This window comes from Arthrobacter sp. zg.Y820 (assembly GCF_030125555.1).
In the GTDB taxonomy this organism is placed as follows: Bacteria; Actinomycetota; Actinomycetes; order Actinomycetales; family Micrococcaceae; genus Arthrobacter_B.
Window position 1 is genome coordinate 1 of record NZ_JASKLX010000011.1, and the last position, 57,671, is coordinate 57,671.

Annotated in this window: 50 protein-coding genes, 1 tRNA gene and 1 pseudogene (1 of these 52 running past the window's edge); 21 read left to right on the forward strand and 31 right to left on the reverse strand. The window is 67.1% G+C overall.

The genetic code is table 11. The annotated features are described in order from the left end of the window. Positions 1–104 precede the first annotated feature (104 nt). Positions 105–1,499: a class II 3-deoxy-7-phosphoheptulonate synthase gene (locus tag QNN99_RS13605; protein WP_229967011.1), complete on the reverse strand. Its 1,395-nt coding sequence runs from the start codon at positions 1,497–1,499 to the stop codon at positions 105–107. A gap of 221 nt (positions 1,500–1,720) precedes the next feature. Here QNN99_RS13605 and QNN99_RS13610 point away from each other — a divergent pair, with 221 nt between their 5' ends. Continuing rightward, positions 1,721–3,211 (forward strand): FAD-dependent oxidoreductase, encoded by a 1,491-nt coding sequence (locus QNN99_RS13610; protein ID WP_229967012.1) that lies wholly within the window; start codon positions 1,721–1,723, stop codon positions 3,209–3,211. A 388-nt stretch (positions 3,212–3,599) separates the two neighbouring features. Here the strand turns inward: QNN99_RS13610 and QNN99_RS13615 are convergent. Continuing rightward, a pseudogene (locus QNN99_RS13615) lies at positions 3,600–4,274 on the reverse strand (lysophospholipid acyltransferase family protein); the annotation flags it as partial. A gap of 166 nt (positions 4,275–4,440) precedes the next feature. Here QNN99_RS13615 and QNN99_RS13620 point away from each other — a divergent pair. Next, entirely contained in the window at positions 4,441–5,205 is a 765-nt protein-coding gene (locus QNN99_RS13620) for an alpha/beta hydrolase (RefSeq protein WP_229967013.1), read from the forward strand. Beyond that, positions 5,202–5,852 carry a hypothetical protein gene (locus tag QNN99_RS13625; RefSeq protein WP_229967015.1) on the forward strand — a complete coding sequence of 217 codons (651 nt, stop codon included), beginning with the start codon at positions 5,202–5,204 and terminating at the stop codon, positions 5,850–5,852. Before QNN99_RS13620 ends, QNN99_RS13625 begins: the two co-directional genes overlap by 4 nt. Positions 5,853–5,864: 12 nt before the next feature. Here the strand turns inward: QNN99_RS13625 and QNN99_RS13630 are convergent, their stop codons facing one another. Continuing rightward, a complete protein-coding gene (locus tag QNN99_RS13630) occupies positions 5,865–6,827 on the reverse strand; it encodes an ROK family glucokinase (RefSeq protein ID WP_229967123.1) in 963 nt (320 codons plus the stop codon). A 261-nt stretch (positions 6,828–7,088) separates the two neighbouring features. Here QNN99_RS13630 and QNN99_RS13635 point away from each other — a divergent pair, with 261 nt between their 5' ends. Further along, positions 7,089–8,897, forward strand: coding sequence for an AMP-dependent synthetase/ligase (locus QNN99_RS13635; protein ID WP_229967017.1), 1,809 nt, complete (start codon positions 7,089–7,091; stop codon positions 8,895–8,897). A gap of 32 nt (positions 8,898–8,929) precedes the next feature. Here the strand turns inward: QNN99_RS13635 and QNN99_RS13640 are convergent, their stop codons facing one another. Beyond that, positions 8,930–10,342 (reverse strand): mycothione reductase, encoded by a 1,413-nt coding sequence (locus QNN99_RS13640; RefSeq protein ID WP_229967019.1) that lies wholly within the window; start codon positions 10,340–10,342, stop codon positions 8,930–8,932. Between the two features lie 101 nt (positions 10,343–10,443). Further along, positions 10,444–13,851 carry a pyruvate carboxylase gene (locus QNN99_RS13645; RefSeq protein ID WP_229967021.1) on the reverse strand — a complete coding sequence of 1,136 codons (3,408 nt, stop codon included), beginning with the start codon at positions 13,849–13,851 and terminating at the stop codon, positions 10,444–10,446. A 248-nt stretch (positions 13,852–14,099) separates the two neighbouring features. Between QNN99_RS13645 and QNN99_RS13650 the strand changes: the two genes are divergently transcribed. Further along, positions 14,100–14,939: a ParA family protein gene (locus QNN99_RS13650; RefSeq protein WP_229967023.1), complete on the forward strand. Its 840-nt coding sequence runs from the start codon at positions 14,100–14,102 to the stop codon at positions 14,937–14,939. 82 nt (positions 14,940–15,021) lie between these two features. Here QNN99_RS13650 and QNN99_RS13655 read toward each other — a convergent pair whose 3' ends face one another. The 6 genes from QNN99_RS13655 to QNN99_RS13680 form a co-directional block, all read right to left on the reverse strand. Beyond that, positions 15,022–15,609, reverse strand: a complete 588-nt coding sequence (locus QNN99_RS13655) for a MerR family transcriptional regulator (protein WP_284015990.1) — start codon at positions 15,607–15,609, stop codon at positions 15,022–15,024. Between the two features lie 249 nt (positions 15,610–15,858). Then, positions 15,859–16,359 (reverse strand): bifunctional nuclease family protein, encoded by a 501-nt coding sequence (locus QNN99_RS13660; protein WP_229967025.1) that lies wholly within the window; start codon positions 16,357–16,359, stop codon positions 15,859–15,861. A 5-nt stretch (positions 16,360–16,364) separates the two neighbouring features. Continuing rightward, positions 16,365–17,135: a transcriptional regulator FtsR gene (gene ftsR, locus QNN99_RS13665; RefSeq protein WP_229967027.1), complete on the reverse strand. Its 771-nt coding sequence runs from the start codon at positions 17,133–17,135 to the stop codon at positions 16,365–16,367. A 64-nt stretch (positions 17,136–17,199) separates the two neighbouring features. Continuing rightward, positions 17,200–17,670 carry an FHA domain-containing protein gene (locus QNN99_RS13670; protein WP_229967029.1) on the reverse strand — a complete coding sequence of 157 codons (471 nt, stop codon included), beginning with the start codon at positions 17,668–17,670 and terminating at the stop codon, positions 17,200–17,202. Positions 17,671–17,974: 304 nt separating this feature from the next. Then, the gene (locus QNN99_RS13675; protein ID WP_229967031.1) at positions 17,975–18,553 is read right to left on the reverse strand and encodes a class I SAM-dependent methyltransferase; all 579 of its coding nucleotides are present in this window, start codon (positions 18,551–18,553) and stop codon (positions 17,975–17,977) included. Positions 18,554–18,740: 187 nt separating this feature from the next. After that, positions 18,741–19,529, reverse strand: coding sequence for an SDR family NAD(P)-dependent oxidoreductase (locus QNN99_RS13680; protein ID WP_229967033.1), 789 nt, complete (start codon positions 19,527–19,529; stop codon positions 18,741–18,743). A 94-nt stretch (positions 19,530–19,623) separates the two neighbouring features. Here QNN99_RS13680 and QNN99_RS13685 point away from each other — a divergent pair, with 94 nt between their 5' ends. Then, positions 19,624–20,130, forward strand: coding sequence for a nuclear transport factor 2 family protein (locus QNN99_RS13685; protein ID WP_229967035.1), 507 nt, complete (start codon positions 19,624–19,626; stop codon positions 20,128–20,130). Next, on the forward strand, positions 20,127–21,296 hold the full coding sequence (locus QNN99_RS13690; RefSeq protein WP_229967037.1) for an oxidoreductase: 1,170 nt from the start codon (positions 20,127–20,129) through the stop codon (positions 21,294–21,296). Before QNN99_RS13685 ends, QNN99_RS13690 begins: the two co-directional genes overlap by 4 nt. A 23-nt stretch (positions 21,297–21,319) precedes the next feature. Here the strand turns inward: QNN99_RS13690 and QNN99_RS13695 are convergent, their stop codons facing one another. The 7 genes from QNN99_RS13695 to QNN99_RS13725 all read right to left on the reverse strand — a co-directional run bounded on the left by QNN99_RS13695 (position 21,320) and on the right by QNN99_RS13725 (position 28,878). Further along, positions 21,320–22,177 carry an ABC transporter ATP-binding protein gene (locus QNN99_RS13695; RefSeq protein ID WP_229967038.1) on the reverse strand — a complete coding sequence of 286 codons (858 nt, stop codon included), beginning with the start codon at positions 22,175–22,177 and terminating at the stop codon, positions 21,320–21,322. Then, on the reverse strand, positions 22,174–23,178 hold the full coding sequence (locus QNN99_RS13700; protein WP_229967040.1) for an ABC transporter substrate-binding protein: 1,005 nt from the start codon (positions 23,176–23,178) through the stop codon (positions 22,174–22,176). Before QNN99_RS13700 ends, QNN99_RS13695 begins: the two co-directional genes overlap by 4 nt. A gap of 32 nt (positions 23,179–23,210) precedes the next feature. After that, positions 23,211–24,299, reverse strand: a complete 1,089-nt coding sequence (locus QNN99_RS13705) for a FecCD family ABC transporter permease (RefSeq protein ID WP_229967042.1) — start codon at positions 24,297–24,299, stop codon at positions 23,211–23,213. Between the two features lie 184 nt (positions 24,300–24,483). Then, the gene (locus QNN99_RS13710) at positions 24,484–25,173 is read right to left on the reverse strand and encodes a dihydrofolate reductase family protein (RefSeq protein WP_229967044.1); all 690 of its coding nucleotides are present in this window, start codon (positions 25,171–25,173) and stop codon (positions 24,484–24,486) included. Between the two features lie 43 nt (positions 25,174–25,216). Continuing rightward, on the reverse strand, positions 25,217–25,954 hold the full coding sequence (locus QNN99_RS13715) for a hypothetical protein (RefSeq protein ID WP_229967046.1): 738 nt from the start codon (positions 25,952–25,954) through the stop codon (positions 25,217–25,219). Between the two features lie 170 nt (positions 25,955–26,124). Beyond that, entirely contained in the window at positions 26,125–27,210 is a 1,086-nt protein-coding gene (locus tag QNN99_RS13720) for a PQQ-dependent sugar dehydrogenase (protein ID WP_229967048.1), read from the reverse strand. Positions 27,211–27,258: 48 nt separating this feature from the next. Beyond that, positions 27,259–28,878, reverse strand: coding sequence for an FAD-binding protein (locus QNN99_RS13725; protein ID WP_229967050.1), 1,620 nt, complete (start codon positions 28,876–28,878; stop codon positions 27,259–27,261). Between the two features lie 111 nt (positions 28,879–28,989). Between QNN99_RS13725 and QNN99_RS13730 the strand changes: the two genes are divergently transcribed. Genes QNN99_RS13730 through QNN99_RS13740 form a run of 3 tightly spaced genes read left to right on the forward strand, consistent with a single transcriptional unit; the run spans position 28,990 to position 30,465 of the window. Then, the gene (locus tag QNN99_RS13730) at positions 28,990–29,601 is read left to right on the forward strand and encodes an acyl-CoA-like ligand-binding transcription factor (protein WP_229967052.1); all 612 of its coding nucleotides are present in this window, start codon (positions 28,990–28,992) and stop codon (positions 29,599–29,601) included. Beyond that, a complete protein-coding gene (locus QNN99_RS13735; protein ID WP_231712906.1) occupies positions 29,601–30,179 on the forward strand; it encodes a GNAT family N-acetyltransferase in 579 nt (192 codons plus the stop codon). Before QNN99_RS13730 ends, QNN99_RS13735 begins: the two co-directional genes overlap by 1 nt. Positions 30,180–30,201: 22 nt before the next feature. Continuing rightward, positions 30,202–30,465, forward strand: a complete 264-nt coding sequence (locus QNN99_RS13740; RefSeq protein ID WP_229967056.1) for a hypothetical protein — start codon at positions 30,202–30,204, stop codon at positions 30,463–30,465. Positions 30,466–30,507: 42 nt separating this feature from the next. Here QNN99_RS13740 and QNN99_RS13745 read toward each other — a convergent pair whose 3' ends face one another. Further along, positions 30,508–33,276, reverse strand: coding sequence for an ATP-binding protein (locus QNN99_RS13745; RefSeq protein ID WP_229967058.1), 2,769 nt, complete (start codon positions 33,274–33,276; stop codon positions 30,508–30,510). Positions 33,277–33,502: 226 nt separating this feature from the next. On the opposite strand from QNN99_RS13745, the gene QNN99_RS13750 reads away from it, so the two are divergent. Both QNN99_RS13750 and QNN99_RS13755 read left to right on the forward strand, forming a co-directional pair. Continuing rightward, on the forward strand, positions 33,503–34,087 hold the full coding sequence (locus tag QNN99_RS13750) for a small multidrug efflux protein (RefSeq protein ID WP_229967062.1): 585 nt from the start codon (positions 33,503–33,505) through the stop codon (positions 34,085–34,087). Between the two features lie 55 nt (positions 34,088–34,142). Continuing rightward, the gene (locus QNN99_RS13755; RefSeq protein WP_229967063.1) at positions 34,143–34,784 is read left to right on the forward strand and encodes a hypothetical protein; all 642 of its coding nucleotides are present in this window, start codon (positions 34,143–34,145) and stop codon (positions 34,782–34,784) included. Between the two features lie 63 nt (positions 34,785–34,847). Here the strand turns inward: QNN99_RS13755 and QNN99_RS13760 are convergent. The 10 genes from QNN99_RS13760 to QNN99_RS13805 all read right to left on the reverse strand — a co-directional run bounded on the left by QNN99_RS13760 (position 34,848) and on the right by QNN99_RS13805 (position 45,502). After that, positions 34,848–34,921 (reverse strand) — tRNA-Pro (locus QNN99_RS13760). A gap of 116 nt (positions 34,922–35,037) precedes the next feature. Next, a complete protein-coding gene (der, locus tag QNN99_RS13765) occupies positions 35,038–36,594 on the reverse strand; it encodes a ribosome biogenesis GTPase Der (protein WP_229967065.1) in 1,557 nt (518 codons plus the stop codon). Positions 36,595–36,797: 203 nt separating this feature from the next. Continuing rightward, complete coding sequence (gene cmk / locus QNN99_RS13770; protein WP_229967075.1) at positions 36,798–37,499, reverse strand: (d)CMP kinase; 702 nt, start codon at positions 37,497–37,499, stop codon at positions 36,798–36,800. Next, positions 37,496–38,605, reverse strand: a complete 1,110-nt coding sequence (locus tag QNN99_RS13775) for a prephenate dehydrogenase (RefSeq protein WP_229967077.1) — start codon at positions 38,603–38,605, stop codon at positions 37,496–37,498. The genes cmk and QNN99_RS13775 overlap by 4 nt, the downstream gene beginning before the upstream one ends. 3 nt (positions 38,606–38,608) lie before the next feature. Then, positions 38,609–39,862, reverse strand: a complete 1,254-nt coding sequence (locus tag QNN99_RS13780; protein ID WP_229967079.1) for a pseudouridine synthase — start codon at positions 39,860–39,862, stop codon at positions 38,609–38,611. A gap of 23 nt (positions 39,863–39,885) precedes the next feature. Next, entirely contained in the window at positions 39,886–40,521 is a 636-nt protein-coding gene (scpB, locus tag QNN99_RS13785) for an SMC-Scp complex subunit ScpB (RefSeq protein WP_229967081.1), read from the reverse strand. Then, a complete protein-coding gene (locus QNN99_RS13790) occupies positions 40,499–41,473 on the reverse strand; it encodes a segregation and condensation protein A (RefSeq protein WP_442860532.1) in 975 nt (324 codons plus the stop codon). Before QNN99_RS13790 ends, scpB begins: the two co-directional genes overlap by 23 nt. A 5-nt stretch (positions 41,474–41,478) precedes the next feature. After that, positions 41,479–42,378 (reverse strand): ParA family protein, encoded by a 900-nt coding sequence (locus QNN99_RS13795; protein WP_229967083.1) that lies wholly within the window; start codon positions 42,376–42,378, stop codon positions 41,479–41,481. A gap of 1,018 nt (positions 42,379–43,396) precedes the next feature. Then, a complete protein-coding gene (locus QNN99_RS13800) occupies positions 43,397–43,777 on the reverse strand; it encodes a VOC family protein (protein WP_229967084.1) in 381 nt (126 codons plus the stop codon). A 345-nt stretch (positions 43,778–44,122) separates the two neighbouring features. Continuing rightward, a complete protein-coding gene (locus QNN99_RS13805) occupies positions 44,123–45,502 on the reverse strand; it encodes a cation:dicarboxylate symporter family transporter (protein WP_229967086.1) in 1,380 nt (459 codons plus the stop codon). A 191-nt stretch (positions 45,503–45,693) separates the two neighbouring features. On the opposite strand from QNN99_RS13805, the gene QNN99_RS13810 reads away from it, so the two are divergent. The 5 genes from QNN99_RS13810 to arfB all read left to right on the forward strand — a co-directional run bounded on the left by QNN99_RS13810 (position 45,694) and on the right by arfB (position 50,727). Beyond that, a complete protein-coding gene (locus QNN99_RS13810) occupies positions 45,694–47,442 on the forward strand; it encodes a sensor histidine kinase (RefSeq protein WP_229967088.1) in 1,749 nt (582 codons plus the stop codon). Then, on the forward strand, positions 47,439–48,203 hold the full coding sequence (locus QNN99_RS13815) for a response regulator (RefSeq protein ID WP_229967089.1): 765 nt from the start codon (positions 47,439–47,441) through the stop codon (positions 48,201–48,203). Before QNN99_RS13810 ends, QNN99_RS13815 begins: the two co-directional genes overlap by 4 nt. A 190-nt stretch (positions 48,204–48,393) precedes the next feature. After that, complete coding sequence (locus QNN99_RS13820; protein ID WP_229967091.1) at positions 48,394–49,773, forward strand: FAD-binding oxidoreductase; 1,380 nt, start codon at positions 48,394–48,396, stop codon at positions 49,771–49,773. 43 nt (positions 49,774–49,816) lie between these two features. Further along, entirely contained in the window at positions 49,817–50,212 is a 396-nt protein-coding gene (locus tag QNN99_RS13825; RefSeq protein ID WP_229967093.1) for a GNAT family N-acetyltransferase, read from the forward strand. Between the two features lie 92 nt (positions 50,213–50,304). After that, positions 50,305–50,727 (forward strand): alternative ribosome rescue aminoacyl-tRNA hydrolase ArfB, encoded by a 423-nt coding sequence (gene arfB / locus QNN99_RS13830; protein ID WP_229967095.1) that lies wholly within the window; start codon positions 50,305–50,307, stop codon positions 50,725–50,727. Here the strand turns inward: arfB and QNN99_RS13835 are convergent. Further along, positions 50,724–52,733: an AMP-binding protein gene (locus tag QNN99_RS13835; RefSeq protein WP_229967097.1), complete on the reverse strand. Its 2,010-nt coding sequence runs from the start codon at positions 52,731–52,733 to the stop codon at positions 50,724–50,726. The genes arfB and QNN99_RS13835 overlap by 4 nt on opposite strands. A gap of 212 nt (positions 52,734–52,945) precedes the next feature. On the opposite strand from QNN99_RS13835, the gene QNN99_RS13840 reads away from it, so the two are divergent. The 4 genes from QNN99_RS13840 to QNN99_RS13855 all read left to right on the forward strand — a co-directional run bounded on the left by QNN99_RS13840 (position 52,946) and on the right by QNN99_RS13855 (position 57,298). Next, the gene (locus tag QNN99_RS13840; RefSeq protein ID WP_229967099.1) at positions 52,946–53,599 is read left to right on the forward strand and encodes a GntR family transcriptional regulator; all 654 of its coding nucleotides are present in this window, start codon (positions 52,946–52,948) and stop codon (positions 53,597–53,599) included. 88 nt (positions 53,600–53,687) lie between these two features. Continuing rightward, complete coding sequence (locus QNN99_RS13845; protein WP_229967101.1) at positions 53,688–55,205, forward strand: MmgE/PrpD family protein; 1,518 nt, start codon at positions 53,688–53,690, stop codon at positions 55,203–55,205. Beyond that, on the forward strand, positions 55,206–56,111 hold the full coding sequence (prpB, locus tag QNN99_RS13850; RefSeq protein WP_229967103.1) for a methylisocitrate lyase: 906 nt from the start codon (positions 55,206–55,208) through the stop codon (positions 56,109–56,111). A gap of 53 nt (positions 56,112–56,164) precedes the next feature. Continuing rightward, entirely contained in the window at positions 56,165–57,298 is a 1,134-nt protein-coding gene (locus tag QNN99_RS13855) for a bifunctional 2-methylcitrate synthase/citrate synthase (RefSeq protein ID WP_229967105.1), read from the forward strand. Between the two features lie 106 nt (positions 57,299–57,404). Here the strand turns inward: QNN99_RS13855 and QNN99_RS13860 are convergent, their stop codons facing one another. Next, positions 57,405–57,671, reverse strand: partial view of an 8-oxo-dGTP diphosphatase gene (locus QNN99_RS13860; protein ID WP_331461785.1) — the 3' portion only. It continues 204 nt past the right edge of the window; the window shows 267 of its 471 coding nt (coding positions 205–471); its start codon lies off the right edge, out of view; it ends in the stop codon at positions 57,405–57,407.

The following is a 57,671-nucleotide window of genomic DNA, read 5'->3' on the forward strand; positions in this document are numbered from 1 at the left end:
GCTCCTCCGCCCCGAACGGCCTGTGGGTGCCCCCCCCAGCGCGGGGAGGGGCACCTACTGCCATTTCGGGGGAAGGATCCGGCGGAAGCGGACGCCCGTGGCCTCTAGCCCTGGCGGGAGAGTGCTCCGGCGACCAGGAACGCCATTTCCAGTGACTGCATGTGGTTCAGGCGCGGATCGCAGACGGATTCGTAGCCTTCCAGGAACGCCTCCTGATCCACCGGATCCGCCCCGCCCAGGCACTCAGCGACGTCGTCGCCGGTCATCTCCACGTGCAGGCCGCCCGGGAAGGTGCCCAGAGCGTTGTGCACTTCGAAGAAGCCGCGGACCTCGTCCATGACGTCGTCGAAGTTGCGGGTCTTGTAGCCGTTCGGCGACGTCACGGTGTTGCCGTGCATCGGATCCGTCACCCAGAGAACCTTGGCTCCGGAGGCGGTGACCCGCTCCACCAGCGGCGGTAGCTTTTCCCGGATGTTCTGCGCACCCATCCGCGTGATGAAGGTCAGGCGGCCCGGTTCGCGTTCCGGATCGAGCTTGTCGATCAGGGCCAGGGCGTCTTCGGGCTTGGTGTTCGGGCCCAGCTTGACGCCGATCGGATTGCGGACCTTGGACAGGAAGTCCACATGTGCGGACTCCAGGTCGCGGGTGCGTTCGCCAATCCAGAGGAAGTGCGCCGAGGTGTCGTACGGGAATCCGGTCCTGGAGTCGATGCGGGTCAGCGCGCGCTCGTAGTCCAGGAGCAGTGCCTCGTGGCTCGCGAAGAACTCCACGCGCTTGAGCGCCTCGAAATCCGTCCCGCAGGCATCCATGAACCGCACGGCCCGGTCAATCTCGCGGGCCAGTGACTCGTACCGTGAATGTGCCGGGTTCGCGGTGAAGCCCTTGTTCCAGTGGTGCACCAGGCGCAGGTCGGCAAACCCGCCCTGGGTGAACGCCCGGATGAGGTTCAGGGTCGAAGCGGACGTATGGTAGGCGCGGACCATCCGTGCCGGGTTGTGCTCGCGGGACTCCGGAGTGAAGTCGTAGCCGTTGACCATGTCGCCGCGGTAGGCGGGCAGCGTCACGCCCGCCCGGGTCTCGTCGTTGGAGGAACGCGGCTTGGCGAACTGGCCGGCCATCCGGCCCATCTTGATGACGGGCAGCGAGGCGCCGTAGGTCAGGACAACTGCCATCTGCAGGATGGTTTTTACCCGGGCACTGATCTTGTCAGCGGTTGCACCGTCGAAGGTCTCGGCACAGTCACCGCCCTGCAGCAGGAACGCCTTGCCCTGGGCTGCGGCTGCCAGCCGGTCACGGAGGATGTCGACCTCTCCGGCGAAGACCAGCGGAGGGACCATCGACAGTTCGGCGACTGCCGCCGGATACCCGGGGTGGTCCTGCCACGACGGCTGCTGGAGAGCCGGCAGGGACCGCCAGTCGTCCAGGCCCGGATAGTCCGCCGCGCCCTGCCGGGGAGCGGTGGAAAAATCTGACGCGTTGTCTACAGGAGTGTAAGTCACGCCTTCAAGGGTACTGTCTGCAGCGCTCCGGGGCAGAAGGCGCACGCAGGCTGACGTAATCTGGGCCCGCCGCTCCGCAACACTGGCCGCCGCACATGCCTGCCTGGCCGCCTCCCCGGTCCGGCTGCAGCCGACCGAGTCCCGTTGGCCGGGACCGGGTTTCCGCCCGGAGCCGCCCATGGTTTAGTAACCAACCAATCGACTAGCGGAGGGCCTCAATGATGAGCAGGCAAGAACCGGCGGGACCGGCGGATCGCCGGAGTGTCCTCGACTTTGACTTCGAAACCGACGTTTTGGTGATCGGATACGGCTGCGCCGGAGCCGCCGCAGCCCTGGAAGCGCGCAGCCGGGGTGCCGACGTCATCGTCCTGGAACGCGCCAGCGGTGGAGGCGGCTCGTCCGCGGCCTCCGGCGGAGAGATCTATCTGGGTGCCGGCACTCCCATCCAGAGTGCCTGCGGCTTCACCGACACCGCCGAAGACATGGAAGCGTATCTGCTCGCGGCATTGGGGCCCTCGGCCGACGCCGTGAAAATCAGGATGTACAGCCGCGGCAGTCTGGAGCACTACGACTGGCTCACCAAGCAGGGCGTCCCGTTCAAGCCGTCCTTCTGGGGAACTCCCTCTTGGGTTCCTCCCACCGACGACGGCCTGATGTGGCTGGGTGAAAACGCGTACCCCTTCACCGGCCTCGCCAAGCCGGCACCCCGTGGTCACCGGGTTACCGCTAAGGGCTTCGGCGGCAAGGTGCTGATGGATGTCCTTTGCCGGGCCGTGGAGGAAGCGGGGGCCGGGATCCATACCGATACTTATGCCACGCAGCTCATCCTTGACGGGCCCCGGGTTGTTGGTGTTACTGCGCGCCGCTTCGGAAAGCCGGTGACCTACCGGGCCCGGCGGGGAGTCATTCTGACCACCGGCGGATTTGCCGACAATGCGGAGATGGTGGCCCAGCACGCCCCGCAGCTGATCGGATTGGGTGCGACCAGCGACGGCGGGGACGACGGGCACGGAATCAAAATGGCCCAGGCGGCCGGAGCAGCAGTGCAGCGGATGTCGGCGGCCCAGGTGGGCATCACCCTGGTGCCGGCCTTGGCGGTGCGCGGCATGCTGGTCAACGCCGTCGGCCAGCGGTTCATCAACGAAGACCAGTATCCCGGAATGCTGGGCCAGGCCGCCCTGTTCCGGCAGGACCTGGCAGTCTGGATCATCCTGGACGAAAAGTCCTTCGAGGAAGTGCCCGAAAACGAACGCTGGGGAGTGCTTCCGCACTACGTTGCCGAAACCATCGGCGAGCTGGAACAGGAGATCGGCATGCCCGACGGCGCCCTGACCGCTTCCGTGAGCGAGTACAACCGACACGCGGCGGCGGGCGAGGATCCGTACTTCCACAAGGACAAGCGGTGGGTGCGTCCGCTGGAGGCACCGTTTGCCGGGATCGATGTCAGCCGCGGGATGGCATCGCCGGAGCTGGGTGCTTCGGGGCGGGGCGGGGCCAAGGTCTTCAGCCTTGGCGGGCTGCGCACCGGGCTCGACGGCGAAGTCCTCGATGTTTCCGGCTCACCGATGCCGGGACTTTATGCCGCCGGCCGGGTCACGTCGGGCCTGCACGGCCACGGCTACATCAGCGGCACGTCCCTGGGCGACGGAACCTTCTTTGGCCGGCGCGCCGGCGCAGCGGCAGCGGAGCAAGCGGAAGCCCCAGCCGGGTAAGGCCCGGATAAAGCCGGACGACGGCGGCAGACTAGGCGCTGTGGGGTTCCGTGTCCTCGGGTTCGGCACCCGTGGATGCCGCGGGACCCGCCGATGCGGGCGGCGTTTTCCGGCGGCCAATGATCGTCACCGTGCCGGGCTTCCGCAGCGATTTCCGCCGGGACGGCGTTTCGGCGGCTGCCGGCTCCTGTCCGGGTGCCGACCCTGGTGAAGGCGCCGAGCCGTCGCCGGTGCCGGCGGTGCCATGCTCCGCTGCCGGATGGGTGCGGCCGCCGGGTTCCGCTGCGGCAGCTGAGGATCCGACCGCCTTCGAGGCGGCGGTGCCCGGCTCGGGCAGACGCACCGCTGCGCTGCGGGCCTCGGCTCCCTTGGAAACCTTGCGGGCCGCGGCCTGCTTTTCCTTCATGGTGCTGGCGTACACGTCAACGTATTCCTGGCCTGACAGACGCATCAGCTCGTACATGATTTCATCGGTCACCGAGCGCTGGATGAACCGGTCGTTCTCCATGCCCGCGTACCGGGAGAAGTCCAGCGGCTCGCCGACGATGATGCCGATGCGGCGGATGTTGGGGATCTTCCGGCCGATCGGCTGGACCTTGTCAGTGCCGATCATGGCCACCGGAATCACCGGGACGCCGGTTTTCAGCACCAGTTTGGCCACGCCGGTCTTGCCACGGTACAGCCGGCCGTCCGGGCTGCGCGTGCCCTCGGGGTAGATGCCGAGCAGTCCCCCGTTCTCCAGGACGTCCACGCCGGCGCTGAGGGAGCTGGCTGATGCCGCACCGCCGGAACGGTCCATCGGGAGCTGGTTGGTGAGCCGGAAGAAAGCGGCAGTGAGCTTGCCCTTGATCCCCTTGCCCGTGAAGTACTCCGACTTCGCCAGAAAGCTCACGGGACGCGGCACCGCCAGCGGCAGGAAGATCGAATCGGAGAAGGACAAGTGGTTGCTCACCAGCACGGCCGGACCGGTTTCGGGCACATTGTTCATGCCTTTAACCCAGGGTCTGAAGAGCAGATTGACCACCGGTCCGATGAAAATGGTCTTCATCACCCAATAGAACACGTAAGCCAGCTCTCCCGTCCGGACATAACAAATCAGGGACCCGGTTTGGTTCCCAACTCCTACTCTATGCGCCCTCCCGGCTGCGTTGAATTTCGACTCTCGGCGGCGACGCAACTTTGGGCGTTACGGGGGTGGAAATCAGCCTCCTGAATGCAACCATAGAGGTATGACTCTCCCACCGGGCGCAGCCGCCTTTACCAGCGACGGGCAAGGCGTGAATGCAGCCACCGGCGTTCTCCTGAGCCACGGCTTCACCGGGTCCCCGGTCAGCCTTGCCGCCTGGGCCCGGCACCTCTCCGCCCAGGGCTACGCGGTGAGCCTGCCGCTGCTGCCCGGACACGGAACCACCTGGCAGGAGCTGGCCCGCACTCCCTGGGAGCTCTGGTATGACGCCTACGACCGGGCGTACCAGCAACTTGCAGAGCGGACCGACAGCGTGGTCGCCGCGGGCTTGTCCATGGGCGGGACGCTGGCCCTCCGCCTTGCCGCACACCGCCCCGTCGCCGGGGTGGCGGTGGTGAATCCGGGACTGACCATCGATGATCCGCGGGCCAGGTACTCGGGACTCCTGAAGTACGTTCAGCGTTCAGTACCGGCGATTGCCAACAACATCAAGCTCGACGGCCAGGATGAAGGTGCCTACCTGCGGACCCCCGTGGGCGGCGTTCACCAGCTCATGCGGCTGTTCAAGGACACGACGGCGGTGCTGCCGCGGATCACGACGGCACCGGTCCTCGCCTTCCGCTCGACGGTGGACTCGGTGGTCCCGGACTCCAGCATGGACGTCCTGCGCAGGTATCTGGGCAGCGAACTGGAGGTGGTCCCCTTGGAAAACAGCTATCATGTGGCAACCATGGATCATGATGCTCCCTTGATTTTTGACCGTTCCCACCAGTTCATCCAAAGGATCAGCGCAGGTGCGCCAGCATGAAAGAACGCGAACCGGAACGCAACGAGTCCACTGACAACGCCGTCTGGCTGGACCTCGTGGCCCGGCTGGAGAATATGCCGGCTGATGAGACGCACGGCGGCCGGGATGCACCCGGCGGACACGGCAGCTCCGAAGGGTCCCGGATCAAACCCGGAGCGACGGCGTCCGGGCCGGATGCGGCTGATTCACCATCGCCGGCGGGCGCGGACGAAGGGGCTCACCCCGAAACTCCCTCCGGGACCGGCGGAGCCGAAACTGCTGCCAAGCCGGGCTCCGGTGAAGGCACCCCGGCCCGCGGCCCCGTTCCGCGCTCCCCCGCCGAGCGCACCCGCGCCATTTTCGAGAACCAGCCGTTCCGCGCACAGCCGCCGCGGGGCCCCCGGGATTACGACGAGCCCGAGGAACTCGAGTCGGAGGGTGAGTTTGTGCCGCCCGAACCGCCGCCGTTCAGCACCGGTGAGCCGCTCGTGGTCCTGGCGTGGATCGGCGCTTTGGGCGGGCCCCTCCTGCTGCTGCTGTTCGCCATGTTTTGGCGCGGAGCTCCGCTGGCCGTCATTCTCGGCTTGGTTGCCCTCTTCGGTGTGGCCGTGGGCTATTTGCTCTTCCGGTTGCCCCAGCACCGCGATGACGACGGCGCCGCCGTCTAAGGGCAGCTGAACTCAGCGCCGGGCTGCAATTCGGGACAGGTCAGCGGCGCCGATCATGCCGGCAGCGGGCCCGAGGGCGGCCAGTTCCAGCCGCGCCGCGGGCCGGAACCCGCGGCCGGTCAGGTTCCGGGCGAAGGACCTGCGGGCGGGTTCCAGCAACAGGTCACCGGCAGCGCTCAGGCCTCCGCCGATGACAAACATTCCCGGATCCAGCGCGGCCGCCAGGTTCGCCAGTCCGAGGCCAAGCCACTGACCGACCTCTTCCAGCAGTTCCACTGACGTCTGGTCGCCCTCAAGGGCCATCCTGGTGACCACGGCGCCGGTGATGGCACTGATGTCGCCGTCCACGGCCCGCAGCAGTTCCTGGGCCACCGGGGAGTTTGCGGCGGCCAGTTCACGGGCTTCCCGACCCAGCGCATTGCCTGAGGCATACTGCTCCCAGCAGCCGCGGTTTCCGCACTCGCAGCGTTGCCCGGACGGCATGATGATCTGGTGGCCGAACTCTCCCGCCACGCCGAATCTTCCCCGCTCCAGCCGGCCGTCCATCACCATGGCACCACCGATTCCGGTGCCGAGCGTCACGCAGACCATCCGGCTCTGGCCCAGTCCGGACCCGAAGCGCCACTCTGCCCAGGCAGCGCCGTCGGCATCGTTGACCAGGTACACGCGCCGGCGCAGCAGCCGTTCGAGGTTCTCCCGCAGCGGTTCGTTGCGCCAGGCCAAATGGGGGCTGAAGAGCACCGTGCTGCCGGCAAGGTCCATCCAGCCGGCGGCGCCGATGCCGACGGACCACACGTGGTGGTTCGCGGACAGTTCCCGCACCAGGTCCACGATGACGGACTCGACCTCGCGCGGATCCTGGCCGGGAGTGGCGCGGCGGGCTTCGGCAATGATGCGGCCGTCGCCGTCGACCAGGCCCGCGGCCACCTTGGTGCCGCCGATATCGATCCCGATGGCCAGCCCGCGTCGCCGCATCCGGTTCGGCAGCCGGATGGGCCGGCGGGCGGGGAAGGGCTCAATGGCACGGCGCTGCCAAAGGATCGGGGAAGAACGGGGAACGGGCGCTGGGTTAACGGGACGCATCAACAACCAATTGTATTCACCGGCCGGTCCGCCAGCGAAAGCGTTATTGCTTCGAGAAGTTACTGGCGGGTATTTTATGTGACCCACGTTATAGGTTGTGCGGTAAAGTCTGCGGTAACGCCTGCGGGCCGGCCGGATATCAAAGGAGCTATCGTGCGTGAATACAGTGTCCCCCCTCTGGTGGAATCACCATTGGAGACAAACACCACCGACCTACTGCTGGAACAGGCGGCCAAGGCCTCCAATCCGGCCCTTTTCTCGGTTCGGGCAGCCGACGACACCTGGCAGGCCATCACCGCCACTGATTTCCTGAAGGACGTCCGGCTGCTCGCCAAGGGCTTCGCCGCCTCCGGCATCCAACCGGGCGACCGCGTGGGCATCATGGCCCGCACCCGGTACGAGTGGACGCTCGTGGACTTTGCCCTATGGTTTGCCGGGGCGGTCTCCGTGCCGATTTACGAGACCTCATCGCCCTCCCAGGTGGCCTGGATCCTCGGTGATTCCGGTGCCGTCGCCGTGGTGGTCGAAGCCGCCCGCCATGAGAACGTGGTCCGGCAGGCCGGTGTGGAGGAAGATCTCGACGCCGTGCGCAACGTCTGGCAGATCGACGGCTCGGGCCTGGATGAGCTCCGCACGGCCGGCGCAGCAGTGTCCGACGCCGAGCTCGAAGCGCGCCGTTCGAAGGCCACGCTGGAGGACACCGCCACCATTATCTACACCTCGGGAACCACAGGCCGGCCCAAGGGCTGCGAACTGACGCACGGCAACTTCGTGAATCTCTCCCGGAACGCCGCCCTGGCCGTGCCCGAAGTTTGCCGCGAAGGCGCGCAGACCATCATGTTCCTGCCGCTCGCCCACGTGTTTGCCCGGTTCATTTCCGTCCTGTGCGTCACCGCCGGCGCCACAGTGGCCCACACGCCGGACGTCAGGAACCTGCTTCCGGATCTGCAGAGCTACAAGCCCTCCTTCCTCCTCGTGGTCCCCCGCGTCTTCGAGAAGGTCTACAACTCCTCCATGCTCAAGGCCGAGGACGGCGGGAAGGGCAAGATCTTCCACGCCGGCGCCAAGACCGCCATTGAATGGTCCAAAGCGCAGGAGGCCGGCAAGATCCCGCTGGCCCTCAAGGTCAAGCACGCCGTCTTCGACAGGCTGCTCTACGGCAAGATCCGCACCGCGATGGGCGGCCGGGTCCAGTATGCAATTTCCGGCGGAGCACCCCTGGGGGACCGTCTCGGGCACTTCTTCCACGGCATCGGCGTGATGGTCCTGGAGGGCTACGGACTGACCGAGACCACCGCTCCCATCAGCGTCAGCACCCCCAAGCTGATCAAGATCGGCACCGTCGGCGCGCCCCTGCCCGGCAACGCGGTCAAGATCGCCGACGACGGCGAGATCCTGACCCGGGGCGTCAGCGTCATGAAGGGCTACTACAAGCGCCCCGACCTGACGGCTGAAGCCTTCGACGACGGCTGGTTCCGGACCGGGGACATCGGCCAGCTGGACTCGGACGGCTTCCTGAAGATCACCGGCCGCAAGAAGGAAATCATCGTCACCGCCAGCGGCAAGAACGTCGTTCCGGCGGTCCTGGAGGACAGCATCCGCGCCGACGCCATCATCTCCCAGTGCGTCGTTGTCGGAGACCAGCGGCCCTTCATCTCCGCACTGGTCACCCTGGACGAGGAAGCCCTTCCCGGCTGGCTCGAGCGCCACAAGCTGCCGGCCGGTACGACGGTGGCCGAAGCTGCCGAGACCGCCCAGCTGCAGATCGAAATCCAGGCCCTGGTGGACAGCGCCAACAAGACGGTCTCCCAGGCCGAGGCCATCAAGGTTTTCCGCGTGGTTCCGACCGACTTCACCGAAGCCAGCGGCCACCTCACGCCGTCCCTGAAGATCAAGCGCGCCCAGGTGCTTCGGGACTACTCAGCCGTGGTGGAAGACATCTACAGCGGCCAGAAGGTCTAGCCCGGCACGTCGCGGCAGCAGTCCCTGCGGGTTTACCGGGCAGTGCCGGTCCGCAGGGACAGCAGCGCGTTCTCCACCACCTCGGTCAGCGCGGGATGGATCCAGTACTGGCCCGAGGCCATCGTCTGCGCATCCAAACCGAAGGACATGGCCTGGATCAACGGCTGGATCAGCATGGACGCCTCATGGCCCATGATGTGCGCCCCGAGCAGCGTCCCGCTTTCCTTCTCCGCCAGCAGCTTCACAAATCCGGTCGTGTCTTCCATCGCCCAGCCGTACGCGGTGGAGCCGTATTCCTGCACCGCCACGGCCAGCTCCACTCCCCTCGCCCGGGTATCGCGGCGGGCTTCCTCCTCGGTCATGCCCACGGATGCGATCTGCGGGCTGGTGAAGACCGCCGCGGGAACGAACCGGTGGTCGCTCGCGCGCAGGTCCCCGGGGTGCACCAGGTTGTGCGCCACGGTGCGCGCCTCATGGTTGGCCACATGCTTGAGCTGGAAGTCGCCGCTGACATCCCCCAATCCCCAGACGCCGTCGACCGGCCTGCCGTCCTTCAGCACGCGCTGGAATTCGTCCACTGCCAGCCGTCCGTCCGCACGCTGGTCGAATCCGGCAGCCTGGACATCAAGGCGGTCGGTGTTGGGCACCCGGCCGGTTGCCACCAGCACAAGATCAACGTCCATGCCGGTCTCTCCCCCGGGTCCGCGCAGCAGCGCCCGGACGGAGCCGTCGGCGTTTTCCATCAGCGCCGTCACCTGGGTGTTGAGCCGAACGTCCCACTGCTTGGAGACTTCCTCGGTGTACCGTGCGGACAAGGTCGCGTCCAAGGCACGCAGCAGCGGACCGGAGCGCGCCGCCATCGTGACCTTGGCGCCGAACGCTGAAAACACGAATCCAAACTCGGCGGCTATGTAACCGCCGCCGATGATGAGGATTCGCTCCGGCAGGTCGGGTATCCGCATCACGGTGTCAGAGGTGTGCACCTGCGGCAGGTCCATGCCGGGCACGTCCGGCAGCACCGGCCGTGAGCCGGCGGCCACCACTATCTGGTCGGCCGTGATGCGTTGGCCGTCGTCGGTCTCCAGGGCGTGCTCGCCGACGAACCGCACGTGGTTCTCATACAGCGTGACGTTCTCCAGCTCCTCGGCACGGTAGCGGCGGCCGCCCTCGGAGATGGAATCGATCCTGGTGAAGATGCGGTCGCGGATGTCCCGCCAGCGCACCTTCTCCAGGGTCTGGTCGACGCCCAGGCGCCGGCCGTCGGCACCGGCCGCGGCAAGTTGCGCCGGATACACGAACATTTTCGTCGGGATGCAGCCGACGTTCAGGCAGGTGCCGCCGAAGGTGCCCCCGTCGATGACCGCAACTTTCCTGCCGTCCCAGTCGGGGGTGATCAGCGAATTGCCCGAACCCGAGCCAATGATGGCCAAATCAAAATGAGTCACGATTCCAGTCTAGAGCCGCAAGGACCCCGGGATCCGTAACCGGTTCCCGGGGTCCTTATGTGCTTCCGTTGTGCTTCCGCCGTGCGGCGGAAGCGCTGGGGCTAGCTCTCCTTCTTGGGATCGATCGCCACCAGCAGGTCCCCGCCCTGCACCTGCTCGACGGCGGAGATCGCCACCCGCGTCACGGTGCCGGCGACGGGGGCCGTGATCGAGGCCTCCATCTTCATGGCTTCGATGGTGGCAACGGTTTCGCCGGCCGCCACTTCATCGCCTTCCTGGACCGTGATGGTCACGGCGCCGGCGAACGGCGCGGCAACGTGGCCGGGGTTGCCCGGGTCGGCCTGTTCGGCGACCTTCACCTGCGACTGCACGCTGCGGTCACGGACCAGGACGGGGCGCATCTGGCCGTTCAGGGTGGTCATCACCGAACGCATGCCCTTTTCATCGGGCTCCCCCACGGCTTCAAGGGTGGCAATCAGGCGGACACCCTTTTCGAGTTCCACCACGTGCTCAACCCCGCGCTGCAGGCCGTAGAGGTAGTCACGGGTGTCCAGGACCGACACGTCGCCGTAGGTTTCACGGACGGTCGCGAATTCCTTGGCCGGGCCGGGGAACAGGAGCCGGTTCAGCGTTTCCCGCCGGGTGGCGGAGTCGCCGGCCAGGCCGGCGCGGTCCACCTCGGTGAGTTCGGCGTCGCGCACCTTGATGGTGCGGCCCTGGAGCGCCTTGGTCCGGAAGGGCTCCGGCCAGCCGCCGGGCGGGTTGCCCAGTTCGCCGCTGAGGAAGCCGATGACCGAATCGGGGATGTCGTAGTTCTGCGGGTTTTCCTCGAAGTCCGCGGGTGAGACGTTGCTGCCGACCAGCTGCAGGGCGAGGTCTCCGACCACCTTGGAGGAGGGCGTGACCTTGACCAGCCGGCCCAGAATGCGGTCCGCGGCGGTGTACATGTCCTCGATCGCTTCGAACCGCTCGCCCAGGCCGAGGGCGATGGCCTGCTGGCGGAGGTTGGAGAGCTGTCCGCCGGGAATCTCATGCTGGTAGACGCGTCCGGTGGGTCCGGCCAGACCGGACTCGAACGGAGCGTAGACCCGGCGCACCGCTTCCCAGTACGGCTCCATGGCGCTGATGGCATCCAGGCTCAGCCCCGTGTCGCGGTCCGTGTTGGTCAGCGCGGCAACGAGCGACGACGCCGAAGGCTGGCTGGTGGTGCCGGCCAGCGAGGCGCTGGCCACGTCGACGGCATCCACGCCCGCGTTGGCCGCAGCCAGCAGGGTGGCCAACTGGCCGCCGGCGGTGTCGTGGGTGTGCAGGTGCACGGGCAGGTCAAAGCGTTCACGCAGGGCGGCAACCAGCTTGGCCGCGGCAGCGGGACGCAGCAGCCCGGCCATGTCCTTGATGGCCAGGATGTGCGCGCCGGCATCGACCATCTGCTGGGCGAGGTCCATGTAGTAGTCCAGCGTGTACAGCGTCTCGTTCGGATCCATCATGTCGGCGGTGTAGCACAGGGCCACTTCGGCGACGGCCGTGCCGGTGGCCCGGACCGCGCGGATAGCCGGTTCCATCTGCTCGACGTCATTGAGGGCATCGAAGATCCGGAAGATGTCAACGCCGGCGTCAGCTGCCTCCTGGACAAAGGCTTCCGCCACCTCAGTGGGGTACGGCGTGTAGCCCACGGTGTTGCGGCCGCGCAGGAGCATCTGGATGCAGATGTTCGGCAGGGCCTTGCGCAGCGAGACGAGCCGCTCCCAGGGGTCCTCGCCCAGGAACCGGAGGGCGACGTCGTAAGTCGCACCGCCCCATGCTTCGACCGAGAGCAGTTCGGGCGTCAGCGCGGCCACCGCGGGGGCCGCCAGCAGCAGGTCGCGGGTACGGACGCGGGTCGCCAGCAGGGACTGGTGCGCATCCCGGAACGTGGTGTCGGTGACGGCCAGTGCCGGCTGTGCGCGGAGTTCCGCCGCGAAACGCTCCGGGCCCAGTTCCAGCAGCCGCTGGCGCGACCCGGGGCGGACCTCCGGAAGATCAGCCGGCAGTTTGTCTGCCGGGTTGATGTGCACGGGCAGTTCGCCGTGAGGCTTGTTGACGGTGGTGTCCGCCAGCCAGTTCAGCAGCCGGGAGCCGCGGTCAGCAGACCCGCGGGCGCTGAGCAGTTCGGGGCGCTCCTCGATGAAGGAGGTGGCGACGTCGCCGGCGATGAAGTCCGGATCGTCGAGGACGGCCTGCAGGAACGAAATGTTCGAGGAGACGCCGCGGATGCGGAACTCGGCCAGCGCCCGGCGGGCACGGTTCACCGCAGCCGGGTAGGTGCGGCCGCGGCAGGTCAGCTTCACGAGCATGGAATCGAAGTGCGGGCTGATGTCGGCCCCGGCGTACACAGTGCCGCCGTCGAGACGCACCCCGGCACCGCCGGCGGAGCGGTATCCGCTGATCTTGCCGACGTCGGGGCGGAAGCCGTTGGCCGGGTCCTCGGTGGTAATGCGGCACTGCAGCGCGGCGCCGCGCACCTGAAGTTCGTTCTGCCGCAGGCCCAGGTCCTCCAGCGTTTCGCCGGCAGCGATGCGCAGCTGGGACTGCACGAGGTCGACGTCGGTGATTTCCTCGGTGACCGTGTGTTCCACCTGGATGCGCGGATTCATTTCAATGAACACGTGTTCTCCGGCGCGTTCTCCGACGGTGTCAACGAGGAACTCCACGGTCCCCGCGTTCTCGTACTTCAGGGCCTTGGCGAACTTGACGGCGTCCCGGTACAGGGCCTGCCGGATGCTCTCGTCCAGGTTGGGGGCCGGAGCAATTTCGATGACCTTCTGATGGCGGCGCTGCAGTGAGCAGTCACGTTCAAAGAGGTGGATAACGTTGCCCTCGCCGTCGGCGAGGATCTGCACCTCAATGTGCCGGGGACGGATGACCGCCTGCTCGAGGAAGACCGTGGAGTCGCCGAAGGCCGTATCGGCCTCGCGCATGGCTGCGTTGAGCGCCTCGGGAAGGTCTTTGGCCGTGTCCACGCGGCGCATGCCGCGGCCGCCGCCGCCCGCCACGGCCTTGACGAAGATGGGGAATCCGATGTCCTCGGCCTCGCCCAGGAGCTTTTCCGGATCCGAACTCGGCTGGGTGGAGCGCAGCACCGGGATGCCGGCTTCGCGTGCCGCGTTCAGGGCATGGACCTTGTGGCCGGCCAACTCGAGGATGTCGGCGGCGGGACCTACAAAGGTGATGCCGGCTTCCCTCGCGGCGCGGGCCAGCTGGGGGTTTTCGGAAAGGAATCCGTATCCGGGGTAGATGGCGTCGCAGCCGGATTCCTTGGCGACCCGAATGATCTCGTCAACGTCGAGGTACGCGCGGACCGGGTGCCCTTCCTCACCGATCAGATAGGCCTCGTCAGCCTTTTGACGGTGGATGGAGTTGCGGTCCTCATACGGGAACACTGCAACAGTCTTCACGCCCAGCTCGTAGGCGGCCCTGAAGGCGCGGATTGCGATTTCTCCGCGGTTGGCTACCAGTATCTTCGAGAACATTACTCTCCTGCATCGTTGCGGGCTGAGGGACGGCCGGGTACCGCCGTCCTCATCGGGTTCTAGTCCAGACTATTTCACTGCGGCGGACCGCCAGTGTCGGACGTCACGCTCTTTATAGTCTCCCTTTCGCGCCACCCCTGCAAAACGGCCCCTGCAGGAGTTACCACCGAGCGTCACATAGAATGAACCTGCAGCCTCTCAAGGGCCCCGCTCGTGATCCCTAGACACGTTAGGTTTTGGTTCAACAAGTGCAAGTAGTGAGCATCAGCAGTCTAAAGGGCGGCGTGGGCAAGACTTCCGTAACGCTTGGACTGGCATCGGCTGCACTTGCAGCAGGAATTCCCACCCTCGTTGTGGACCTGGACCCGCACGCCGACGCCACCACGGGCCTGGGAGCGACTGCAGCCGGCAAACCCGGGATCGGCGAGATGCTCAAGAATTCCCGACGCGCCCAGCTGGCGGACAATGTGGTCTCCAGCGGCTGGGTCGCCAACGACCGCCGCACCCGGACAGGCGATTCCAAGCGCCGGCCCGTTCTCGACGTCGCCATGGGCTCCGCCTTTTCCGGCATCTATGACCGCCCGGACCTCGGCAGGCGCGACCTCAAACGGCTCTCCACGCTTCTCTCCCGTGTCAGCGGCTACGGTCTGGTCCTCATTGACTGCCCGCCCTCACTCAACGGCCTCACCCGCATTGCCTGGACCGCCAGCAACCGGGTGGCGCTCGTCGCCGAGCCCGCGCTGTTTTCCGTGGCCGGCACCGAACGGACGATGCGCGCCCTGGACCTTTTCCGCAAGGAATTTGCCCCCAATCTCGCCCCGGCGGGGATCATCGCCAACCGGGTCCGCTCCGGCTCCAACGAGCACGCCTTCCGGCTGGGTGAGATGAATCAGATGTTCGGCGACCTGTTGCTCAGCCCCACGATTGCCGAGCAGGCCAACTGGCAGCAGATTCAGGGTGCGGCCCATTCGGTGCACCACTGGCCCGGCGAGTCGGCCAAGCAGGCCGCCGCCACCTTCGACTCCCTGCTGAAGAACCTCGTGGGAAGCGGCAGCGTCCGCAACCGGGTCATCCGCCGCGCCAGCTAGCAGCCCCTAAAAAACTGCAGGCACCGGAATCCGCTGCCTGCAGTTGAAGTATGGTGCCTGGCTGATGAAGCATGGTGCGTGCCTAGCTGATCTTGCGGGCAATCCGCCGCTGGCTCAGTTCATCTCCGGGAAAGGTCTGGTCGCCTACGCGCTCGCTCGGCAGTTGGGCGAGGCTCCCTTCAACTTCGCGCCAGACACGTCCGACGGCGATCCCGAAAACGCCCTGCCCGCCCTGGACCAGATCTATCACTTCGTCCGCGGAGGTGCACTCGTACACGCTGGCGCCGTCGCTCATCAGCGTGATCTGGGCCAGATCCTCGACTCCACGCTCGCGCAGGTGTTCAACGGCCGTGCGGATCTGCTGCAGCGAAACCCCCGTGTCCAGGAGGCGTTTGACGACCTTGAGGACCAGGATGTCGCGGAAGCCGTAGAGCCGCTGCGTGCCGGAACCCGAGGCCCCGCGCACGGCCGGCTCCACCAGCCCGGTGCGGGCCCAGTAATCCAACTGACGGTAAGTGATTCCTGCCGCCTTGCAGGCTGTTGGACCGCGGTAGCCGGCGTCCTCGTCGAGAACGGGAAGATCCTCGGTGAACAGCAAGCCCTGGGCTCCGGGGACCTTACCCGGCGCAGCGGCGTGGATGTGCTCGCCGGCATCGCCTTTCGGACTCACTTGTGCCTCCTAGTAGCGGTTCCCGAGGGGGGATCGGCACGGAATCAAGGGGCCAGGAACGACTCCCTTCAGTTTCCCCCGCAAAACCTCCCAGGGGAAGGGACTGATCCTGTAAGGACCGGCCCCGGAAAGGACATGCCCTGGAAAGGACTTGCGGAGAACCGTGCAGTGGGAACTCTATGCTTCGACGTTAGATCTGACCCGGGCCAAGGTCAAAGACGCAGGGCCTTTTTCTGCAGGCGTGTCGAATCAGCGCTCAAAGTCCTCGGGCTCGACGTCGGCCAGGAATTCGCGGAACTGCCGCAGCTCCTGCTCGGCATTCTCCTGGTCTGCGTCATCGTCTTCGTCCTCGTCGGCTTCCGCAATCCGGACGCCCGCTTCGTCCAGTACTGCGTCGGCACAGAGGATGGGGCACGGCGCCCTCAGGGCCACCGCTATCGCATCCGAGGCGCGCGAGCTGACGGTGACTCCATTGTCGAAAACCAGCTCGGCATAGAAGACCGTGTCCTCGACGGACACCAGCCGCACCTCGCTGACGCTGCGGCCCAGGGCAGCCACCACTGAAGCCAACAGGTCGTGCGTCATGGGCCGGGGCGGCACGATGCCCTGCTGGACAAAGGCGATGGCACTGGCTTCCGGAGCACCGATCCAGATGGGCAGATGACGTTCGCCGTTCAGTTCCTTGAGCAGGACCAGCGGCTGGTTGGACGGCAGCTCGATCCTGACACCGACCACTTCGACTTCACGCATGCTCCTCAGCCTTCCATTCGTGCGATATGCCCGTTGACCAGGGCACTGTGCAGGTTCAGGCACAGATCACTGATCTCTCGCGCCGTCTCGGCTGCCCGCGCCTTGGAGGCGACGTCGCGCCGCGAAGCCAGCGGTGCCACCACACTCTCCACCAGCCCCAGCTCCCGGTCCGCCGCGGCTCGGAACGGGCGCAGATGCCGGGGTTCAATCCCGTGGGCCTGGAGCTTGGCGCACGCCTTCGCAATCTTGAGTGCATGTTCGTCGAAGGCACCCTGCTCCGCACCGTTGTCGGCGGAGGCAATCAGTCCGTAACCGGCGAGGTTTCGCACCAGGTCGGCCGAGGCACCGGATTCCCGGACCAGCTCGGCGAATGTCAGGGCGCGGGCGAACGTGCGGGCGGACAACTCCCCCGCCAGCTGCTCGGACACGGCCCGCGGCGTCAGCGACATTCCTCCGGGCAACGATTCGGGACGCTCGCCCCGGTCGATGGCATCCAGGTAGTCCTTGATGATTTTCAGCGGCAGGTACTGGTCCCGCTGCAGCGCCAGGACGAACCGCAGCCGCTCGACGTCGGCCGAGGTGTATTTCCGGTAGCCTGCCGCGGTCCGCTGCGGAGTGACCAGGCCCTTTTCCTCGAGGAACCGGATTTTGGAGGCGCTGATCCCGGGGAAATCGGCGCTGAGTTCACTGAGGACCTCACCGATATTGAGCACACGGCCGCGCAGGCGCTCGTTCCCCGTACCCAGGGTCCGCCTGACGGGCTGTGATGCTGACATACCTAGTACCTATTCCTCAGTAATCCCGTGGACATCCGGCAGGAGCCTCCGGCCGGAGATTTTCTTACGCGCGGGCAGCTGTCGGCCGCGCAGCGTAGAAGGTCAGTCGGAACTTGCCGATCCGGACCTCATTGCCCGTTCGCAGCAGCAGCGTGTCCACGCGGTCGTTGTTAACGTACGTGCCGTTCAGACTCATGGAGTCCACCACACGGAAGCCGTCGGCGGTCCGCCGGAACTCCACATGCTTGCGGGACACCGTCACATCATCCAGGAACACATCCGCATTCGGATGGCGCCCGGCAGTGGTCACATCCTGGTCCAGAAGGAACCGTGCACCGCTGTTGGGCCCGGAGTGGGCGATCAACAGCGCCGACCCGGCGGGCAGCGCCGCCACGGCAGCCCGCTCATCTGAACTGAGCTTGGGCTCCATCGACGTTGCGTCGCTCTGAGGCGGCAGGCTGATCGATGTGGTGTCCTCCGCGCCCAACTCACGCCGCTGTTCGGCCTGTCCGGCGTTGTAGTCCTCGCGCGCCATTCTGTTACATCCTCCCCAAAAGATGCGGCCAACCACTCGTGATTTTGGCTGGCCGCACAGTTCCTGCTGACAAATCTTGCCGTACCGGCTGTCCTAGCCTACCTGTTGGAGGGCAATCCCGGCACTGAGGGTTTTACGCCGTTTCCCGGCCGGGCCGCGGAGAACAGGTAGGCGGCCGAAGGAGCTACGGGAAAATACTTTAAAATCAGGGTTGGCTGCCGTGGCTGGGGCTTTCGCTGCTGCGGACCAGGGGCGTGGCGTCAGCAGCGGAACCGCCACGCCGGTCGAGCCGACGGCCCGAGCCTTACCCGGACACGGTGCCGGAAAAGAGTATGGCCGGCACCGAAGGCAGCATGCCCTGGCTTATCTCCATGCGCTGCAGGTCTCCGCGCAGGTTGGCTGCCTCCAGCAGTGCGGCAGTGTCCCGGTTCCAGCGACAGCCGCGGTCCAGTCTCGCCGCCAGCGGCGAGACTGCTGACTGCAGGGCGCGCTTCAGGGTTCCGGGCGGGGCCGCGACATGCTCGGCAAAGACCGCCCGGCCGCCGGGCCGGAGAATGCGGCGAACTTCGGCAAGCACCGCCGCGGGGTCACGCACCGAACAGAGGACGGCGGTGCCCAGCACGGCATCCACGCTCGCCGAACCCAGCGGAATGGCTTCGGCGAACGAGGAAAGTGCCGGAGTACGGTAGCCGCGAGCTTCCGCTCTGGCATCAAGCTCGGCTCGGGAGGCCTCATCCGGCTCAAGCCCGATCCAGTCCACGTCCGCGGCCAGGCTGTCGAAATTGGCACCCGTGCCGGCGCCGATCTCCAGCACCCGGCCGTGCAGGGTGCCCACCAGACGGGCGCTGAGCTGCTCAAATTCCTGATAGCGAATCGTGGTCACAGGGGTGACCGTACCTCCTCCCCCGCGGCGGGACCAGCGGGCCGCCCCACCCGGCAGATGCGGGCGCAGGCACCACCGCCGGCTCCGGGCCGGCTCCGGCTGCGCAATCCCCGCGAGATGGCACTAAAGGCTCTTCTCAGCGCTCAGAGAAGCACTTACTTGCCATCTCGCGGGGAATGGTGCGCGATCAGGCCGCGGGAGACCGGTAATGCTTGTTTGCTGCCTCCACGACGGGGCGGCGGGGGTGCGCCGACCGGAGCTCGGCATCTTCGCCGAAGCCGTCCGGGTACCAGCTCGGTCCGTCGGTGATGTGCTCCAGGGCTCCGCGTGCAACCCTCTCGGGATCGGAGGAACGCACGCCGGGGGCATCAAATTCGAATCCGTGCCGCTCCATGGCGGGCGTGCGGGTGAGGCCCAGGCAGAGCTCCAGAACGTCAACGTTGTACGGGCGCATCTCCATCCACAGTGCCTCGGCGAAGTTGTGCACAAACGCCTTGGCCGCTGAGTAGAAGCCCATTCCAGCGGTGCCGGCAAAGCCGCTGAGTGAGCCGGTGAGCATGATGCCGCCCCGACGCCGTTCCTGCATCGGCAGGCCGAAGCGCCGGACGAGCGCGAGGGTCACGGTGATGTTCAGGTCGATAACCATCTGGGCGCGGTCTGCTTCGGACGTCACGATCTCGCCGCCGTAAGTGTTGGCACCCGCGTTGGACACCAGCAGGCCGACCTCACGGTCGCCGAGCTGCTCAGCGATTGACTCCACGGCTCCGGGCGCGAGCAGGTCCTGCTCGATGGCGAGCACTTCGACGTCGTAAGCGGCGCGGACCGACTCCGCCACCTCCGCGAGGGGACCGGGCTTGCGCGCAACAAGCGCCACGTTGAGGCCGCGCTCGGCCAGCTGGTGCGCCAGTGCGGCGCCGACTCCCTCAGAGCCCCCGGCAATCAGTGCCCAGGGTCCGTACTTCTCGAATCCGCTCATCCCACGTTCCTTTCGTGCCGGTCAAGCGCTTGTTTGCATCTTGAGCCACTAGTGATATTAGATACGCTAAAGGGCATTCGAAGGGGAAACACTCATGAGTCCACTGACCGAGATCGCCGCACTGCGGGATCGTATCCAGCATCTTGAAGACCACAGGGAGATCCTCGGGGTGCTTGCCGCCTACGGCCCCGCCGTCGACTCCGGCAGCGCGGACGAGGTGGCCGGGCTGTGGACGCAGGACGGCAGCTACACCTACAGCCTCGGCGACGGCGACGCGACACTCACCGGCGCCGACGATTTCCGCAGGATGGTCCACGGACCCTCCCACCAGGCGATTATTACGGGCGGGTCGAGCCATTTCATGGGCATCCCGGACATCCGGATCGAGGCTGACACCGCCGTCGCCACCGGATACTCCATGCTCGTGCGGCACCGCGACGGCGCGGAGCCCGGATACTACGTGGACCGCCTCTCCGCGAACCGCTGGGAGCTGGCGCGAACCGAAGCCGGCTGGAAGGTCACCACGCGCACCAACTCGCTGCTGGACGGCCGGACCGCCTCCCGCGAAATGCTCGCCAACGCAGGGAGCGCAGCCCAGTGACCACCGAATACGACTCTGCAGAGACCGAGTTGAGCGCCGCGGCCGACCCGCTGTTCCGCGAACTCACCGTCCGCTCCCTTCACCTGCGCAACCGGATCGTCATGTCTCCGATGACCCGCACGTATTCTCCCGGCGGCGTGCCGGGCGAGGACGTGGCTCGGTATTACCGCCGCCGCGCCGAGGGCGGCACCGGACTGATCATCACCGAGGGTGTCGCCATCGACCATTCAGCGTCGGTCGACCACGCATCGGTGCCCAACATGTTCGCTTCCAGCGCGCTGGACGGCTGGCGCTCCGTGGTGGACGGCGTGCACGAGGCAGGCGGACGCATCATCCCGCAGCTTTGGCACGTCGGCCCGCTGTGGGGTGCGATGGGCGGAAGCGCGGGAGTCACCCCGATGCGGCCCTCCGGCCTCTGGGGCACCCCCGGAATCACCAACTACTCCGCCGAGTACGTGCGCGCCTCGGAACCGGTCACCCGTGCCATGACCACTGCCGACATTGAGAGCGTCATCGCCGCGTTCCGCGTCGCCGCACGCAGCGCCGTCGACGCCGGGTTTGACGGGATCGCGCTGCACGGCGGTCACGGCTATCTCCTGGACGCGTTCCTGTGGGCCGATACGAACCGCCGCGATGACGAGTGGGGCGGCGACCCCGAACGCCGCGCCGCTTTCCCCGCCGCAGTGGTCCGCGCCATCCGCGAAGAGATCGGCGAGGAGCTGCCCATCTTCTTCCGTTTTTCGCAGCACAAGCAGCAGGACTTCGGCGCACGCCTGGCCGACACCCCGGAAGAGCTCGGCGCGCTGCTGCGTCCGCTCGTGGCAGCCGGTGTCGACGTCCTCGATGCCAGCGCACGCCGCTTCCAGGCCCCGGCCTTCGAGGGAAGCGACCTGAGCCTGGCCGGCTGGGCCAAGCAGCTCACCGGCGCGCGCACGATGGCAGTGGGCAGCGTCGGCATCGGGTCGGCGCTCAAGGACCGGCGCAGCAGCGGAAACCCCATTCTGGACAACCGCGCGGAGCTCACGCAGCGTCTGGGCGCCGATGAGTTCGACCTCATCGCGATCGGGCGGCTGCACCTGGCCGACGCCGACATCGTGCAGACCCTGCGCGACGGGCGGCCGCTGCCCCAGTACGACTATGCGAAACACGAATCGTCACTGCTGTAGCGCCGGCCGCAAGCGGTTCGCAGTCAGGTGCTCCTGGCCCGCGGCCCGGGCACCCGAACCGGCGTCGGAACCGGCGTCGGAACCGGCGTTGAGCCTGGAGCCGGGGTCAACGATTTGAGGGGCCGGAAGACCAGCTGGAAGCCGTCTTCGAGTTCAAGCCGGCGGACGGAGACGCCGTAGACCGGTTCCAGGTGCTCCGGCGCCAGGACCTCATCCGGCGTGCCCGCGGCTGCCACCCGGCCCGCTTCCAGCAGCAGGATCCGGTCGCAGTAACGTGCCGCAAGGTTCAGATCATGCAGGACAACGATGACGGTCCGCTCCTCCCGCACGGCCAGGGACCGGACCAGGTCGAGCACCTCGTGCTGGTAACGCACATCCAGGTGGTTGGTCGGTTCATCCAGCAGAAGATGCGTCGTCTCCTGGGCCAGGGCACGGGCGATGAGCACCCGCTGGCGCTCACCGCCCGACAGGCTGTCGAACGCCTCACCGGCCAGCTGGAGCGCACCCACCTGGGTCAGAGCCGAGGCCGCTATCTGCTCGTCGGCGGGGCCCCTGCGACCGAACCCGGAGCGGTGCGGGGTCCGGCCGAGCAGCACCATGTCCGACACCAGCAGGGGCAGGTCAGCCGAAACCTCCTGCACGACGACGGCGACCCGCCGGGCGATTTCGCGCGCCGACAGCGACGTAAGTTCCTCCCCGTCAATCAGCACCGTTCCGTTATTGCCCGCGAGCGAGGAGTACAGGGTGCGCAGCAGCGTGGTCTTGCCGGACCCGTTGGGCCCGACGAGACCAAGGACCTGCCCGTGCGGAGCGTCAAAATCGACAGCCTCCAGCACTGCGCGGTCGCCGAATGCGAAGCCCACCCCGCTGGCGGAAATCACCGCTGAAACCGCTCCACAATGCGGGCAAGGCCGTCAATCACCAACGGACTCGACGGCTCGGTGAAATTGAAGGGCTGCACGAGGATCTGGTCCTCTCGGACGGCGCCGATCGCGCCGGCTCCGTTCAGTCCGGTGACCGACTCCTTCACCTTCACCGGATCCCCGTCGGAATAGAGCAGAACCAGGACGTCCGGATTGCGGCCGACCAGTTCCTCGGCGGTCACTTCGAAGACGCGTTCCTCGACGTCGGCAAAGACGTCGGTGAATCCGGCCGCCTCGAGCTGCGGGTGGGCCATGGACGACGTTCCATAGGCGTACGGAACGCCCCCGCCGATCGTCGGATACAGGACGGCCGCGGTGCGTTTCTCGTTCGGATCGACGTCCGCCAGCACCTCGGACAGCTGCGTTTCCAGGCGCGTCACGGCGGCCTCGGCTTCCTCCGGGACGTCGAAGATGCTGCCGTAGGTGCGCATCTGCTCAAAGATGCCGTCAAAGGACGGGTCTGCCGGCGGCACGGGGCACAGTCCGGGTTCCTCCATCAGCGGGATGCCGGCAGCCGCCAGGGAGTCCCGGCTGACGTTCGCTGCCTCCCCCAGGACGATCTGCGGCCGCTGTGCCAGGACGGCTTCCTTGGAAATCTGCAGATGTCCGGAGGCATCCAATTCGTCGCTGAGCATCGGGATCTGCTCCAGCTCAGCCCATGTCTTGTCGTCGTAGTAGCCGCGGGGGTAGGCGCCGGCGCGCGCAGTGATGACGTCGTCGAGCACTCCAAGCTCGTGCAGGTACGGCACCGCGGCGGACCTCAGCAGCACTCCCCGTTCCGGCCGCTGCTCGAAGACGACTTCCGTGCCGCAGTTCTCGACAGTGACCGGGTAATTTCCGCCGGCAGCGGCGGCAGGCACGTTTCCCTCTTGGTCCTCCGCGGCGCAGCCGGACAGGCCGATCGTCACTACGACCGCCGTGACGAGGGTACCGGCGCGGGTGCTGAGGGAACGGGACATGGTGCCTCTTCTGGTGCTGGTGGGTTGCTGGGTCATGCAGCGGGACGCATTCGGCGAACGAGCCAGAGCAGGAACGGAGCCCCAAGCATTGCGGTCACGATGCCGACGGGCAGCTCGCGCGGTTGCAGCAGCATGCGCGAGAGCAGATCGGCCCAAAGGAGGAAGACCGAGCCCAGCAGGGCGGCGGCCGGTATGGACCAGGCATGAGCGGCCCCCACAAGGCGGCGGGCCAGATGGGGAATGACGAGGCCGACGAATCCGATGCTGCCGGCAGCTGCCACGATGAAGCCCGTACACAGGGATACGAGGACGAGCAGCTGGGTTCGGAACCGTGTCGGCCGCACGCCCAGAGCCAACGCTGTTTCGTCGCCGATGGCCAGGGCATCCAGCCGGCGCGCCCACAGGACCAGGATTGCAGTCGTGAACGCAACGACGGCCCCCAGGGCGGCCAGCGGTGTCCCCCACTGTGACAGGGCGAGGGAACCGAGCAGCCAAAACATTACCGAGCGGGCGCCCTCGGCCGAGCCGGAGGTAAAGATCAGGAAGCTGGTGAGGGCGGACAGTGCGTATCCGGCCGCGACTCCGGCCAGCAGCAGGCGGACCGAAGTAATCCGGCCGGCGGCGCGCGCCACAACAAAGACCAGCAGTGACGCTGCGAGCGCACCGATGAAGGCGCTGCCGGCCAGGGCATGCTGCCCCAGACCGGCTCCGAAACCGAACAGGATGGTTGCCGCGGCGCCGGCGGAAGCACCTGAATTGATGCCGAGCAGATAGGGGTCGGCGAGCATGTTGCGGACCATGGCCTGCAGGGCCGCGCCGCAGACGGCCAGCCCGGCGCCCACTGCCACGCCCATGAGCACGCGGGGCAGGCGCACATCCCAGACGATGACATCGGCAACGGAGCCTGCCCCGGGCGCACCCGCACCGGTCAGGTGGCTCCACACCACCCGCAGCACGTCGCGCGGTTCAATCCATACCGGGCCGATCGCCACGCCGAGGACCATGCTGACCAGGAGCGCGGCGGCCAGGGCCGCGATGAGCACCGTGTTGTTCCGCCGGCGTTTCCCCCGCCGCAGTGGATCGGGGCCAAGCAACGGTGCCGTGCGGATAACTTTGGACACACTCACCCCTCATGACGACCACCTTGACCTCCGAGCCTACGCAACTACGCCGTGGATCCGCCTGCGCCGCGACATATCGTGATGCACCCCACACGCGACCGGCGGTCGACGGGATTCAGCTGCCCGTGCGGAGGCAACTGATGTGCGAACCGCCGTCCGGATCTCTCAGCGGTCCCCCGGGGCATCAAGCGGATGGTTGCTGACCGTGTTCCGGTTCCGCCCTGGCCAGCTGGATGTGCACGGCGTTCTCGCCGGCCGTCATCCCGGTGGGCTCGTAGTACGGGATGCTGCCGTCCGGGCCGGCAATGTCGTCCAGCAGCCGTTCACCGCTGCCGAGCAGGGTCGGAATGACGGCGAGGTGGATCCTGTCGATAAGCCCTGCCCGCAGGTACTGGCGGATCGTGCTGATTCCCCCGCCAATCCATACGTCCTTGCCCTCTGCTGCGGCCAGCGCCCGCTGCCGGGCCTCCTCAATTCCGCCGGTGACAAAGTGGAACGTGGTGCCGCCGTCCATTTCCACTGGCTCCCGCGGGTGGTTCGTCAGCACGAACACGGGGTGGTGGTAGGGAGGGTCCTCTCCCCACCACCCGTTCCAGGTCTCCTCACCGGCCCACGGCCCGCGCACCGGTCCGAACATGTTCCTGCCCATAATGGAGGCGCCGATGTCAGTGAACTGAGCGCGGACAAAGCCATCGTCAATGCCTTCGCCGCGGCCGTCCATTCCGAAACGGTCAGCGAACGTGCGCGTGGCGAATATCCAGTCGTGGAGCGGTTCCGCCCCGACGCCAAGGGGATTGGCCAGGCTCTGGTCCGGGCCGGCACCGTACCCGTCGAGTGACATCGAAAATCCGTCGATCCGCAGCATTTGGTTCATGATGCTTCCTTTCCGGGGCGCGGCAGTCCCAGCGTTTCCTGCTTCAGGAGTGCACCCGGTAGAGAATCGGGTGCGGCATTACACCGGCCGCGCTGAAGGTCGCCAGCACGAAGTACCGAAAGGAGCGTTTGAACATCAGCACAGGCAGCACCTGCCGCAGGGTGTCCCAGCGGCAGTGATTGATGATGGGGAACGGAGAGTGGCTTGCCTCGTCGGGAAGGATGACCGTCGAGTTGTCCAGGCCGGTCTCCTGTTCGAACCAGCCAGCCGTGTACTGCCAGGCGTCGAGCGTCGCGTGCGCACTGGGACCGGTAAAGAAGTTGAAGAGGAACACGCCCCCGGACCGGGGATCGACCGGGCCCATCCTGCGGACGTTGGAACCGGCGATGACCAGCCGGACCGAGTTCGAAGCCGCGGGGTTCTCCGCGGTGATGCCGTCGGCGATCTCCCGGGCGCGGGCCGGCGAGTCGGTTTCCACCAGGAGGACGACGTCGTACGCCGCAGCGGCGCCCTGCCCCTCCCGCGGTTGGCCCGGCGGACGCACGAGCCCCGCGAACACCGTCGCTGAACGGACCTCAGGCGCTCCCCGCAGAGTCTCGGCCCGGCCGGACAGCCTCGCCAGCGCCCGCTTGCGTTCCGCACCCCGCCTCGGCAGGGGAATTTTCCAGGCCCCGGTGGAGACCGCCAGAATCACGAACCCGGCGGAGGATGGCTCAATCAGCGATACCTTGCGGGCGACGCCCCTCAGCGGTTTTCCGGATGCTCCCACGTCACCGTTCATGGTGCCCTCCCACCGCGCGCACCGGGAATGCCGGCCGCGCTCCGTTCCATTGCTTGGACCGGGACAGTACGGCACGCAGGATCCGGAGTCGAGCGTACGGGCGCCGGGTGGGCGGCGGAAGAACTTCTTTGCCGGCACGACGGCGTTCCGCGGGGTGCCTCCCCCCGGGCTCAGCCGCCCTGTTTGACGCTGAGAACCAGGAGGCGGTCGTCCCCGGCCCCCGGGGTGCCGCGGCCGTCGGTGTTGTTGGTGAGAATCCAGAGCCTGCCGTCGGGGGCGGTGACGGCGTCCCGGAGCCGCCCGTACTCGCCGGCCAGGTGTTCGGCTGAGCTGCCGAGGTCATCCAGGGGCACCTCCCGCAGCCGTTCCCCGCGGAGATTCGTGATGAAGATTGCCCCGCCCGCAACCGCTATGCCGCTGGGGCTGGCCTCCCCCGGCTCCCACTGCTGCAACGGGTCGGTGAATCCATCCTCGCCGGCCATCCCTTCGACCTCGGGCCAGCCGTAGTTCCCGCCGGGCCGAATCACGTTCAATTCATCCCAGGTGTTCTGCCCGAACTCACTGGCGTAGAGGGTGCCGGCGCTGTCCCAGGCGATGCCCTGCGGGTTGCGGTGTCCATAACTGTAGACAAGGGACCCGGGGAACGGGTTGTCTTCCGGAGCATCGCCGTCCGGGGTCATTCGCAGAATCTTGCCCGAAAGCGCGTCAAGGTCCTGTGCGCTGCCGCGTCCGCCGGCGTCTCCGGTGGCGGCGTACAGCATGCCGTCGGGCCCGAACGCTATCCGGCCGCCGTTGTGGATGGGGCCGGACGGAATGCCCTCCAAAACGGTCTCGGCGGGGCCCAGGGCCAGCGAGCCGGATCCGCCGGTCAGCTCGCGGCGCTCAATGCGGTTCTCGCCGCCCGCGGTGAAGTAGGCGTAGAGAAACCCGTCCCGCACGGTTATGCCAAGGAGCCCGCCTTCTCCCCGCCCGGCGGCATCATCGATCACCGCCACCTCGCGGGCGGCTCCCGCATGGTCGAGTTCCAGGATCCGGCCGGAGTCGCGTTCGCTGAGCAGCGGAACTCCCTCATGGAAGGCGATCGACCAGGGTGCGTCGAGGCCGGCAGCGAGGACCTCGGGTTCGCCGAGTTCCGCGGCACCGAGGGACGACCCCGGCGAAGCGGACGCGGAGGTCCGCTCCCCGGGGCCGTCAGGTTCGGCGGTGCAGCCGGGCAGCGCCGTGAAGGCGAGGGCCGCGGCCGCCAAGCCCGCCATCCGGCGTCGCCGTTTCCTTCTGGGGCCCATGTGCCGGACCTCCGTCTCCTAGGCCGCTGATGCTCCCGGTTTGGTTGCCTGCAGAGCTGCGTGGGCGCCTGCCCGCCGGCCGCTGAAGAAGCAATCGGCCAGCGAAAGACCGCTGATGTAGCTGTTCGAGCACACGCCCACCGCGTTGCGTCCGGCGGCATACAGGCCGTGAATCGGTGTCCCGTCCTCCCGTTTTACAAGCCCTGATGCTCCGTCGACAAGAAGGCCGCCGAGCGTCAGGCCCGGGATGGGCAGGAAGGGTGAGGAGTCGTCCGAGATGTTGAAGGCGCGGAAGGGCGGCTTCAGGATCGGCTGGCAGAGCTCCGGGGCCTTGTGCGCGGGGTCGCCCTGGCCGGAGGCTATGCCGGCGTTGTACACATCGACGCTTTTCTGCAGCCCGTCCGGGTCCACGCCGATCTTCGCCGCGAGCGCGCTGACGGTCCTGGCCGTTTTGTGCCCGAGCGCAAACAGGTAGATCACCTGCAGCTTCTGGAAGATCTGGGTCTGCGACCAGAACTGGCGCCGCGCTTTGTCCCAGCTCACGGCGTCGTACACCGCCCAGCCCTTGCCGCCGAAGTTCCGCATCATCACATCCCCGTGCGTTGCGCCGTACAGGTCCTCGTTCTGGATCCGCTGTCCGTCCAGGCCCACGGTGATGCCCTCGATAAAGGCACTGGGCGGTGACAGGAACCGCCACGCGGTGACGTTGCCCATCCGTGCCACGTCTCCCCCGGCGGTCACACCGAGGGTGATGCCGGCGCCGTCGTCGGCGGGCGTGCCCAGCGGCGAGATTTTCGTGAACTGCGGAGCATACTTCGCCACCCACTCCTTGTTGTAAATGAACCCTCCGGCGGCCAGGATGACGGCCGGGGCCCGCACCTCCCGCGCCTCCGCCCCGCCGTCCCACAGCCGCTCTATTTTTGTCACCGTCTTCTTGACCAGGTCGGGGGCAAAGTTGCCGATCTTCCCGGAGCGCTTGGTCAGCTTGCGATGCTCCGCAGCGTTCGGATGGGACTCGTCCAGCACGCGGTACTTCAAGCCGACGACGGCGCCGTCCTCGATGATCAGATCGGTCACCTGGGCCAGCGGAATGAAAGTGACCCCCTTGCGCACCGCTGACTCGGCAAGTTTTGTCCACAGCACTTTGCCGGAGGCCAGTCCCTTCGCGACCGTTCGGTGGCCGCGCGGTGCCGGCCGGGCGGACTCGTTGTACGGGTAGGCCTTTTCGTTGCCGGAGTAGTACAGGTAGTGCCGGTCGGTGGGGTAGGACGTTTTGTAGGAAGGAACGCTTCCCGCGAAGGATGCGCCCTGCTTTTCGAGCCAGGTGATCATCCCCGGGCTCTGTTCGCAGAACCGGCGCAGGGTGGACTCGTCGACGGCGTCGCGTGCCTCCTGCCTGAGGTAGGCGTACAGGTTCTCCGGGTCGTCGTCGTAGCCGGCTTCGCGCTGCTGTGCCGTGCCGCCGCCGGCGTACACCACACCGCCGGACAGCGCACTCGCGCCGCCGCCGTAGGCACGGTCCAGAACCAGGACCCGCGCCCCGTTGTCAGCGGCCTCGATCGCCGCCGCTGCGCCGGCACCGCCGAATCCCACCACGACGACGTCGAACCGGTCAGTGTTGCTGCCTGCTGCGTTCACTGCTTCTCCTCATTGAGATGTGCGGTTCAGCGCTCTGGCTGCCACCGGGAACAAGATTGTGACAGAGTATGCCTTAAAGAGCGGCGGAGAGGAACAGGTAGCGTGCATCCGATGGAAGATCCACCGCGGCGGGGCCGGCCCCCGCTGGCCGACACCGCGGATCTGCGCGCCAAGGCGTTCGGAGTCATCCTGCGCCTGGGATACCAGCAGTCCTCCATGAGCCGCATCGCCAACGAGCTGGGAGTCAGCGTGCGGACGCTGCACCGCTATTTCCCGGCGAAGGCGGACATCGTCTGGGGCGGCATCGAGACTTCGCTGGAGGCCCTCGGCCGGGGACTGCGTCACGCCGACCGCCAGCTGCCCCTCATCGAGGCGATCACCGCCGTCGTTGTGGCTGTCTTTGACCAGAACGAGGAGGAAATCCCGGTCGATCGGGCCCGCCTCCGGCTGATCGCCACGACGCCCGAGCTGCGGGCCGCCCGCACGGAGACCTACGAGCTGTGGAGGGAGGAAATTTCCGAATTCATTGGCGCCAGGCTGGGCTCGCCGGCCGGCAGCCTCACGCCCCGGGTGATGGGGGCGGCTGTGCAGACGACGGTCTCCGAGGCCCTGGCCTGGTGGGCGCTGCACGACGCCGCCGACAGTCCCCGTGACGTTGTCGCCCGGGCACTTCGGGGCTTCGACGCCGTGACCGCACTCCCGCCAGGGTCCCGGGAGCGGTGATGATTGAGGTGCATCCGGCCACGGCCGACCGGTTCGAACACGTTTCAGCCATCCTGTCACCGGGAAGTCCGGAATCCGACGCGTGCTGGTGCCTGAGCTACCGGATTCCCAGCGCGGAGTTCCACGCCCTGACCGGTCCGGAACGTCCGGCCCGGCTTCGCCGCTGCGCGGAGGAGGGCACACCGCCCGGAGTCATTGCCTACGACGACGGTGAGCCGGCGGGCTGGTGCTCGGTCAGCCCTCGCGCCAGCCACCACAGGCTGACGCGCTCACGGACCATTCCGACCGTGGACGAGATCCCGGTGTGGAGTGTGGTGTGCTTCGTTGTCCGGCCCCCGTTCCGCCGCCGGGGCATCTCACGTCATCTGCTCGACGGCGCCATCGAGTACGCCCGGTCCCGCGGCGCTCCGGCACTGGAGGGCTATCCCATCGACCCCGGCGGCAGCCGGATCAGCGCCGCCCTCGCCTACACGGGCACGACCGGACTGTTTGAAGCGGCAGGTTTCGAGCGCGTGCTGGAGACGACGTCGAAATCCGGCGGCAGGACGCGCTGGCTGATGCGGCTGATGCTGAGCTGATTCGCCCGGACCAGTCGCGGGCGTGGGGGCCACCAATTCCACGGGCGGATGGTTCGGGCCTCGCGGCCTCGCCTCGATCGTCTTCGCGCTCCTGGCAATTCAGGAGCTCGGCGGGTCGGAGGTGGTCGGCACCGCAATTTCAGCCGTCACCTTCACCGTGCTGCTCAGCGTGCTCGCGCACGGCATCTCGGCGGGTCCCATCGGAGAACGCTACGCCGCCCGCCACGGGGACAGTGAACCGGCAGACGAGGATCCCCGTCCTCGATCGCGGCGCCGGATCGACTAAGCGGCAGCCCACTGGATCCCTTGTGCTGCAAAGAGCCACGGGTCATCGGGGAAGGGGCAGCTCCCGGAGTTGCCGGCGGGAGGTAATACCGACCTTGCGGAAGATGCTGCGCAGATGGGCGTCAATCGTGCGGGGGCTGAGAAAGAGCTCTGTAGCCACTTCGCGGGAGGTTGCGCCGGTGGCCACCAGACGCGCGATGTGCACCTCCTGGGCAGTGAGCGCATCGGCCGGCTGAGCGGTCCGCTTGCGCGGGTGCTCGCCGGTGGCGCGCAGTTCGCGGGCCGCGCGGGCGGCGAACGCCTCCGCGCCCATGTCCAACAGCAGCCCGTGCGCGGTGCGGAGCTGTTCGCGGGCGTCCTGCCGACGACCCTCACGGCGAAGCCACTCGCCGTAGACGAGGTGGGTGCGGGCCAGATGGGAGGCCATCCGGCAGCGGGCGAGCTGCTCGATCGCCTCGCGGTACTGCTCTTCGGCGGCCGGCCCGGTGCTGCTCAGTGCTTGTGAACGCGCCGCCAGACCGAGCCCCCACGGGGTGCCGCTGGCGAGGGCCCGGGAGGTGAGCTGCTCCAGCGCTTCGGCCGCACTCTCCGGCCGGCCGGAACGGCAGGCCGCTTCAATAAATTCAGAATGGGCGAGGTTGTTGAACCTCCACGCTTCGGATTCGAAGGCCCGTTTCGCCGCGGCATAAGCCGCAGGGTAATCACCCAAACCGTTGTGCAGCACGGCCATGGCGTACTGCGCCAAGGATCCCTCGGTGTCGTGCGCAGGTCCGGCCTTCCGGACAATGGCCGCGTGGACCTCGGCGGTCTCGGTTGGACGGCCGCGCCAGGCAGAGAGGGCGAGCTGCGCGTGGAGCAAAGGCACAGCCCCGGTCGCTGTCGCGAATGCGTTCTGCTCGGCAGCCCGGGCGAGCTCACCGGAGAGCACCAGCATGATGGACTGGCCGAGAAGCGCGGCCGGGAGTGTGGCCAGGGCGCCGACTTCCCGGGTCAATCTGACATTACGGATTGCCAGCGAGTGAAGTGACTCGTCGTCGAACACCGACATCGCAGTTCGGCTGGCGAGCCACCCCCATCGGCAGCCGTTGGTGCCGTCCACCGCGTCAGCATCCGGCTCGTGAACGAAGGCCTCCAACGCCCTCCGCCGTCCCGGCACGCCGGCCGTATAACCCTGCGTGAACGTCGCCACCAGCCCATCAAGCAGCAGATCCACCGGCCTCTGCGGCCATGTCGGGGCTGGCGCCGTCCGGGCGGCCTCGGTAACCTCCGGGATGGTACGGCCGCGGCTGAAGTTGCCGGTGACAATCGCCGCTTCGAGCGCGTGCAGGTAGGTCTCGCGGGACAGCGCCGGATCCAGCGGGGCGAGGCTCCGGGCGGCGTCCAGCAACAGTCCAGGCCCGTCGCCGTCCCTCACGAGATGAAACGCGATCCGGGCGCGCAGCAGTTCAAGGCGTGCCTGCTGTAAGGCATCGAGCGGACCGGCCCCGGCGACCCTCAGCAGTTCCAAGGCAGCCTCGGACGCACCAGCCTCCTGCTTGGCATGCGCAGCCTCCAGCGCCCGGCCCGCACGGACGGCAGGATCAGGGGTCAGCTTGGCCGCCTGCTCCATGAACGCCGCTGAAGCGGCCAGCCCGCCGCGGGCCCGCGCCCGGCCGGCCGAGCGCACCAGCTCAGCGGCGGCATCCTCATCCATGCCCAGCACCGCCTGCGCGCGGTGCCAGGCGCGCCGCTCAGGGTCTGCGTCCGAATCCGTGGCGGCAGCCAGCGCGCCGTGCGCACGGCGACGCTCCAGCGGGGTGGCCGCCCGATAAATCGCCGAACGCACCAGGGGATGACGAAACCGCACCTGGGTATCGATCGCCAGAAGTCCGGCGGCTTCCGCGAACCCGGCCGCTTCGAGGTCGATCCCCAAGTGCGCGGCCGCACGGCGCAGCAGCGCCACCTCGCCGGTCGGATCGACCGCGGCGACCAGCAGTAACGCTTGCGTCGGCGCTGGCAGGCTCTCTGAGCGGCGCCGAAAGGTGTCCTCGATCCGGTGCGTGGTGCCCGGCAGCTCGGGCAGCTCGAACCCGCCGGCCAGCCATGCCGCCGGCGCGCTTCGGGCCAACTCCATTAGCGCCAGAGGGTTGCCACAGGCCTCGGCGATGACACGGTCGCGCACCCCGCTGTCCAGTGGTGCGTGGACGGCCGCGACCAGCAATGCCCGCGCGTCGGTCTCGTCGAGCCGGCCCAGGCAGACGACAGGTATACCGTCGAACATGCCCATGTCGCGGTCGGTGGGGTCCCGCAGCGCGAACACCAGCGCCATCCGCTCGGCCGCCACCCGCCGCGCCACGAACGTGAGGACCTGGGCGGAGGCCTCGTCCAGCCACTGGGCATCGTCGACCAGGCACAGCAGGGGCCCTTCCTCGGCGACCTCGGCCAACAGATTGAGGCTGGCCAGCCCTATCAGGAACCGGTCCGGAACCGTACCGCTTTGCTGCCCGAACGCCACGCCCAGAGCGGTCCGCTGCGGCTCGGGCAGGGCACCAACGTGGTCCAGGAGAGGTGCACACAACTGATGCAGGCCGGCAAAAGCGAACTGCGTCTCGGACTCCACCCCGACCGAGGACACCACCCGGAACCCCGAGCTCTCCGCCGCGCCGCTGACGTGCTCCAGCAGCACCGTTTTACCGATACCCGCTTCCCCGCGCACCACGATTGCCCCGCTTAGCCCGGCCCGTGCCCGGGAGAGGAGGTTATCGACTGCTGCGCGCTCGGCGCGCCGACCCAGGAACTCCACCAGTGCCGCTCCCTTCACAGCATGCCGCACAGCTTGTCGGCACCTATTAGGCCATTCCCACCCGCATTAGGCAATTCCCACCCACGCAAACGAAGTCGATCAGACCCAAGCCGGTAGGCAGAAGCCGGCGGAAACGCAGCGACTTCCACCGACGCGAAGGCACCTCCGCCGGTGGGAATCTGAAGACACGGTTTCTGTTGGGGCAGGTTCAAAATCGCACTAATCCACCACCCGCACCAGAAAGAGGTCCCAAATCATGAACCCTATTCAGGAACTAGTCATCAACTTCCAGGAGCTTGCGGCTCAGGTCCCCGAGATCGTCCGGCCCTTCATCGTGATGCTGGCCGGGGCCGTTCCGTTCATCGAGACCGAGGGGGCCTCCGTGATCGGCCTACTCGGCGGCCTCAACCCTATCGTTGCCGGAATCGCCGCCGCCGTCGGCAATTTCCTGAGCGTGGTCCTTGTGGTGCTCTTCACGTCGCGGGCCCGCACGGCCGTCACGAACCGCAACAGGGGCCGAGTCGAGATGCCTCTGGGCGCTGCGCGCGTCCCGGCCTCCCCGGGTGCCGGCGGTGCCACTGTGCTCGAGGAGACGGCTCCGGCCAAGCCCGAGTCCAAGGGCCGGCAGCGCTTCATGAAGTGGCTCGTCCGCTTCGGCGTCCCCGGCGCGAGCATCCTGGGTCCGCTCGCGATCCCGACCCAGTTCACCTCCGCGATTCTCGTCGCCGGCGGAACCTCCCGAGGCTGGGTACTGCTCTGGCAGGGGGTGGCGATCGTCCTTTGGACGACCGTCGCCACCGTGTCATTCTGGGCGGCCCTTACCTTCGTCGTCGGGGTCTAAACCAGTGGCAGCCCGGACCTCCCCGGGGTCCGGGCTGCCCTCTGAAAGGAACACCATGGCACCGCATAAGACACTGAAGCCAGGAGACGGCCATACGCTGCCGCGCTTTCGCTGGTGGCAGCTGTTCACCCGTTCCCTGCTGCACCTGCACCTCTCCGGCGAAGACGGGGAGCTGCAGACCTGGTCCGTTGATGTTCGGCACGGCGGTGATGAGGATGGGGAGGCATATGTGCGGCTCTACCGCAACGGCATCAATAGAGCCCAATCTTCGCTCCCTGCATCATTCCCGGTGCCGGGCGGAACCATCGAGGTTGAGGTCAGCGGCTTCGGACTCAAACGCAGCCACTACGTAAGGCATGACGGCTCGGAACAGCAGCTGGTACCTGATCCCGCCTCGGCCGAAGGCCGGCGTGCCCGCCTGCAGCAAACCAACCCGGCGCTGAGCCGTGGTGTGGGCGCCGCGTCGGTGATCGTCCTTTTGTTCGCACTCGTGCTGGGCGTGCCCCAGGCCGTCGAACAGATCACGCTGTTCCCACCCATCGCGGAGAACGTGGGCACGTTTTACAGCCCCTTCACCCTTCCGGCTACAGCGAACATCGGGCTTGTCCTGGCAACGCTCGCAGCGAGCACGGAGCGGGCACTCCGTCTGCGATATAACCGCATCCTTGACGGCGGCTTTTTCGGAGGCGATGACTAGGTTGCTTTACGGCACTTTAAACGACAAAAGCCCGGCAGAACTTTCGTTCCGCCGGGCTATTTGTCGGGTTGACAGGATTTGAACCTGCGACCCCCTGACCCCCAGTCAGGTGCGCTACCAAGCTGCGCCACAACCCGCTGCTCGACCGGTTTGTTTCCGGCCGAACCAACTCGAATACTCTACATCATTGCTGCCGCTTTCCCGAATCGGGAACGCCCCGGAGGCCACACCGGCCTCCGGGGCACCACGGGGACTAGCGGCTCATCTTGCCGCGCTTTTCACGGACACGCATGTTGACCTCGATGGGAGTGCCTTCGAAGCCGAACGTCTCACGCAGGCGGCGGGTGATGAACCGGCGGTAGCCCGGGTCCAGGAAGCCGGTGGTGAAGAGCACGAACTTCGGCGGGCGGGAGGACGCCTGGGTGCCGAAGAGGATGCGGGGCTGCTTGCCGCCGCGCACCGGGTGCGGATGGGCCGCGACGAGCTCGCCCAGGAAGGCGTTGAGCTTGCCGGTGGGGATGCGCTTGTCCCAGCTCTCCAGAGCGGTGTCCAGGGCGGGAACGAGCTTGTCCTTGTGCCAGCCGGTCATGGCCGAGATGTTCACGTGCGGGGCCCACTCAACGTGGGCCAGGTCGCGCTCGATCTCGATCTGCAGGTAGCGGCGGCGTTCGTCGTCGAGCAGGTCCCACTTGTTGAAGGCCAGCACCAGGGCGCGGCCGGACTCGATGGCGAGCTGCAGGATGCGGACATCCTGCTCGCTGAGGACTTCGTCCACGGCCAGGAGCACGACGGCGACCTCGGCCTTTTCCAGGGCGGACTGGGTACGCAGCGAGGCGTAGAAATCGGCGCCCTGGGCCATGTGCTGGCGGCGGCGGATACCGGCGGTATCCACGAAGCGCCAGGTGCGGCCGCCGAGCTCGATGAGCTCATCAACCGGGTCGCGGGTGGTGCCGGCGGTGTCGTCAACGACCACGCGCTCGGTACCGGCCAGCTTGTTCAGCAGCGAGGACTTGCCCACGTTCGGGCGGCCGATCAGGGCAATGCGGCGCGGGCCGCCGGTCTTGTCCAGTCCGCCGTAGGCGGAGTACTCGGGCAGCACGTCCATCATGGCGTCGAGCATGTCGGCGGTGCCGCGGCCGTGCAGGGCCGAAACGGGGTACGGCTCGCCGAAGCCGAGGCCCCAGAGCTGTGAGGCGTCGGCCTCGTTCTGGATGTCATCGACCTTGTTGGCGACGACGACAACGGGCTTGCCCTTGCCGCGGAGCATCCGCACCACGGCTTCGTCGGTGGCGGTGATGCCGACCGTGGCGTCAACCACGAGCAGCACGGCGTCAGCGACGTCGACGGCAACTTCGGCCTGGCCGGCCACGCGGGCATGGATGCCGCGGGCGTCGTGCTCCCAGCCGCCGGTGTCGACAAGCGTGAAGTTCACGCCGTTCCAGGTGGCCGGGTAGGCCACGCGGTCACGGGTAACACCGGGGGTGTCCTCGACGACGGCTTCGCGGCGGCCCAGGATGCGGTTCACCAGGGTGGACTTGCCGACGTTCGGCCGTCCCACGATCGCGACGACGGGATCCTGGCGCAGCGGCGCGTCTTCGTCGTATTCGTCGAAGCCGCCGGCCAGCAGGGCAGCGTCGTCTTCGTCGAGTTCGTAGTCGTCCAGACCGGAGCGCAGCGTTGAGGCGCGCAGCTCGGCTTCGGCGTCGTCCATGTTGGCCAGGCGTTCGTTAACCTGGTCCTCTCCGGCCGGAATGTACTCTTCCTGGCCCGTCTCGTCGCCGGCGGTGCCGGAATATGAGGAGTTAGTCATTTTTGCTTTCTTTCCGTTGAGGTCTGCAGCACTGCAAGCAGGCCGTCGCCGGACAGTTCAGCCCGGTAAGTGTTTTGAGGGGTTCCGCGGGTGCTAACACCGCAGTTCCACCTGTCCATTGAAACACGTACGGCACCGGCAGGGCATTTGGCCCTTCCGGTGCACGTCCGCGAGGTTATCCCCCGTGTATCCCCCGTGGGGGCTTAGTGTGTGCTGGCGTACACCACGTCCAGCACGGCCTGGACGGTTTCTTCAAAGTCCAGGTCGGAGGAATCGATGGTGACCACGCCGTCGGCCGCCTGCTGGAAATTCACCACTGTGGAATCCTTGGCGTCGCGCGTGAGCACCTGTTCCTTCAGCGCCGCGGCGCTCTGCGTGCCGCCCAGCTGTACGCCGCGGCGGCGAAGCCGGGCTTCCTCGGAGGCGGTGAGCAGGATGCGCACTTCGGCGTGGGGCGCGACGACGGTGGTGATGTCCCGGCCCTCGGCCACGATCCGCAGGCCGGAGTCGGCGATCAGCTGCTGCTGGCGGCGGACCAGCTCGGCGCGCGCGCCCAGCGTGGTCGCGACTGCACTCACCGAGGAGGACACCGACGGCTCGCGGATGGCGTCCGTCACGTCGCGGCCGCTGACGCGGACCCACTCGGCATCCGGGGAGGTGCTGAGGTCAATGTCGGCGTTGCGGGTGGCGGCTTCAACAGCCACGGCATCCGTGAGATCGATGCCGGCCTCCATGCAGTAGAGCGTTACCGCCCGGTACATGGCCCCGGTGTCGAGGTACGCCGCATGAAGCCGGCGCGCGGCTTCCCGGCTGATGCTGGATTTCCCCGATCCCGAGGGACCGTCGATGGCCACCACCAGGGGCTTTCCCAGCCGGAACAGGGCCGGATTACGTTCTGTGCTCACTCCACTACCTTCCACCCGCGGGCGCTTAATTCATGCACCAAGTTGTGCACGCGGCTGGGCAGCACGGATATTTCCGCCCGCCCCACCTGCTGGCCGGAGGAATGCTCCAGCCGAAGATCTTCCAGGTTCACGCCGATCTCGCCGATCTCCGTGAGGAGCCGGGCGATCTGCCCCGGAGTGTCATCCACCAGGACGGTGAAGCTGACGAAAGACTGCGGCGGCGCGCCGTGCTTGCCCGGAATCCGGGCCTGCCCGGTGTTGCCTTCCGAAATCAGCTGGGCCATGTCCAGCCGGGCGCCGTCGGCCACCGGGTCCTCCAGGGTGGAGATGAGCCGGTTCAGGTCATCGCGCACGCCGTAGAGGATTTCCACCAGCCGGGGAGCGTTCCCGGTCAGGATCTGCACCCACAGCTTGGGATCGCTCGCCGCGATCCGCGTGACATCGCGCAGGCCGTTGCCGGCCAGCGCCATCGCCTGCGCGGGTGTCTCCTGCAGCCGGCTGGCCACCAGCGAGGACATGATCTGCGGCAAATGCGAGACGAGGGCCACCGACTGGTCGTGGTCCTCGGCGCTCATGCGCGAAACCACCGCACCGAGATCAATGGCCAGCGCCTCCGCGCACTTGACCGCCTGCGGCGAGCTTTCAACGCTGGCGCAGATGACCCAGGGCATGGAGGTGAACAGCTCGCCGAGCGCGGCAACCGGCCCGGACTTTTCCCGGCCCGCCATGGGATGGGTGCCCACGTAGCGGCTCAGGTCAGCGCCGGAGGCGCGCAGGTCCGCGAGGACCGCGCCCTTGACGCTGGCAATGTCCACGACGACGGCGTCTGGCCAGTCCTTGAGGGACTGCCGAACCAGCGAGGCGGTGACATCCGGGGGCGCGGCAACAACAACGAGTTCAGGCGCGAAGCCCTCCTCCACCGCTTCGAGCAGCCGGCCGGCACCGATGTCCCGGGCCACCGCCGCCGTCGACGGCGAGATGTCCGACAACGCGACGTCGACATCCTGCGCGCGCAGCCCCAGCCCAATGCTGGTGCCGAGCAGGCCGGTGCCGATCACCAGGACGGGACCGGTCAGGTGCGTGGCGGAACCCTGTGCCGCGCCCACTGCCTAGAGGCCTACGGAGGCCAGCAGGTGGCCAACTTCCGTGCGGCCCAGCACGCGGATGCTGCCCTGGCGCTGGTCGTTCACGCGGATCGGCCCCACCTGGGTGCGGACCAGGCGCTCGACCGGGTGGCCGACGGCGTCGAACAGGCGGCGCACGATGCGGTTGCGGCCCGAGTGCAGGACAACCTCAACGAGCAGGTGACCCGGTGTGGAGTCCACCAGTTTGAAGGAGTCAACGTTGGCGAAGCCGTCCTCCAGGTCCAGGCCTTCACGCATCTGGGCGCCGACGCCGTGGGCCATCGGCCCGCGGACCTGCACCAGGTAGGTCTTGGGAACCTCGTAGGACGGGTGCGTGAGGCGGTTGGCCAGCTCGCCGTCGTTGGTCAGCAGCAGCAGGCCCTCGGTGTTGGTGTCCAGGCGTCCCACATGGAACAGGCGCTCGTGCTTGTTGGTGTTCTTCAGGAAGTCGCTGATGCACGGGCGTCCCTCGGGGTCGTCCATGGTGCAGACCACGCCGTTGGGCTTGTTGAAGACGTAGTACTTCAGGTTCTCGTCCAGCTGCAGGCGCATGCCGTCGACGTGGACGGTGACGTTCTGCGGATCCACGCGGACGCCGACCTCGGTGACGACTTCGCCGTCGACCTCTACGCGGCCTTCGCGGATCATGTCTTCGCAGACGCGGCGGGAGGCGACGCCGGCCTGGGCCATGACCTTCTGCAGGCGGATGCCCTCGGGGTCGTGGTGCTCGGAGATGGTGGGCTTGGCCGGGCGGCGGGTGTTGGTCTTCTTGACCGCTCCCAGGTTCTGCCCGAAGCGTTCGTTGCGGAACGCGCGGTCTCCGGCCTTGCGCTGACCGGCCTGGGGCCCGCCGGTGCGGGAGGAACCGCCGCCCTTGGTGCCGTACGGCTTGGCGGACTTGGGCGCGCCGGCCTTGTAGCCCTCGGGCTTGAACTGGCCGGAGCCGGCGGGCTTGGAGGCGCCGGAGCCCTTGCCGTCAAAGGCCTTCGAGGCAGCGGAGCGGAACTTCGCGGGACGGTTTTCCGGAGTTTCTTCGCGGGCACGGTAGCCGTTGGCGCGGAACTCACCGGCGCTCATTTCGGAGTCGCGGGGTCCGCCGGAGCGGCCGCCGGCGCGGGGAGCACCGGTGCGGGAGCCGGCAGGCTTGGAGCCCTTGCCGAAGGACTTGCCGCCGGCTGCTCCCCCGCTGCGCGGGTTGTTGCGGCCTGATCCGGATCCGGAGCGGGGTGCCTGTGTCATCAAAAGTCCTTCGGGTGTAGCGGTTAGTAAGTAGTGTCTTCAAATTCAGCCAGGTTTTCCAGCCCGGGCAGGTGCGGTGCGAGCCGCGGAAGTTCATTGAGGTCGCCCAGTCCGAGCCGTTCCAAGAAGTACGGCGTGGTCCGGTACATCATTGAGCCTGTCTCGGCTTCCACACCGGCTTCGTCGATGAGTCCGCGCTGGACCAGGGTCCGGGCAACGGAGTCAACGTTGACGCCCCGGATGGCTGATACCCGCGCCCTGGATACAGGTTGCCGGTAGGCAATCACTGCCAGGGTTTCCAGGGCTGCCTGAGTCAAACGTGAACTCTGGCTGCCCAGGACGAACTTCGAGACCGCGGGTGCAAACTCGGCGCGGGAGTAGATCCGCCAGCCGCCGGCCACATCCCGCAGTTCAAAACCTCGCTTTGAAGTAAAACCACGTACTGTGCCACCGGGTCCTCCCCCAGTATAACCGTCATACTCACGCCGCAATTCCGTCAGGGTGTCCTGGACGGCGGCGGCGGGGACATCCAGGACGACGGCGAGCTCCGCTGCCGTGACCGGCTCGTCGACCACCATCAGCACCGCTTCGACCGCGGCCCTGAGCTCTTCGGGTGCGGAATGAGGCGCTTCGGCCTCACCTGCTGGGTTCTGCTGCATGCTCCTCCAAGGACTCGGGAATGTCGGCCGGCTCGTGCCCGGGATTCCTTCCGGGTTTCACCGGCCAGGCGCCGGGTGCCGCTGCCCAGGCGATGAGCAGCTCGCCCAGCGGATCGGGCTGGTCGAAGGACACGGCACCGTCCCGGAACAATTCCAGGAGCGCCAGGAAACGGGCCACCGCAACCGAGCTGGCGGCGTCGTCCACCAATGCCGTAAAGGTGAGCGATCCCGCGGCCATCAGCCGATGTGCCACGATGTCTGCCTGTTCCCGCACGCTCACTTTGGGGGCGTGCAGGTGGGCCAGCCCCACGGTGGTGGGCGGCGGTTCCCGCGGAGTGAGCGCCTTGGTTGCCAGGGCAGCGAAGTCCTCCGGGCCGGTGCGCCAGATGAGGTCCGGAAGCATGGCGGCGAAGTGCGGCTCGAGGGCAACCTGCCGGGGGAAGCGCTCGGCTTCATCGACCAGCCGGGCATCCAGGATGGCCGCGATCTGCTTGAATGCCCGGTATTGCAGGAGCCGGGCGAACAGCAGGTCGCGCGCTTCGAGCAAGGCGACATCTTCGGCGTCGTCAATGTCTCCGGCCGGCAATAACCGGGCCGCCTTCAGGTCCAGGAGTGTGGCAGCAATCACCAGGAATTCGCTGGCCTCATCCAGGGCCCAGGACTGACCGTCAGCGTTGAGGTCCCGAATGTAGCCGATGAAATCGTCGGTGACGGCAGCCAGGGCAATTTCGGTGATGTCCAGCTCGTGCTTGGAAATCAGCCCCAGCAGGACATCGAACGGTCCGGTGAAGTTCTGCAGCCGGACCCGGAATCCGCCGCGGACAGCCGGGGCGGATTCCTGGTCGGGTGCTGTGCCGGGTGCTGTGCCGGGTGCTGTGCCGGCCGGGACTGTCGGATCTGCCGGCCCCGCCGGTGATGCTGCGGTGCCGGCCGGGGCGGAACTGGGTTCCACGAGCGTTAGGGGGCGCCGCCGCGGGAGATCAGTTCCTTGGCGAGGCGGCGGTAGGAATCAGCGCCGGGATGGTTGCCCGCGTAGGTGGTGATCGGCTCGGCGGCCACGGTGGCGTCTGCAAACTTGATGGTCCGCTTGATGACTGTTTCGAAGACCTTGTCGCCAAACGCTTCCACCAGGCGGGAGATGACTTCGCGGCTGTGCAGGGTACGCGCGTCGTACATGGTGGCGAGGACACCGTCGATCTGCAGCCCCGGATTCAGCCGATCCTGGACCTTCTCGATGGTTTCCACCAGCAGGGCAACGGCACGCAGGGCGAAGAACTCGCAGATCAGCGGGATGATGACGCCGTGCGCCGCGGTGAGGGCGTTGACCGTCAGCAGGCCCAGGGAGGGCTGGCAGTCGATGAGGATGACGTCGTAGTCGTCGGCGACCTTGCGGAGAGCGCGTTCCAGGACCTGCTCGCGGGCAACCTCGTTGACCAGCTGCACTTCGGCGGCGGAGAGGTCGATGTTGGCGGGAAGCAGGTCGATGTTCTCGATGCCCGTTTGGTGGATCGCCTCGCGGATATCCACCTTGCGGTCCATCAGCACGTTGTAGACCGTGAGGTCCAGTTCGTGCGGATTGGTGCCCAGTCCGGCGGAAAGCGCGCCCTGCGGATCGAAGTCCACAAGGAGAACCTTGCGGCCGGCTTCGGCCAGTGCGGCACCGAGGTTGATGGTGGACGTGGTCTTACCCACGCCGCCCTTCTGGTTGACCATGGCGATGATCCGGGCCGGACCGTGGGAGCTGAGTACCGGAGCTTCGGGGAATTCCGTCAGCGGGCGTCCGGTCGGTCCCATAACGGAATCGACTGCGTCCTGTGTTGCGTCCTGCAGAGTTGTTGAACTCTGATCGCTGCTCACGTAATAATCCACGCTTCCGTCTCTAGCTTTCATGCGGGCTGTCCTTGTCAAGATTACAACCGTGCAACACCTATACGGCGAATCGGCGCCGCGGAGCGCCGCGAGCCTTGACTCTCAGCTAGAGGTCGAACCTTGGGTGCAGGCGGGGTGGAGACGGGTGCAGACGGGGTGCGCCGTTCGCAGCATGTCCTCCCCCGGACGGCTCGCGGGGGCCGTCCAAGCTGGCTGCCCGCGCCGGTTCCTCGAGCCGGTTCCCCGAGCTTTCCCGGAACTTTCCCGGAGTTTCCCGAATCCGCATGGACCCGAAGCTTTCCCTGATCCGCATGGACCCGGGCTTCGTTTTCGCCAGACCTGCGAATCCAGCTTCTGAACCCGTCCCTGTCACTGGCTCCGATCGGGGTCTCGTCGCGTTCCGGTTTGCTGCCACTTTGGAAGATCCCTGCCGATCCGCAGTGGCAGGGATCTTCCAAACCGGTCGATTTATACCAAACCGGAGGGTTTTAGTCGGCCGGAGGGATTCAGCCGGCGGGCAAGGAGCTCTAGGGCCGGATGCCTGGGGTTAGGGACTGAGCGATAGCCACAACTGATGGTCGGGATTCCCTTCCGCACTGGTTCCCACTCTTTGAGCATTGGTGTTGCCCCTGTGGTCACACCAGCCTCATAAGTGCACAAACAGTGGGAACCCGTGCGCCCTAGATGGTTCGATGGGCGAAAAGTAGCTCCCAGGGTGCACATTTGGTGACTTGGCGAGGGACTCGTGCGCCGAACGGGCAGGCATGGTGACTTCGCGGCCCCGAAAGCCGCCATGTCTTTCGGGGCAGCTAATTTCTGCTGCCACTTTGGGAAATCCCTGCCGGTTCGGTAGATCCCTGCCACTTTGGTTGATCCCTGCCGATCCGCGGTGGCAGGGATTCACCGAACCGGTCGATTTATCCCAAACCGGAGGGATCTACCAAACCGGAGGGATTTCCGGCCGGGGCCACGCCTTGCCGGCCCGAGCCTTGCCTCCAGGCTGACGCTATCCGCGCTGGAAGAGGTTGAGAATATTGCCCTCGGTGTCGGTGAACCAGGCAGCCTTTCCCACGGGCATGACCACAAGGCCGTTTTCCGTCGTCAGTCCAGGGAAGTCGTAGTCCTCGAATTCGACGCCGCGGCTCCGCAGGTTGGCCATATCGCCCTCGATGTCACTGGTTTCCCACCCCATCGCAGTGTTCTTGGCGCTGCCAGCATTGTCGGTCTTGTAGAGCAGGAAGGTTGTTCCGTCCCCGCAGTGGAAAAGGAGGTTTTCCTCGTCCATGCTGTCCGGCGGATCCAGTTGAAGCACGTTCCGGTAGAAATTACTGGCCCTGGTCATATCCGCCGCAGGGAGGACGGCCATAGTGTTGAGGTCCTTCAGCAATTTGATCACTCCTAAGTTGCAGTCCCGGGGTTGCGCCTCCCCCGGGCGTGGTCCTCAAGGCCGGATGTCCACTTTTTCCGCCGCGCAATCCGCCGTGCATCCCCCAAGTCCCGGGCTCTTCGGCGGGTACCTGTGAAACCCGTGGAAGGGGCTGCACAGGGTGATACTGCAATTATGAGCGCCGCGCGGAGCCCTCGACAGACTTCTCGGCAACTCATTCCGCCCACCCGCAAACGGCACCGAAACGCCGCAGGGCGCCCCCCCCCAAATACTGCGGGAGCGCCCTGCGGCACGGGACCGGAGCTTCAGCTCCGGTCCCGGCACGGGTGTTACTGCACGGGAACCCTAGCGGGTGGCCGCAGTTGTCAGTTCCGGCTCGGCTGCGGGAGCAGCGGGCTCGGCGTGGCCGTCATCCATGGTGGACTCGTCGAACGGGCGTTCGCGGTTCAGCACGGCGTTGACCTGTTCCTTGTTGATTTCCTTGGTCCAGGTGCCGATCAGGACGGTGGCGACGGCGTTGCCGGTGAAGTTGGTCAGCGCGCGGGCTTCGGACATGAAGCGGTCGATGCCGACGATCAGGCCGACGCCCTCCACCAGGTCCGGACGGTGCGACTGCAGTCCGCCGGCCAGTGTTGCCAAGCCGGCGCCGGTGACGCCGGCAGCACCCTTGGAGGCAATGATCATAAAGACCAGCAGGGAGATCTGCTCGCCGATTTCCAGCGGCATGTTCATGGCCGAGGCCACGAACAGTGAGGCCATCGTGAGGTAGATGGCAGTGCCATCCAGGTTGAAGGAGTAACCGGTGGGTACGGTCACGCCCACCACCGGCTTGGAGATGCCAAGGTGTTCCATCTTGGCGATCAGGCGGGGCAGTGCAACCTCGGAGGATGAGGTGGAGAAGATCAGCAGGTATTCACGGCCGAGGTAGCGCATGAGCTTGAAGATATTCACGCCGGTGCAGAGCTTGAGCACGCCGCCGAGGACGATGGCGATGAACAGTGCGCAGGTGACGTAGAAGGCGATCATCAGCACTGCCATGCTCTTGATCGCTTCGATGCCGGTTTCGCCGACGACGGCGGCGATCGCACCGAAGGCGCCGATGGGCGCCAGCCACATGATCATGCCCAGAATGCGGAAAACCAGCTTCTGGATCTGTCCGATCAGGGTGAGGATGGGAGCTCCGGTGGAGCCCATCTTCTGCAGGGCGAACCCGACCAGCAGCGCCACGAAGAGGGTCTGCAGGATGCTCTCGCCGGTCAGCGAGGCCAGCAGGGTGGTGGGGATGATGCTCAGGAGGAAGCCGGCCATGCCTTCGGCGTCTTCGGCGACCTTCGGGGCGTCGGCGGCGCTGCCCGCAATGTTCAGGCCCTCGCCCGGGTCAATCAGGTTGCCGACGACCAGGCCGATGGCCAGCGCGAAGGTGGACATGACGATGAAGTAGCCCAGGGCCAGACCGCCGACCTTGCCCACTGTGGCTGCTTTGGCGATCGAGCCGATGCCGAGGACAATTGTGCAGAAGATGACGGGGGCGATCATCATCTTGATGAGGCCGATGAAGGCGGTGCCGACCGGCTTCAGCTCCTTGGCGAAGTCAGGCACTACCAGGCCCAGGGTGGCGCCGAGCACCACCGCGAGAATTACTGCGATGTACAAAAAGTGTGTTCTGTCCTTCTTGCGCGGACTCTTCGGTGAGTCGACGCCTTTGGGAATAGTGGCAGATGCCATGTGTGCTGCTCCTAGGCTTGGTTGCTGATCTCTCCCTGGGCGGCACCGAGACTGCGGTTCTCGCTATGCGCGGAGCCGTACGGGAATCGCCGGGAACGTAAGTCATTCGCATTCATCGTCATCCGGAGCTGTGACGGCTGTCACCATTGTGTTCATACTGTTCTCAATTGTTTTGAGCAAAAGGAAATTAATTGCGGAAATGGAGCCTGGCCAGCCGGCTGCTTATCGGGCAGCTGGCTTTTCTCGTGTGCCTGTCGCTCGGGCTTTCGCTGGCGCTCTATCTCCAGGCCGAGCGGGACAGCTACGAGGAGACCGGCGACCGGATGCTTGCCGTGGCCGGCACCGTTGCCGCAGATCCGTTTGTGCTGGAGTCGGCAGCCGCCGCGGATCCGAGCAGCTCCCTGCAGCCCTTCGCCCGGGCCGTCATGGACGCCGCCCACATCGATTTCCTGACCATCATGGCGCCGGACCGCACCCGGTTCACCCACCGCAGCGAAGATGAGATCGGCAAGGCCTACCTCGGCTCCGTGGACCAGGCGCTCGACGGACAGTCCTTCACCGAGACCTACGCCGGAACCCTGGGGCCGTCGGTCCGGGCCATTGTTCCGGTCCTCGGGCCGGACGGGGAAGTCACCGCCCTCGTCGCGGCGGGCATCACCGTGGACCGTGTCGCCGTCGCACGGAACGCCCAGCTGCCCGCGGTGGTCCTGACATCGCTGGGGGCACTGGTCTGCGGCACCCTCGCCTCCTACCTGCTCAGCCGCTACCTGCGGCGCACCACTCAGGACCGCCGGCCGGATGAGCTGCAGAGCATGTTCACGTTCTACGACTCCGCCCTGCATTCACTGCGCGAAGGTTTGCTGCTGCTGAACAACGACGGCGAACTCGTCCTCTACAACGACCAGGCCGCCGAACTGCTGGGCTTGGAACCCGGCGGAAGCGGCAGGCCTCGGGATACCAGGGCCCTGGGGCTGCCGGGTCCGCTCGCGGCCCTGCTGCACGAGGGTCGGACTGCCGAAGATGAGTTCCACTTTGCTCGGGACCGCATCCTCGTGGTGAACCAGTCCCCCGCCCTCGCTCCGCCGGGTCCCGACGGCGTCGGCCGGCTCCGCCCGCTCAGCCGCAGCGCGAAGCGGGCCGCTCCGGCGGCAAGGCGCTTCGGCACCGTGACCACCCTGCGTGACCACACCGACATTGAAGCCCTGACCGGAGAACTGCAGTCCATGCGCACGCTGACCGATGCCCTTCAGGCCCAGGCCCATGAACACGCCAACCGGCTGCACACGCTGGTCTCGTTGATTGAGCTCAACCGCCACGGCGACGCCCTGGACTTCGCCACCCGCGACCTGGAGCGGTCGCAGCAGTTGGCCGACGACGTCGTCGCCGCCGTCGGTGAGCCCGCCCTGGCCGCGCTGCTGACGGGCAAGTCGGCGCAGGCCCGCGAGCGCGGCATCCGCCTGGCCGTGGATCTGACGCACGCCGGCTCCGATGTTCCGCTGGAGCTGGACCCGGGTGAGCTGGTGACGATTGTGGGAAACCTGATCGATAACGCCTTCGACGCGGTCCAGGGCCTTCCGGACGCCGCGGTGGATACCCGGTTCGCGCTGGCCGGAGACCACTCCCGGGACTGGTTCGAGATCACGGTGCAGGACAACGGGCCGGGCATTCCGGAGCTGGTGTCCGGGCGGGTCTTTGACCAAGGCTTCAGCACCAAGGATCCGTTGGTGCTGCTGCCGTCGGGCACCGGTGCGACCGGCCGCGGCATCGGTCTGCCGCTGGTGCGCCAGGCGGTGCTGCGGCTGGGCGGAACCCTGCGCCTTGATCCGGGCGGACAGCCCGGGTGCGGTGCGGCCTTCACCGTGTTGCTTCCCCTCCCGGGGCCGGATGGCCTGTCTCCTTCCGCCGCTCCTCTTTCCAATGCTGCGGCGGTCCAGCGGTGAATGCCGAACGGAACATCACCGTCCTGGTGGTTGAGGACGACGGCATCGTCGCCGAGGCCCACGCCGAATATGTGCGGCGCAGTCCCGGCTTCGCCCTGGCCGGCGTCGTGCACACCGGCACCGACGCCATCACCTTCCTGAACGCCTCAGCCACCGGCCGCAGCGGCACGGCGTCCGACGGCGGCCTGCCGGGGCACAGCGGGCCGGGACAGGGCACGGAGCCCGCCGTCGACCTGATTCTCCTGGACATGAACCTGCCGGACCTGCACGGGCTGGACGTGCTGCGCCGGATCCGCGGGGCGGGAGTTCCTGCCGACGTCATCGCCATCACCGCGGTGCGGGATCTCGCCGTCGTGCGCAGCGCGATGTCAGCCGGCATCGCGCAGTACCTGATCAAGCCCTTTACCTACTCGGCATTCAGCGCCAAGCTCGCCTCCTACCGGGAATACCATCTGAACCTGGCCGGGCAGGGTGTCTCGGCCACCCAGTCCGAGGTGGACCGCGCCCTGGCCGCGCTGCGGCCGAATGTGCCGGCGGTGCTGCCCAAGGGGCTCTCCCCCGACACCCTCGAAGCGGTCTCGGAGCTGCTGAAGGCTGCGGCCGCGCCGATGTCGGCCAGCGAGGTGTCGGCGGCGCTGGCCATGTCGCGCATTACCGTCCGGCGGTACCTGGAGCACCTGGGTGACCAGCGCGCGGTGCTGCGCACTCCCCGCTACGGCACCCGCGGCCGGCCGGAGCTGGAGTATCACTGGCGGCGGTAAGGTCCGCACACCGGATCTTGGCGCCCGACTCCTCCAGGACGGACAGATTCTCAGCCCGACACAGCGGATTATCGCTCCGGGGTTCCGAAGCAGCCTGCTGGTGCCTACCCTTTAGGTGCATTTAAGCCAAGCCAACAGCAGGCCGAAATGCCCTCCCATTAGGCCTGCCCGCCTACCCGGAGTGTGTCCCATGATTCAGGAATCAGACCTTGAAGCCCTCCGCAGTGTTGTCCAGGGCACGTTGAGCGGCCCGGGCGACGCCGGCTACGCCGTCGCCACCGCAGGGTTCAACCCTTCCTTGGTCCAGCGCCCCGACGCCGCGCTGGGAGCGTCCGGCGTCGAGGACATCCAGCTCGCCGTCCGTTGGGCAGCGCAACTCGGCATTCCCATCGGGATCCAGGCCACCGGCCACGGGGCTGTGACGGAGATGGACGAGGGCCTAATGATCAATACGTCCCGGTTGCAGGACCTGACGGTGGATCCCGACGCCCAAACGGTCACAGTCGGTGCCGGGGTTCGCTGGGGCCAGGTGCTGGAGCAGGCAGTGCCAGAGGGCCTGACTGCCCCGCATGGGTCCTCCGGCCACGTCGGAACGGTCGGCTACGCGTCGGGAGGCGGGTTGCCGCTGATGGGCCGGGCACTGGGGTTTGCCGCCGACCATGTGCGCTCCATCGATGTTGTTACTCCCGACGGCCGGCTGCGGCATGTGGAAGCCGGCGGCGAGAACGCCGATCTGTTCGCGGCGCTGAGGGGAGGGAAAGGCAATTTCGGCGTCATCACGTCGATGACTCTCGGCTTGATTCCCTATCAGGAGTTCTACGGCGGCGCGATCCTGTACCCGGAGGACGCCGGCCCGGAAGTCTTGGAGACCTTCCGTGAATGGACGGTTCAGCTGCCCTCGGATGCCTCGGCTTCCCTGGCCTTCCTTCACTTTCCAGACGTCCCCTTCCTGCCGGAGGACCGGCGCGGCACGTCGCCGGTGCATCTTCGGTTCGCGCTGTTCGGCAGCCAGGAAGAGGGAGACACACTGATCGGGCCGATGCGGCACGCCGCAAATCCCCTCCTGGATACTGTCGGGCCGATGAACTACCTGGACGTAGGAAGCATCCACATGGATCCGGATGAACCGGTTCCCAGCATGGACCGCGCCACCCTGCTGACGTCGCTGCCGGAGGATCTGGCCGATGAACTGCTGCGCCAGATCGGTCCGGGTTCAGACACTCCGCTGGCGCTGACGGAAATACGCCTCATGGGCGGCGCCCTGGCCACCGAGCCGGCGGTCGAAGATGCAGTCTCCGGCCGGAACGCGGCCTTCCACATCTTCTCGGCCGGCATTAATCTTCCGCCGGCGGCCGACGCCACGGCGGCGGCGCTGGAACGCTTCGGCGCCGCCGTCGAGCCCTACGCTGCCGGCTCACTGGTCAATTTCCGGGGCCCTGTTGGCCGCAAAGGGGACGTGGCCCCGGTGTGGGAACCGGGGGTGTTCGGACGGCTGCAGGCGGCCAAGGCGGCCTACGATCCGCAAAACCTGTTCCGGTTCAGCCATGCAGTTCCGCTTCCGCAGACCTAGCGGCGGGCCGCTCCGCGTGCCCGGGGATTGAGCACCGGCTGCCGTGCTTGGATCCTCACGAAGGAGGTGCGCCGCGCCGTCATTCCGAGGCGTTGCCCGAAACCCCGCGGAAACCGGGATACGTTCCCTGCACCTACCCTGGATTTCCGAGGGGAGCTCGATCATCGGGTCGCTGGCGATCCGGCATGAACTGAACGATTTCCTTCTCAACGAAGGAGGGCACATCGGCTACAGCGTGCGCCCGTCGGCGCGGCGCCGGGGCCACGCCGCGCAGGCGTTGAACAACGCGGTGCCGGTGGCACGGGCGCTGGCGATATCCCCGCTTCTGCTCACCTGCGATGAGGACAACACCGGTTCCCGGGCAACCATCGAAAAGAGCGGCGGCGTCCTCGAAGACATCCGGCGGGGCAAACGCCGCTACTGGATCAGCACGAGCTGATCGCGTCCAGCTAATTCCCGGCGACCCGGTGACGCCCGCGGCGGCGGCTACATGTTTTCCGGTGACGCCCGGTTACGTGCGACGCTGGTTGCATGGATCTGGAGATATCGCCCGCGCTCACGATTCCCGCAGCGGAACTGAATTGGCGATTCTCGCGCTCCTCCGGGCCCGGCGGCCAGCACGTTAACACCTCGGACAGCCGCGTGGAGCTCTCGTGGAACGTCTCTCAATCGGCCGTCCTTTCCGAGAACCAACGGCTGTTGCTGCTCACGCGGCTCGAGCGGCGCCTCGTGTCCGGGACCATCACGGTGACCGCCTCCGAACAGCGCTCCCAGCTGCGCAACCGCGAACTCGCCCTGGCCAAGCTCGCGGAGCTCGTGGCAGCGGGCCTGGCTCCGGAAGCGGCCCGCCGCCGCGCGACCAAACCCACCCGGGGGTCGAACCGCCGGCGCCTCGATGCCAAGAAACAGCGATCGGCAACGAAATCGCAGCGCAGACGACCCCCGGCCGACTAGGCCCCCGGCCGCAGCAGCGGCAGCAACGCGTCGATGACCAGCGGATCCTCAATGATCGAGGGCACCGTATAGGCATCGCCGTCGGCAATCTGCCGCATCGTCTTGCGCAGGATCTTGCCGGAGCGGGTCTTGGGCAGCGCGTCCACCACCTGCACGTCCTTGAAGTCCGCCACCGGCCCGATCGACTCGCGCACCAGCTTCACCAGATCGGCCCGCAGCTCCTCCACACCCAGGACCGAGCCGGCCTTCAGCACCACGTAGCCGCACGGCCGCTGCCCCTTGAGCGAATCCGCCACCCCGATCACGGCACACTCGGCCACCGCGGGATGCGTGGCAACAATCTGCTCCATCGCGCCGGTGGAGAGCCGGTGCCCGGAAACGTTGATGACGTCATCGGTGCGGCCCATGACAAACACATAGCCGTCCTCATCCACATAGCCGGAATCACCGGTGGTGTAGCAGCCCTCGAAAATCTCCAGGTAGGAAGACCGGAACCGGTCATCGCTGCCCCACAGCGTGGTCAGGGTGCCCGGCGGCAGCGGCAGCCGCAGCACAATGTTGCCCTCTTCGCCGGCGGGAACCTCCGCCCCCTCGCCGTCCACGATGGCCAGCGAGAACCCGGGCACTGGAACGGTCGCGGAGCCGGCCTTGATCGGCAGCTGCTCCAGGCCCAGCGGATTGGCGCAGATCGCCCAGCCGGTCTCGGTCTGCCACCAGTGATCCACCACCGGAATGTCCAGCGCCCGGCCGGCCCAGGCAAAGGTCTCCGGGTCCAGCCGCTCCCCCGCCACAAACAGCGTCCGCAGCGCCGACAGGTCGTAATCCGCCATCAGCGCGGCGTCCGGATCGGCCTTGCGGATCGCCCGCAGCGCGGTGGGCGCGGTGAAAAGGACATCCACCCCGTGCTCCCCGGCCACGCGCCAGAACGCTCCGGCGTCGGGCGTGCCCACCGGCTTGCCCTCGTACAGCACGGTGGCCGCCCCGGCGAGCAGCGGCGCGTACACAATGTAGGAGTGCCCCACCACCCAGCCGACGTCGGAGGCGGTCCACATCACTTGGCCGGGGCCGACGTCGTAAATGTTGCGCATCGACCAGGCCAGCGCGACGGCGTGCGAACCGTTGTCCCGGACCACGCCCTTGGGTGCGCCGGTGGTGCCGGAGGTGTAGAGGATGTAGAGCGGATCGGTGGCGGCCACCGGCACCGGACCGGCCGGTGACGCAACGGCCGCGAGCGCGTCCCAGTCGTGCCAGGCGGCGCCGTCCGCGCCGTCGTACTCCTCGAAGGAGTGGTCAAAGCCGTCCCGGGCCGCAACTACCACATGGTTCACCCGATGCGTGGCGGCCGCGAGCGCGGCGGCCACATTGGGCAGGTACTCCACGGTGCGCCGGGGCTCCAGCCCGCCGCTGGCGGTGACGACGACGGCGGGGCGGGCATCGTCGATCCGCGCCGCCAGCTCCTTCGGGGCGAAGCCGCCGAACACCACCGAATGCACCGCGCCGAGCCGGGCCGCCGCGAGCATCGCGATCACGGCCTGCGGAATCATCGGCAGATAGATGATGACCCGGTCCCCGGCTTCAACGCCCAGTCCGCGGAGCACCCCGGCGAAGGTTTCGACCTCGGCGAGCAGCTCGCTGTAGGAGTACGTGCGCTTGACGCCGAGCATCGCGGAGTCGTAGATCAGGGCATCCGCGTCCCCTCGGCCCGCGGCGACATGCCGGTCCAGCGCGTTGTAGCTGGTGTTGAGTGTCCCGTCGGGGAACCAGCGGTACAGCGGGGCGGCGGAGTCATCCAGGGCACGCCGGGGCGCGGTGTCCCAGTCCACCAGGGCGGCGGCCTCAAGCCAAAAGCCCTCGGGGTCGTCGAGACTGCGGGCATAGGCCTGCGCATACCCCTCGCCGGGCCCGGCTTCCACCCCTCCGGCGGTTGCGGGCTCGATGCCGACGGCTGCGGGCTCGATCCCGACGGTCTCCGGTGCTTCATTTCCTGCATCCAGGCCAGAGCTCATGAATCCTCCTCGATTCGCATGTGATACCCATCACCCTAGGCCTGTCCGGCCGTTCGCCACAAACCGGACTGTGTATACATGACCTCCCGCGAACTCTGGGATTTAGGCAAATTTGTTTCCGCTAGGCAGGTTTGTGTATACACTGATGAGATACATCACACATGGACCAGTCTGCAGCACGGGCTGGCCGCAGCAGCAGAGAGGAGCGTCCCATGAGGGCAAGTGACCGCGCCTACCGGGCGCTCCGCGAGGACATCGTCTCGGGACGCCTGCCGCCGGGAACCGTGCTCGCCGAAGTGGAGCAGTCCCAGCGCCTGGGCATTTCCCGCACACCGCTGCGCGAAGCCATCAGCCGGCTCACCGCCGACGGGCTGGCCGCCCCGCACACCGGACGCGGCGTCGTCGTCACGGCAATCTCACCGAACACCGTGACCGAACTGTTTGAGCTCCGCCAGGCCCTGGAATGCAAGGCCGCCTCGCTGGCGGCCTCGCGCGGAAACCCCGAGGTCTTCACCGGGCTGCGGCGGGAATTCGAGGAGGCCGCGGACCTCATCCTGCAGGACGCCGGAACCGATCCGTCCCGCGCCGGCTACTACGCGCTGGTGGCCCGCCTGGATGAAGCCATCGACACGGCCGCCGCCAACACATACCTCACCCAGGCTCTGGCGAACGTGCGGCTGCATCTGGCCCGCGTCCGCCGCCTGGCCAAGGACAACCCGGAACGGCTGCTGGCTACGGCCGGCGAACACGCCACCATCGCCGCGGCCATCGCCGCCCGGGATCCGGCGCTGGCCGCCTCCGCCACCTCGGTCCATCTGCACAAGAGCCTGGAACACTTCCTGGCAGCCACCGGCCCGCCGGACTGACACCCCGCTCCCCTGCCACCGGGCAACCGGCTGGCAACCCTGAAAACTTCCCTTCCGAAATCCCGAAAACGTCCCGAAAGGACACAACATGAATCTCCACAAGGTGCGGGTCCACCGCAGCGACGAGAACCTGGCCCGCGAAGACCAGCTGGCCTACAAGATCGCCGAGGTCGCTGCCGACCCCGTCGCCGTGACCGACGAGGTCACTGACATGGTCATCAACCGCGTCATCGACAACGCCTCGGTGGCCATTGCCTCCCTGAATCGCGGTCCCATCGTCGCCGCCCGCGCCCAGGCCCTGTCATTCTCCCCCTCCGCGCACGGCAACGGCTCGGCAGTGTTCGGCGTCGAGCAGAAGACCTCCCCGGAGTGGGCCGCCTGGGCCAACGGCGTGGCTGTGCGCGAACTGGACTACCACGACACGTTCCTCGCCGCCGAGTACTCCCATCCGGGCGACAACATCCCGCCGCTGCTCGCCGTCGCCCAGCACACCGGCGCCTCCGGCGCCGACCTGATCCGCGGCATCGCGACCGGCTACGAAATCCAGGTCGACCTGGTCAAGGCCATCTGCCTGCACAAGCACAAGATCGACCACGTGGCCCACCTCGGCCCGTCCGCCGCCGCCGGCATCGGCACCCTGCTGGGCCTCGACGTCGACACCATCTTCCAGGCGGTCGGCCAGGCGCTGCACACCACCACGGCCACCCGCCAGTCCCGCAAGGGCGAAATCTCCACCTGGAAGGCGCACGCTCCCGCATTCGCCGGCAAGATGGCCGTGGAAGCCGTGGACCGCGCCATGCGCGGCCAGACCTCCCCCACCCCCATCTATGAGGGTGAAGACGGCGTCATTGCCTGGATGCTGGACGGCCCCGGCGCGGCCTACGAAGTGCCGCTGCCCGAGGCCGGCGAAGCCAAGCGCGCCATCCTGGACACCTACACCAAGGAACACTCCGCCGAGTACCAGGCCCAGGCCTGGATCGACCTGGCCCGCAAGATCCACCGCGAGCACCCCGAGGCCGCCGACGCCTCCAAGGTCGCCAGCGTCCTGATCGCCACCTCGCACCACACCCACTACGTGATCGGCTCCGGCGCCAACGATCCGCAGAAGTACGATCCCACGGCTTCGCGCGAGACCCTGGACCACTCCATCCCGTACATCTTCACCGTCGCCCTGCAGGACGGCGCCTGGCACCATGTGGACTCCTACGCCCCGGAGCGCGCCGGCCGTGCCGACACCGTGGAGCTGTGGCACAAGGTCACCACCGTGGAGGATCCGGAATGGACCCGCCGCTACCACTCGCTGGACATCAACGAGAAGGCCTTCGGCGGCAAGGTGACCATCGTCCTGACCGACGGCACCGAGATCACCGATGAGATCGCCGTCGCCGACGCCCATCCGCTGGGCGCCAAGCCGTTTGCCCGCGAGCAGTACATCAACAAATTCCGCACCCTGGCCGCCGGGCTGGTCTCCGACGAGGAGATCGAACGCTTCCTGAGCACCGTCCAGCGCCTGCCCGAACTGGCCGCCGGCGAGCTGGACCAGCTGAACATCACCGCCGCCGAGGGCGTCATCGACCCGGCCAACGCCCCGAAGGGACTCTTCTAAATGCTGTACTCCTCCGTAACCCCCGAGGCCAAGCGCATCGCCTTCCGCAAGGGCCTGGCCTCCGGCACGCTCCAGCAGTACCCGGGTGCGTTCAACCCGCTTTCGGCCCGCCTGATCGAGGAAAAAGGGTTCGACGGCGTGTACATCTCCGGCGCGGTCCTCGCCAATGACCTCGGCCTGCCGGACATCGGCCTGACCACCCTGACCGAGGTCGCCACCCGCGCCGGGCAGATCGCCCGGATGACCGACCTGCCGGCCATCGTCGACGCCGACACCGGCTTCGGCGAGCCGATGAACGTCGCGCGCTCCATCCAGGAACTCGAAAACGCCGGCCTGGCCGGCTGCCACATCGAGGACCAGTTCAATCCCAAGCGCTGCGGCCACCTCGACGGCAAGAACGTGGTGGACCTGGACACGGCCACCAAGCGGATCCGCGCCGCCGCCGACGCCCGCCGCGACTCGAACTTCCTGATCATGGCCCGCACCGACATCCGCGCCGTGGACGGCCTCGAAGCCGCCCAGGACCGGGCCCGGGCACTGGTCGACGCCGGGGCGGACGCGATCTTCCCCGAGGCCATGAAGTCGCTGGAGGAATTCGCCGCGATGCGTGCCGCCGTCGACGTGCCGATCCTGGCCAACATGACCGAGTTCGGCAAGAGCGACCTCTTCAGCTACGACGAGCTGGCGTCAGTGGGCGTGAACATGGTGATCTACCCGGTCACCCTGCTGCGCAGCGCGATGGGCGCCGCCGAGCGCACCCTGGACACGATCAAGGCCAAGGGCACCCAGCAGGAGGATGTCCCGAATATGCTCACGCGTGCACGTTTGTACGATCTGGTGGATTATGAAGCCTATAACCGCTTCGACACGTCGGTATTCAACTTCCAGATCCCGGGCCAGCACTAGCACTGCCCCGGAATCACCGCAGCTACATCATCGCGACAAAGGAGTCTTTCGTAATGACAGATGAGCAGATCCACAAGGGACTGGCCGGTGTCCTTGTTGACACGACCAAGGTCTCCAAGGTCAATCCGGACACCAACTCGCTGCTCTACCGCGGTTACCCGGTCCAGGAGCTGGCGGCACACTGCAGCTTCGAAGAGGTGGCCTACCTGCTGTGGAACGGCGAGCTGCCCACCGCCGACGAGCTGGCGGAGTTCACCGACGGCGAGCGGAACCAGCGTGCGCTCTCCCCCGAGCTGAAGGCCGTCATCGACGCCCTGCCGCTGACCTGCCACCCGATGGATGTCTGCCGCACGGCAGCGTCGGTGCTGGGTGCGGAGCATGCCCAGGCGGATGACTCCTCCCGGCAGGCGAACATGGAAAAGTCGGTCAGCCTGTTCGCCGCCATGCCCGCCGTCGTCGCCTACGACCAGCGCCGCCGGCGCGGCGAGGACGTGGTGGAGCCCCGCGATGATCTGGGCTACTCCGCGAACTTCCTCTGGATGACGTTCGGCGAGGAAGCAGCCCCCGAGGTCGTGGAGGCGTTCAACGTCTCGATGATCCTGTACGCGGAGCACTCCTTCAACGCCTCCACGTTCACGGCCCGCGTGATCACTTCCACGCTCGCGGACCTGCACTCGGCGGTGACCGGCGCCATCGGCGCACTCAAGGGGCCGCTCCACGGCGGCGCCAATGAGGCGGTCATGCACACGTTTGCGGAGATCACCTCAAGCGCCGGCGAGGGCGACGTCGCCGAGCACGCCGCGGGGTGGCTGGACGCCGCACTGGCGGACAAGAAGAAGATCATGGGCTTCGGCCACCGCGTGTACAAGAACGGCGACTCGCGGGTGCCGACCATGAAGGCCTCCCTGGACAAGATGGTCAAGCACTACGACCGTCCGGACCTGGGCGAGCTCTATACCGCGCTGGAGTCGGCCATGGGTGAGCGGAAGAACATTCTGCCCAACCTGGACTACCCCGCCGGTCCGGCCTACCACCTGATGGGCTTTGACACGCCCACCTTCACTCCGCTGTTCGTGGCCGCCCGGATCACCGGCTGGACCGCGCACATCATGGAGCAGCTGGAAGCCAACTCCCTGATCCGCCCCCTCAGCGCCTACGACGGCCCGGAGGAACGGCACCTGGGCTAAGCAGCCGGTTCCGAACAGCAAGACGCCCGCCGCAGGATATTCTGCGGCGGGCGTTTTGCTGTCCGGGTGGCCCGCTGTCCGGGTGGCTCGCGGCCCGGACGGAACGTCAGGAAAAGACGATGCCGGCGACGCTTTCGTTGTCGTCGGCCAGGGTGACGACAACGTCAAAGGCCCGCCCGGCGAGCACCTCCGGCATCCAGTGCGCCGAATCCGGCCACATCTGCGGATACGGCACCTCGTTTACCGGGTACCAGACCGGAACGATTTCCGACGACGGCGCCGGCTCGCCCATCCAGGTGCGCGCCCGGTAGACCACCGTGGACATGTCCCACTCCGGGCGGGCCGGAAAGATGAACTCGATGGTTCCGGCCTG

Excerpts from the sequence above, each read along its gene's own strand:
- QNN99_RS13780 (WP_229967079.1), bottom strand. The coding sequence starts at position 39,862 with ATGACACAGGCACCCCGCTCCGGATCCGGATCAGGCCGCAACAACCCG.
- QNN99_RS13680 (WP_229967033.1), bottom strand. The coding sequence starts at position 19,529 with ATGAGCGGATTCGAGAAGTACGGACCCTGGGCACTGATTGCCGGGGGC.
- QNN99_RS13660 (WP_229967025.1), bottom strand. The coding sequence starts at position 16,359 with ATGCGTGAAGTCGAAGTGGTCGGTGTCAGGATCGAGCTGCCGTCCAAC.
- QNN99_RS13670 (WP_229967029.1), bottom strand. The coding sequence starts at position 17,670 with ATGGCGCGCGAGGACTACAACGCCGGACAGGCCGAACAGCGGCGTGAG.
- QNN99_RS13685 (WP_229967035.1), top strand. The coding sequence starts at position 19,624 with ATGAGTCCACTGACCGAGATCGCCGCACTGCGGGATCGTATCCAGCAT.
- arfB (WP_229967095.1), top strand. The coding sequence starts at position 50,305 with ATGGATCTGGAGATATCGCCCGCGCTCACGATTCCCGCAGCGGAACTG.
- QNN99_RS13700 (WP_229967040.1), bottom strand. The coding sequence starts at position 23,178 with ATGTCCCGTTCCCTCAGCACCCGCGCCGGTACCCTCGTCACGGCGGTC.
- QNN99_RS13715 (WP_229967046.1), bottom strand. The coding sequence starts at position 25,954 with ATGAACGGTGACGTGGGAGCATCCGGAAAACCGCTGAGGGGCGTCGCC.
- QNN99_RS13805 (WP_229967086.1), bottom strand. The coding sequence starts at position 45,502 with ATGGCATCTGCCACTATTCCCAAAGGCGTCGACTCACCGAAGAGTCCG.
- QNN99_RS13755 (WP_229967063.1), top strand. The coding sequence starts at position 34,143 with ATGGCACCGCATAAGACACTGAAGCCAGGAGACGGCCATACGCTGCCG.
- QNN99_RS13620 (WP_229967013.1), top strand. The coding sequence starts at position 4,441 with ATGACTCTCCCACCGGGCGCAGCCGCCTTTACCAGCGACGGGCAAGGC.
- ftsR (WP_229967027.1), bottom strand. The coding sequence starts at position 17,135 with ATGTCAGCATCACAGCCCGTCAGGCGGACCCTGGGTACGGGGAACGAG.
- QNN99_RS13730 (WP_229967052.1), top strand. The coding sequence starts at position 28,990 with ATGGAAGATCCACCGCGGCGGGGCCGGCCCCCGCTGGCCGACACCGCG.
- QNN99_RS13835 (WP_229967097.1), bottom strand. The coding sequence starts at position 52,733 with ATGAGCTCTGGCCTGGATGCAGGAAATGAAGCACCGGAGACCGTCGGG.
- QNN99_RS13720 (WP_229967048.1), bottom strand. The coding sequence starts at position 27,210 with ATGGCGGGCTTGGCGGCCGCGGCCCTCGCCTTCACGGCGCTGCCCGGC.
- QNN99_RS13845 (WP_229967101.1), top strand. The coding sequence starts at position 53,688 with ATGAATCTCCACAAGGTGCGGGTCCACCGCAGCGACGAGAACCTGGCC.
- QNN99_RS13855 (WP_229967105.1), top strand. The coding sequence starts at position 56,165 with ATGACAGATGAGCAGATCCACAAGGGACTGGCCGGTGTCCTTGTTGAC.
- QNN99_RS13610 (WP_229967012.1), top strand. The coding sequence starts at position 1,721 with ATGAGCAGGCAAGAACCGGCGGGACCGGCGGATCGCCGGAGTGTCCTC.
- QNN99_RS13710 (WP_229967044.1), bottom strand. The coding sequence starts at position 25,173 with ATGAACCAAATGCTGCGGATCGACGGATTTTCGATGTCACTCGACGGG.
- QNN99_RS13735 (WP_231712906.1), top strand. The coding sequence starts at position 29,601 with ATGATTGAGGTGCATCCGGCCACGGCCGACCGGTTCGAACACGTTTCA.
- QNN99_RS13625 (WP_229967015.1), top strand. The coding sequence starts at position 5,202 with ATGAAAGAACGCGAACCGGAACGCAACGAGTCCACTGACAACGCCGTC.
- QNN99_RS13840 (WP_229967099.1), top strand. The coding sequence starts at position 52,946 with ATGAGGGCAAGTGACCGCGCCTACCGGGCGCTCCGCGAGGACATCGTC.
- der (WP_229967065.1), bottom strand. The coding sequence starts at position 36,594 with ATGACTAACTCCTCATATTCCGGCACCGCCGGCGACGAGACGGGCCAG.
- scpB (WP_229967081.1), bottom strand. The coding sequence starts at position 40,521 with ATGCAGCAGAACCCAGCAGGTGAGGCCGAAGCGCCTCATTCCGCACCC.
- QNN99_RS13820 (WP_229967091.1), top strand. The coding sequence starts at position 48,394 with ATGATTCAGGAATCAGACCTTGAAGCCCTCCGCAGTGTTGTCCAGGGC.
- QNN99_RS13750 (WP_229967062.1), top strand. The coding sequence starts at position 33,503 with ATGAACCCTATTCAGGAACTAGTCATCAACTTCCAGGAGCTTGCGGCT.
- QNN99_RS13645 (WP_229967021.1), bottom strand. The coding sequence starts at position 13,851 with ATGTTCTCGAAGATACTGGTAGCCAACCGCGGAGAAATCGCAATCCGC.
- prpB (WP_229967103.1), top strand. The coding sequence starts at position 55,206 with ATGCTGTACTCCTCCGTAACCCCCGAGGCCAAGCGCATCGCCTTCCGC.
- QNN99_RS13630 (WP_229967123.1), bottom strand. The coding sequence starts at position 6,827 with ATGCGGCGACGCGGGCTGGCCATCGGGATCGATATCGGCGGCACCAAG.